The organism is Saccharibacillus qingshengii (assembly GCF_013185195.1).
Classification (GTDB): domain Bacteria; phylum Bacillota; class Bacilli; order Paenibacillales; family Paenibacillaceae; genus Saccharibacillus; species Saccharibacillus qingshengii.
The window spans coordinates 57,672-98,144 of record NZ_JAAZWC010000019.1 but is presented as its reverse complement, the minus strand read 5'-3'; the positions used below and the strand labels follow the sequence as shown (position 1 = coordinate 98,144).

Genomic DNA, 40,473 nt, shown 5'->3' with positions numbered 1-40,473 from the left:
CACGACCGTTAAGCCCTCTAGCGCCGATGGTACTTGGACCGCAGGGTCCTGGGAGAGTAGGAAGCTGCCAAGCCGAAGAGAAAAAGCCTTTACCGCAATCGCGGTAAAGGCTTTTTTTGTGTTTTCTTTTCTTACACACAGGTTCTCCACATCGCTTGAACAACTTTATATGCGAAAGAGTTTGTTGTGGACAAGCCTATGAGGATTAGATCTGGAAGATCTTACGTTATCCACAATTGGAAACAGCGCATAAAAACCCCCGGACACCCTTCCTACTCTCAATCGCCAAGACCCATTCATGACTGCAATTTACTTAGGAAAGATCCTTCAATGAATATATATACAGTTGTGAACAGGACTAATCTCTCTTTCTCATCGAACAGAGTTCCTAATTTAGTCTCTCATCTTCTTGGATGTTCCTAGTCTGTTCCTATATCATATTAAATTGTACTTATTTTCACTTTTAGTTTGAATACCAATTTTTATTTTCTGAAAATTAGTCTTTATTTTGCTTACATTACTCACAAGCTAGGTTCAAGCAAGCAAATCTGTCATTTTTAACTCTTTTAAAGGCAAAAATGGAATAGAAAAGGCAAAAAAGCATTGTTTTTAAAAATGGAACCTGGACTTTAGTTGTGGATGCGGCAGGGGTTTTTTCCAGAAGTCTGGGTCTTTCGATTCGATAAACTGCCATAGTGTAACTTCTTGAACAATGTCGTCGATATAAAGAATATAAGCGCAACGCTTCAGGGCGATCATCCAACATTGAAATGAATATACATGCATATTCAATCGACAGTGCCGCTGAAGCAGTGACTACCCAATGAACTCCTTTTATATAAAGGCTGCCTAAGCACGGTCGAGATCCACAGTGAGGCAGTCGTTCCGTCTCGTTCACTTTTCTGGTTTTTAAACAACATTTGGAGGGATACATCTTGAAAAGAAACAAGATCATTATTGCGATTGCAGCACTGTCTCTGGGGCTTGGGAGCGGCATGGGGTCGTTGGGTCAAGCTCACGCCGCCACTTCGGTCATCTATAAGGCTTCGCCGGATTTTAGTACAACTTCGCAGGGCCTGAAAGGCTGGTATTATAAACAAGGAGCAGGAAGCACTTACTCCGATCTGACTTATGACAGCGTCAAAAAGTTCTGGAGTACTCCGGCAGGCTTTCCTTGGGTTTCGGCCAGTGCCCAGTATCCGGGCGATACTACGGATGCTGTCCGTACCTGGACTGCACCCGGACCCGGAACTATCGAGATTACAGGAATCGTCAAAAAAAGCGGCAGTAAAGGCGACGGTATTGTAGCCAGCGTTCAAAAAGACAGTACGGTACTCTGGAACGGGCTGATTACGACGCGAACCGGCGACAAGCCGCAAAATGTGAGTGCTGTTCCGGTAGAAGCAGGAACCGTGATCTCTTTTATCGTAAATAAAAACGGCACTACCCAAGATGACGAAACGCTGTGGAATCCCAGGATTTCGTTTACCGCGGGAGCCGCAGTGACGCCGACACCGACACCAGTACCTGAACCAACACCGACGCCAACGCCGGTACCAGCACCAACACCAGCACCAACACCAACACCAACACCAACACCAACACCAACACCAGTACCGACACCAACACCAACGCCGGTACCGACACCAACACCAACACCAGTACCGACACCAACACCAACGCCGGTACCAACACCAACACCTGTCGGATTGTCCGTTACGGACTTCGGGGCTGTGGCTAATGACGGTAAAGACGATTATGCGGCATTTGTAGCAGCGGCCAAAGCGGCCAAAGAACAGAGAAAAACACTGTTCATTCCTGCAGGCGAGTTTACACTGAGCCGTATCCTGACCATCGACAGTATTCGTGTGGAAGGCGCAGGCAAGGAATCGACGGTGCTGATGTCCACTAACCCGGATGGCGGATCGATCGATCTCAAAGGCAGCGGCGTAGAGCTTCGAAATCTCAAGCACGCTTATCAAACGACGATTGCCAGAGGAAACGGAGCGCATGACAAAAACAACATCACGGTTCGCAGCGCAAGCAACTTTGTCATCGATAATGTTTATGTCAGCAAATCGAGTACGGCGGGAATCATGATGGCTTACGGCTCCAACAATGGTGTGGTCTCCAACAATACCGTTGAAAATACCGGAGCGGACGGAATTCACATGACAACGGAAACCCATCATATTACGGTCGAAAACAATACGGTTATGGGAGTAGGCGACGACGGAATCGCGGTTGTCAGCTACGGTACAAGTCCAACACCGGTCACTAACATTACGGTTCGTGGAAATACGATCGGAAACTTCTCGAAAGCTCGCGGAATTTCGGTAGTAGGCGGAGTTGATGTGACGATCGAAAATAACAAAGTGGCAGATACCATGATGGCCGGCATCTATATCTCGGTCGAAGGATCTTACGATACGCTGAACGTGGATCGCGTCAAAGTCCTGAACAATACCATTCACCATACCGGTATTCAAGAACCGCAAAACCATCCGAACATTCTGGTTTACGGAGGGACCGGCACGATCGACAACGTCGAGTTCATTGGCAACACCATTACGGACGGCGCGCATCGCGGCATCGGCGTATGGGGGGACGGAACGATCAAGAACGTCAAGTTTGAGCGTAACACGTTGGTCAACACAAACGGCGCGGCAACAACTTTCAAGAACGGGATCATCAAACTGATCGATAACATCGGCTTTTAATATATTTTCAAATGAGTAACACTTGTTCATTTGGAAATATATAATTCATCCAATCTTCTCTCACAAAGATTCGATTCGCGGGGACCAGCTGTTAACTGGTTCCCGTTTTTTTATGCCAATATCCCGTTATTCAAAGCTGCCTGCCGCGCCTGTGTTTCAAGCATTTCCGTTTGTTTAAAAATCTTTATATAGTGGTATACCCGTATCAAACAGCAGCGAAACAAAATTCTTGAAAAATAATAAAATAAAAAAGAGAGAGTATCGTTTTCAGAGCTTTTTTCGTTTAAGTTAATGAATCCGGCAAAAGAGAATAAAAAAGACAGCGGGAGAAGCGGATGAAGTCGAGAATATGGAAGGAGTTCGAAGCCAAGCGGAGAAAGAACAAGAGTGCCTTTTTGAGTGAAAAAGAAATCAACAAGATCGTAACGCGAAAGGGGTAGATCGGGGAATGGAAATCAGACTGCTGACAGACCGGGATTTCGATGCCAATATCGAGTTGTCCCAGTATGCCTTTTTGTATACGTTGAGCGAACAGCAAAAGGAGGAACGACGCGAACGCTTCGGAGAAGAGAAAGTCTGGGGCGTATTCGAAGATCACGAGCTTTGCGCCAAACTGCTGCTTATTCCGCTTGAAGTCTATATCCACGGCAGACCTGTTCGAATGGGGGGAATCGCCGGAGTCGCAACCTGGCCGGAGAAACGCCGCAGAGGGATGGTATCCCGGCTTCTGCGCCGTGCCCTTGAAGAAATGAGAGCGGACGGACAGCTTGTTTCGTATCTGCACCCGTTCTCTATTTCTTTTTACCGCAAGTACGGTTGGGAACTGTTTACGGACAATAAAAATTACACGATCCCTGTGGATAAGCTGCCGGCTCGTCAAAATGTACCCGGACGTGTCATACGCGAGGTGCGCGATCTGGATGTTCTGCAGTCGATTTATGACCGGGCAATCCGGCGTTACAATGGGCCACTGGTTCGCAGCCGCAGCTGGTGGGAGCAGAGAGTCATGAACGGGATTCCGTACACGGCTGTCTACTACAATGAAACGGGCGAAGCGGAAGGGTACGTGCTGTATGCCATCGAGGAACGCAAATGGATCACGGAAGAGATCTTCTGGCTGAACGAGACGGCGCGGCAGGGGTTGTGGGATTTTATCGTCAACCACGATTCCAAATTAAAAGAAGTGCAGGTCAAACTTCCTGTCGACGATCCGTTGTCGCTGCTGCTGCCCGATCCGATGATTAAGCAGGAGATCGAGCCGTACTTTATGGGACGGATCGTGGATGCGGCGGCGTTTATCGAAGCCTATCCGTTTGCGCCGTCCGCCGAAAGCGAGGGAGACACCCGGTTTGCCCTGCAGATCGAAGACCGGGACGCTCCTTGGAACGACGGCCGATGGATCTGGACCGTGTCGACCGACGGATCGGCGCGCCTTGAACCTTTCCTGGCCTCCGGCGACCCTGAACTGCCGGCGAATCCCGCTCTTGCGGCGCTACCGACCATTTCCGTTACGATCGGTATCCTGACTGCGATCCTGCTCGGCTACCGCCGTCCTTCCGAACTTCAGCGCGTCGGCCTGCTGTCAGCCTCCGAAGCTGTCGCAGCGAGATTGGATACCCTGATTCCGGCCCGTACCCCCTACCTGCCCGACTACTTCTGAACAGCTTACCCACAGCACTCGAACAACTCGAATAAAAAAAGAAGATTCCCAAACGTTATCCACATGTGCATAACTCCCCCTTGACCGCAGCCCTCCCGCTGCGGTCTTTTCCTGCTCTCCACCCTCCGATTCGACAGCAGCCATCAACTGCGCCCTCGAATCCTGTATCTTCCGATTCGACAGCAGCCGTCGAATCCCGCATCTTCCGATTCGACAGCAGCCGTCGACTGCGCCCTCGAATCCCGCATCCTCCGATTCGACAGCAGCCATCAAAAACGGAGCTGCGGGCAAGTTCGGAAGATGAAGAGACGGTGGGCAGCGGACTGGAAGACGTGGGGGGCGGCAACGGGTTAAGAGGCATGCGAGAACGTCTCGCCCTGATCGAAGGGACGCTGGAACTCAAGCCGCGGGAAGGCCGCGGCACTTCGCTCAGCGTCAGGATCCCTCTCGTTGTGCGCGAACAACAAGGAGGCGGAATAGGATGATCCGTATTATAATAACCGAAGACCAGCGTCTTCTGCGCGGAGCGATGGCTTCCCTGCTCAGCCTGGAAGACGATATCGAAGTGGTAGGCGAAGCCGGAGACGGCGAAGAAGCGCTGCGGTTGATCGAAGCTCTGAATCCCGATGTCTGTCTGATGGATATCGAGATGCCGAAGGTCAGCGGTCTGGACGCGGCCGAGCGCTTGAAAGCCGCAGGATCTTCGTGCAAAGTGGTCATTCTGACCACCTTCGCCCGCCCCGGCTATTTTGAACGCGGGGTCAAAGCCGATATCCGCGGCTATCTGCTCAAAGACGAGCCGATCGAGAAACTGGCCGAAGCGATTCGCCGCGTGATGCAGGGCCACCGCGAAGTATCGCCGGAGCTTGTGTTCGGCAGTATGAGGGAAGAGAATCCGCTGACGCCGCGCGAGCAGGAAATTCTGCGTCTGGCCGCGGGCGGCAGCAGCGCCGGAGAAATTGCGGAGCAGCTGCATTTGTCCTACGGCACGGTTCGCAATTATATCTCCGAGACGCTGGGCAAGCTGGCCGTCAAAAGCCGGATCGAAGCCGTAAAGCTGGCGGAAGAAAAAGGATGGATCTGAACGGCGGTTCCGCTGGGCGTGAAAAAGGCCGAAACGGAGCCCCTTTGTCGGAAGAAACGGGTTGTACGGAAACGGGGTGGAATAAATCATGACTTTTACGATTCCTTTGGCGGATCTGGCGCTTGCGGCTTGGTTGTTGATCCTCAATATCGGATCTTACGCCGTAATGGCATCGGACAAGCGCCGTGCCAAAAAAAATGCGCGCCGGGTTCCGGAACGCACGCTGTTTATTTGGGCGGCTGTAGGGGGAGCGTCTGGAATCTGGCTGGCGATGCGCAGCAAGCGGCACAAAACGCAGCACAATTCGTTTAAGTTCGGTGTTCCGGCGCTTCTGCTGCTCAATATCGCCGTATACGGAGCTTTGTTTTACTGGTTGAACCGGTAAAAAGCCAAAAAGGCGGAAAAGCAAGCAAGGACGTTTGAGTTTTCTTTTCGAAAGGGTAATAATGAAGAGGAACGGATGTCCGGTTTGGGAGATCTGGCAGAACCGGAAGGATTCCGAATTCGAAAGGAAGAAAGAGGTGCTTGATTATGCTGTTTTCCAAAATTCTGGTGGCCTATGACGGTTCCAAAGCGTCGAACAAAGCACTCGACCGCGCGGCAGCGCTGACGAAAGCTTCGCCCGGCGCCGTGTTGGAAGTGCTGCATATTTACGATTACCCGCGCTTTTTCGTCGGAGACGGCATTGCGCCGGTACCGGGCAGCGTCAACAAAGAGTTCTTCGACCTCGCGGAGCAGACCGTTGAAGAAGCGCGTCGGCGCCTGCGCGAAGCGGAAGTCGATGCACGGATCGAGATGCGCCAGGGAGCGCCTGCCGTACTGATTCTCGAATATGCCAAAGAGCTGGATGCCGATCTGATTGTCATCGGCAGCCGCGGTCTCGGGGCGATTCGCGAATTCGTACTCGGCAGCGTCAGCCACAACGTGGTGCAGCAGGCCCGGGTACCGGTGCTGGTCGTGAAGTAAATCGAAATATGCCCGCCTCGTGAAGCCGCAGGGCAAAAACGAGAAGGGAAGGCCCGGGAAACGCACTGCGTTTTTCGGGCCTTTTGATGTTTGGGGAAATCGGAACGACGGCACATTATTCTGCATGAAATTTACAAATTCGGCGCACAGCGGGTTATAGAAGGCGTTTTCGTTCATATTTTGCTTGGTTGAAGTGAAAAAGCGAACATTCGGATTTTACCATTTTAAAATGTTCGGTTTTTAATTTGACACGGCATGTACGGAATTGTTAAACTGGAACAGAAGTCGGGCGCGTGTCACCGCGCCTTCGAAACGAACTGAACATCTACCGTATAACGCCGGGAATAGGGCCCGGAAGTATCTACCCGGGAACCGTAAATTCCCGGACTACGGAATAAACGATAGGCACGGCGGCTGTTGACCTGCCGCCTGAGGCTGTCGAAGGTTCCGATACCCGAACCGCTGACAGCCCGCCTCCGCTCTTGTTTTCCCGGACGAGAATCCGCTTCCCGCCTGCTTCTGCAGGCCGCGTAACGCGCATTTTCGTCTTTGCTTGTCCTGGCGGACAGGGGAAGAGCAGGCCAATCCCGTTTTTTCCGAGTCCGGATTCCCGAGAGATCATTGCGATTTTGAGGAAGTGCCGGACTTTTTCTATTTAAATCGATCGATATGGAGCGTGAATTATGTCTTTGCAGGTAGCGGTCATCATGGGAAGCACATCCGATTGGGAAACGATGCAGCACACTTGTCAGATCCTTGAGGAACTTCAAATTCCGTACGAGAAAAAGGTCATCTCGGCTCACCGTACGCCGGATCTGATGTTCGAGTATGCCGAGCAGGCGCGCGGGCGCGGCCTGAAGGTCATTATCGCCGGCGCGGGCGGCGCGGCGCATCTGCCGGGCATGGTCGCGGCCAAGACGCCGCTGCCGGTCATCGGCGTGCCGGTCCAGTCGGCCGCGCTCAAAGGCATGGATTCGCTGCTCTCGATCGTGCAGATGCCGGGCGGCATTCCGGTGGCGACGGTCGCGATCGGCAAGGCCGGCGCGATCAACGCCGGCCTGCTGGCGGCGCAGATCGTCGGCGCTTTCGACGACGAGGTCATGGACCGCGTCTCGGCCCGCCGCGCGAGAATCGAGCGCGAAGTGCTGGAAGCGGAGCTGCCATGACGGACGGCACGAACGGCATGGGACAAGGCGGAGCGTTAGAAGCCGGGCGGCAATCCGGCCCGGCGGGCGAGGCTGCGGCGGCAGAGCGCAGCGCAGACGGCGGGAGACAGGCTCGCGTGATCGCGCCGGGCGCGACGATCGGCGTGCTGGGCGGCGGCCAGCTGGGCCGCATGATGGCGCTGGCCGGAGCGCCGCTCGGTTACCGCTTCGTGGCGCTGGATCCGGCGCCGGACGGCCCCAGCGGGCAGGTGGCGGCGCAGATCGTCGCCGCCTACTCCGACCAGGAAGCGGCGGCGGAGCTCGCGCAGCGCACGGACGTGATCACGTACGAGTTCGAGAACGTGGACGCGGAAGTAGCCGCTCTGCTCGAAGAGCGGTCGTATGTGCCGCAGGGCAGCCGGCTGCTCTACACGACGCAGCACCGCCTGCGCGAGAAGGCGGCGCTGGAAGCGGCGGGGGCGACGGTTGCGCCTTACGCGGAGGTCAAGAGCGAAGCGGAATTGGACGCGGCGGTGCAGCGTCTCGGCACGCCGTGCGTGCTCAAGACCGCAACCGGAGGCTACGACGGCAAAGGGCAGTTCGTGATCCGAGGCCGCAGCGAAGTGACATCGGCCTACGCGGAACTGGCGGTCACGGGCGCGGAACTGGTGCTGGAACAGTTCATCGCGTTCCGGTGCGAGATCTCGGTGATCGCGGCGCGCAGTTCGCTCGGCGAGACGAGCACGTTCCCGCCGGCGGAAAACATTCACCGCGGCGGCATCCTGCATGCTTCGATCGTGCCGGCGCGGGTGCCGGCGGACGTGCTCGCCGAAGCGGAGCGGCTCGCCGCCCGCATCGCCGAATCGCTCGGCGCGGTCGGGCTGCTCGCGGTCGAGATGTTCTACGGCGAAGACGGCAGGCTGTACGTGAACGAAGTCGCGCCGCGGCCGCACAATTCCGGCCATTACACGATGGAGGCCTGCACGACTTCGCAGTTCGAGCAGCATGTGCGCGCGATCTGCGGGCTGCCGCTCGGAAGTCCCGAGCTGCGGACGCCGGTCGTCATGGTCAACGTCCTCGGCGAACATCTGGACGGCGTGACGAAGCTGATGCTGTCGCCGGGCAGCGTCGGCACGGAGAAGGTGCGGCCGAAGTTCCATCTCTACGGCAAGGCCGAAGCGAAGAACGGCCGCAAAATGGGGCATATCAATCTGCTCTGCGGCGACACGGCCGACGCGCTGCGTTGGATCGACGAAGCCGGCATCTGGTCGGTGGGATAACGCGGCAGGCTCTATTTTTGACGTAAATGAACAGAGACGATGCGCATCCTGACGGATTCGCCCTATATAATGGAAGAAGATCCGCGCGCCGCGGCTGCCTTTTAGTTGAACGGTACTGCCGAACCGCGCCGGAACTCAAATTTATCCTTTGGAGGCTATACCCCTTATGATCGAACGTTACAGCAGACCGGAAATGCGCAGTATCTGGAGTGAAGAAAACAAATTCAAAGCGTGGCTGGAAGTCGAAATTTGCGCCTGCGAAGCCTGGGTCGAACTGGGCGTCATTCCGCAGGAAGACGTCAAAAAAATTCGCGAGAATGCGACTTTCGATATCGACCGCATCTACGAAATCGAGCAGGAGACGCGCCACGACGTGATCGCGTTTACCCGTGCCGTCTCGGAAAGCCTCGGCGACGAGCGCAAATGGGTCCATTACGGCCTGACTTCGACGGACGTTGTGGACACGGCGCTCGGCTACCTGCTGCTGCAGGCCAACCAGATCCTTGAGCGCGATATCCTGAATTTTATCGAAATTTTGAAGGATAAGGCGATTGCCTACAAGAGCACGCCGATGATGGGCCGCACGCACGGCGTACACGCGGAGCCGACCACCTTCGGTCTCAAAATGGCGCTGTGGCACGAAGAAATGAAGCGCAACCTGGAGCGTTTCCGCCATGCCGCCGACGGCGTGCAGTACGGCAAAATGTCCGGAGCGGTCGGTACATACGCCAATATCGATCCGCGCGTGGAAGAGATCGTCTGCGCCAAGCTCGGTACCAAAGCCGCTCCGATCTCGACCCAGACGCTTCAGCGCGACCGCCACGCCGAGTACATGGCTTCGCTCGCCCTGATCGCGACGTCGCTCGACAAGTTCGCGACGGAAGTGCGCGCGCTTCAGAAAAGCGAATTCCGCGAAGTCGAAGAAGCATTCGCCAAAGGCCAAAAAGGTTCGTCGGCAATGCCGCACAAACGCAACCCGATCGGCAGCGAGAACATCTCCGGCTTGTCCCGCGTCATTCGCGGCCATATGCTGACGGCGTACGAGAACGTGGGCCTGTGGCACGAACGCGATATTTCGCACTCGTCCGCGGAACGCGTCATCCTGCCGGACGCGACGATGCTGCTCAACTACATGCTGAACCGGTTCGGCAATATCATCAAGAACCTGACCGTGTTCCCGGACAACATGAAGCGCAACATGGAGCGCACGTACGGCGTGCCGTTCTCCGGACGCATCCTGACCAAGCTGATCGACTCCGGCATGAGCCGCGAGCAGGCGTACGACACGGTCCAGCCGAGAGCGATGCAGGCGTGGGAAGAACAGCGCAGCTTCAAAGAGATCGTGCAGGCAAGTCCCGCGATCACGGACGTGCTGAGCGTAGACGAGATCGAAGACGCGTTCAACCCGGCCTGGCATCTGAAGCATGTCGACACGATCTTCGCGAAGCTCGGATTGAACGAATAGGCTGTAGAAGGATCGTCGGACCTGGGCAAGCAGAACCGGGCCCGGCGTACCCATCCGTTTGTTAAGGGGGAAAAGCAATCATGTTCGTATCTTCGCAGGCTCTGTCCACCGCGGAACATCTGGTGGACGCGCCGCTGCTCTATAAAGGAAAAGTACGTGAGCTGTACGACCTCGGCGAACATTACCTGATCGTCGTGACCGACCGGATCTCCGCGTTCGACTACGTGCTCGATCCGGCCATCCCGTTCAAAGGCGACGTGCTGAACAGCCTCAGCGCCTACTGGTTCGACCAGACGGCCGACCTGCTTCCGAACCATGTCGTCCATACGGACGTGCTGAAGCTCGGCGCGGTCGCCAAAGATCCGCTGGCGCTGAAAAGCCGCATCATGGTGACCCAAAAAGCGGAGCGCATCGATATCGAATGCGTCGTGCGCGGGTACATTACCGGCGGCGGCTGGCGGCAGTATCAGACGGACGGCCGTATCAACGGCATACAACTGCCGGAAGGCCTGCGCAAAAACGACCGGCTGCCGGAACCGATCTTCACGCCGGCCGCCAAAAACGACGTCGGGCACGACGAAGATATTCCTTTTTCTGAAATGGAAAAACTCGTCGGAGAGGATCTCGCCGCCGAACTGCGGGAGAAAAGCCTCGCGCTGTACGATTTTGCCCGCAAACGCTGCATGGAGAAAGGTATCATCCTGGCCGACTGCAAGTTCGAGTTCGGCCTGGTCGACGGTCAAGTGATCCTGATCGACGAGATCTTCACGCCGGATTCTTCCCGCTTCTGGGCAGAAGACAAGTACAAGCTCGACGTCGAGATCGACAGCATGGACAAAGAACCGGTGCGCGCCTATCTGTCTGGCACCGATTGGGACAAGAACAGTGCGCCCGATCCGCTTCCCGCAGCCGTCGTCGCAGAGACGACGAAGCGCTACCTCGGCATCTACGAGCGCCTGACCGGCAAACCGCTGACAGGGCTGTAACTTAGAGCTTAAAAGTGTTCAAAATGATCCCATTCGCTTGGATCAGGCGGCGTTTGCCGGATTATGGGGCTCCGTCGTCCAAGCGTGTCCCGTCAGGGACGAAAGCGGCTCGCCGCGCCAACCCCCACCATTACACAGCCGACTTCCCGATCCCGCCAATGTTTTCGACAAGCCAAAAGATTCGGGAAGGGCTTATTCCAGGAGGATATCCATGAAAGCCAAAGTCTATGTGACCATCAAACAAAGCGTACTCGACCCGCAGGGTGTTGCCGTCCAAGGTGCGCTGCACTCGCTCGGCTTCAACGAAGTGGAAAGCCTGCGCATCGGCAAGTATATGGAGATCGAACTCGGCGACGTGACCAAGGAAGAAGCCGAAGGACGCGTGAAATCGATGTGCGAGAAGCTGCTGGCCAACACGGTCGTCGAAGACTACCGCTACGAACTGGAGGGTTAATTCCGATGAAATTTGCAGTCCTCGTATTTCCCGGTTCCAACTGCGATATCGACTGTTACAAAGCAGTGGAGAACGTGCTTGGCGAACCGGTCGATTACGTCTGGCATACCGCGACCGACCTGACTCCCTACGACTGCATCATCGTCCCGGGCGGTTTCTCGTACGGCGATTACCTGCGCTGCGGCGCGATCTCGCGGTTCGCTCCGGTCATGAACGAAGTGGCGAAAGCGGCGGAAGAAGGCAAGTTCGTGCTCGGCATCTGCAACGGTTTCCAGATTCTGACCGAAGCCGGACTGCTCCCGGGCGCGCTGCGCCGCAACATGTCCATGAAGTTTGCCTGCCGCGACACGGTGCTGAAGGTGGAGAACAACGTCACGCCGTTCACCCGCGACTACGAAGCCGGCGAAGAAATCGTGATTCCGATCGCGCACGGCGAAGGCAACTACTACTGCGACGAAGCCACGCTTGAGGAACTGCGCAGCAACAACCAGATCGCGTTCCGCTACAAGAGCAACCCGAACGGTTCGGTCGACGATATCGCCGGCGTGACGAACAAAGCGGGCAACGTACTCGGCATGATGCCGCACCCGGAACGCGCCGTGAACGAGATTTTGGGCACGACGGACGGCAAAAAGATGTTCACATCGATCATTAACGCTTGGAGGGAACAACATGACGCAGCAAATGTCCGTTAAAGAACCGACGGCGGAGCAAATCGCGGATCAGCAAATTTACAAACAGATGGGTGTATCGGACAGCGAGTTCGAGCTCATCTGCGGTTTTCTCGGCCGTAAACCGAACTACACGGAAATCGGCGTTTTCAGTGTCATGTGGTCGGAGCACTGTGCATACAAGAACTCGAAGCCGCTGCTGCGCAAATTCCCGGTCACCGGACCGCGCGTCCTCATGGGACCGGGCGAAGGCGCGGGCATCGTCGATATCGGCGACAACCAGGCCGTCGTGTTCAAGATCGAAAGCCACAACCACCCTTCGGCGGTCGAGCCTTTCCAGGGCGCGGCGACAGGCGTCGGCGGCATCATCCGCGACATCTTCTCGATGGGCGCCCGCCCGATCGCGTCGCTGAACTCGCTGCGCTTCGGCAAGCTTGAGAGCGACCGCGTCAAATACCTGTTCGAGCACGTGGTCAGCGGCATCGCCGGCTACGGCAACTGTATCGGCATCCCGACGGTCGGCGGCGAAGTGGTGTTCGACGAGAGCTACGAAGGCAACCCGCTCGTCAACGCCATGTGCGTCGGCCTGATCGACCACGACAAGATTCAGCGCGGCGTGGCCAAAGGCATCGGCAACCCGGTGTTCTACGTTGGCCCTCCGACGGGACGCGACGGGATCCACGGCGCGACGTTCGCGTCGGAAGAACTGACGGAAGAGTCGCAGGAGCGTAAAACGGCGGTTCAGGTCGGCGATCCGTTTATGGAAAAACTGGTCATGGAATCGTGCCTCGAGCTGATCGACAGCGGCATCGTCGTTGGCATCCAGGACATGGGCGCGGCAGGATTGACCTGCTCCAGCTCCGAAATGGCGAGCAAAGCGGGCAACGGCCTTGAACTGTACCTCGATCAGGTGCCGCAGCGCGAAGAAGGCATGACGGCGTACGAAATGATGCTGTCGGAGTCGCAGGAGCGCATGCTGTTCGTCGTCGAGCCCAAAGACGAAGCGCAGGCGATGGAAATCTTCGAACGTTGGGGCGTGATCTGCGCGAAAGTCGGCAAAGTAACGGATGATGGCCGCCTCAAGCTGCTGCACCACGGCGAAGTTGTCGGCGACATGCCGGTGAACGCGCTGGTCGACGAGTGCCCGATCTACGACAAGCCTTCGAGCGAACCGGCTTACTATGCGAAGAACGGGCTGGTCGACACGACGGCCTACAACGAAGTGACGGATCTTGGCGGCGCTCTGAAAAAAGTGCTGGGTTCCCCGAGCGTGGCGAGCAAAGCGTGGGTATACGAGCAGTACGATTACATGGTGCGGACGAATACGGCCGTGCGTCCGGGTTCGGATGCGGCGGTCGTGACGATCGACGGCACGCGCAAAGCGCTTGCGATGACGACGGACTGCAGCGGACGCTTCGTCTACCTCGACCCGGAAGTCGGCGGACGTATCGCGGTCAGCGAAGCGGCGCGCAATATCGTCTGCTCCGGCGCGGAGCCGCTTGCGATCACGGACAACCTGAACTTCGGCAGTCCGGAGAAGCCTGAAATCTTCTGGCAGATGGAAAAAGCGGTCGACGGCATGGCGGAAGCGTGCCGCGAACTCGATACGCCGGTTATCGGCGGCAACGTCAGCCTGTACAACGAGAATGCCAAAGGCTCGATCTATCCGACGCCGGTCGTCGGCATGGTCGGTCTCGTGCACGATATCGATCACATCACGACGCAGCATTTCAAAGGCGAAGGCGATATTCTGGTCCTGACGGGACTCACCCGCGCCGAACTCGGCGGAACCGAGTTCCAGCAGGTGATCCACGGCGTGACGGAAGGACGTCCTCCGCAGCTGGATCTCGCGGTCGAGAAGAAGCTGCTCGGCGGCGTGCTCGAAGCGATCCAAAGCGGCCTCGTCCGTTCGGCGCACGACCTGTCGGACGGCGGCCTTGCGGTTGCGCTGGCGGAGAGCTGCATCGGCGGCGGACTCGGCGCGCAGGTGAGTCTGCATACGGAAGAGATCGGCGAAGCGGGACTGCGGGCGGACTTCGCGCTGTTCAGCGAGAGCCAGTCGCGTATCCTGCTGTCGGCGACGCCGGAGAACGCGGAAGCGCTGCTGAGCGGACTTCACGCGCACGGCGTGCCTGCGGCGAAGATCGGACGCGTATCGGGCCTGCAGCTGCATATCACGGTAGACGGCAAAGAAGTGCTCAGCGAAGAGATTCATACACTCAAACACGTCTGGGAGGATGCGATTCCATGTCTGATGAAGTAAAGCAGCCGTTGTGGACAGGGGACTACTACAACGAGGGAGCGGTTCAGATCGATCCGTTCGATACTCTGCGCGAAGAATGCGGCGTGTTCGGGGTCTACGGACACCCGGACGCCGCTTCCCTGTCCTACTACGGCCTGCATGCACTTCAGCACCGGGGAGAGGAAAGCGCGGGGATTTGCGTCAGTCAGCACGATCACTTCAACTATCATCGCGGTTTGGGCCTTGTCAAAGAAGTCTTCGACAAGGATACGCTTGCCGGCCTTCAGGGGAATAACTCGATCGGACACGTTCGCTACTCGACGAGCGGAGGCGGCGGCTTGACCAATGCCCAGCCGCTTGTGTTCAAATACAAAGGCGGCGACATCGCCGTCGCCACCAACGGCAATATCGTCAACGCGCCGGAAATCCGGCGCGAGCTGGAAGAGAGCGGTTCGATCTTCCAGACGACGAGCGACACGGAAGTCGTGGCGCATCTGATCGCCCGCTCGCCGAAAGACTTCGTCGAAGCGGCGAAAGACGCCATGAACCGCATGGTCGGCGGCTATGCGTTCATGCTGCTGACGCACGACAAGCTGCTGGTCGCCTGCGACCCGAACGGCCTGCGTCCGCTGACGATGGGCCGCCTCGGCGACGCGTACATCTTCACGTCCGAGACGTGCGCGCTGGAAGTGATCGGCGCGGAGATCGTGCGCGACGTCCGTCCGGGCGAGATGCTCATTCTCGATCAGGACGGGCTGCGCGAAGACCGGTTTACCCCGATGCAGCGCAAAGCGCTCTGCGCGATGGAGTACATCTACTTCGCCCGTCCCGACAGCGACATGAACGGTTCGAACCTGCACTCCGCCCGCAAACGCATGGGCAGCGTGCTGGCGCGCGAGCAGTTCGTCGACGCCGATATCGTCACCGGTGTGCCGGATTCCAGTATCTCGGCCGCGATCGGCTACGCCGAGCAGACCGGCATCCCGTACGAACTCGGCCTGATCAAGAACAAATACACCGGCCGGACGTTTATCCAGCCGAGCCAGGAACTGCGCGAGCAGGGCGTCAAGATGAAGCTGAGCGCGGTACGCCGCGTCGTTGACGGCAAACGCGTCGTCATGATCGACGACTCGATCGTGCGCGGCACCACTTCGCGCCGCATCGTCTCGCTGCTCAAGGAAGCGGGCGCCACGGAAGTGCATGTCTGCATCACGTCGCCTCCGTTCAAGAACCCGTGCTTCTACGGCATCGACACGCCCGACAGCCGCGAGCTGATCGCTTCGATGCGTACCGTCGAAGAGATCCGCGAGGAGATCGGCGCGGATTCGCTGGCGTTTCTCAGCTACGAAGGACTGATCGAAGCCGTCGACGGCGACGACCGGGAATCGTACAAAGGCGGACTGTGCATGGCCTGCTTCGACAACGATTATCCGACGCAGGTGGATTTTGGCGGCGATGAGAAAATCGGGTGTGGGTGCTAGGAGTTGAGTATGGCGGTTCGTGGGCGCTCTGGAGGTGCTCCGGGTGGAGGGGCCTTCGATCGCTCGTTTCAATCCGATTTCTTCATTAGGTAACACATTTAGAGGTAGAAATCGGATTTCAAAGGCGAACGCTTCGCTTCTACGGCTCCCTCCACCCTCCGCTTACCTTGGCGCATATTCGACCGCTCCCGCACCCGGTTTTGGGGTGGGGAATAAGGGCGTGGGCTCGGCTTTGCCGAAGCCGGTAAAAGCAGGAAGCATAGAACAAGAAATAAAGAATACAGATACAGATGCTGCTGTTCTAAGCTGAAAAGTGGTCGATTATAGACGTGTTTTATTTGAAATCGGCTGCTGCGAGCTTGATGTTTTAAAGATTTATCCTGTTCGGATGAAATCGAAAAGATCTTTGAACTCCCCCAATTTCAGATACAAGCCGCGCTTGTAGTTTGAAATTAAAGCAAGGTGGAAAGAAGCGAACAGCGGAGGTAGAAATTCAGTGAAGGAGCGTTAGCGATCGCCTTTGAACTCGGAAAGCCCCAGCTTAAATCCAATCCCAGCTTTCCGAGTGAAACAGCGACCGAAACGAATTTCTTCCGCAGCGACCGGCTTCTCTAACAAATAGGATTTTAATTCAATCATAAAGGATGTGTCGGTTGTGTCTGAAGCCTACAAAAATGCCGGAGTCGATATCGCGGCGGGCAACGAAGCGGTCGAGCGAATGAAAAAGCACGTCAAGAAAACGTTCCGTCCGGAAGTCATGACGGATCTGGGCGGGTTCGGCGCGCTGTTCGGTCTGAACAAAGACGCTTACGAAGAGCCGGTGCTCGTCTCCGGAACGGACGGCGTCGGCACGAAGCTCAAAATTGCGTTTGCGATGGACAAGCACGACACGATCGGCATCGACGCGGTCGCCATGTGCGTGAACGACATTATCGTGCAGGGCGCGGAACCGCTGTTCTTCCTCGACTATCTGGCGACCGGCAAAGTGGTGCCGGAGAAGATTGAAGACATCGTCGCGGGCATTGCGGACGGCTGCCTGCAGTCGGGCTGCGCGCTGATCGGCGGCGAGACGGCGGAGATGCCGGACATGTACAGCGAAGGCGAGTACGATATCGCGGGCTTTACGGTCGGCATCGTCGACAAAAAGAAAATCATCAACGGCCAGTCGATTGCGGCGGGCGACGCGGTGATCGGGCTGGCTTCGAGCGGCGTGCACAGCAACGGCTTTTCGCTCGTGCGCAAGCTGCTGCTGGAGCAGCACGGCTACCAACTGACCGACGAAGTGGCGGAACTTGGCGGTACGCTCGGCGCGACGCTGCTTGAGCCGACGAAGATCTACGTCAAGCCGGTGCTGCAGCTGCTCAAGTCGATCGAAGTCAAAGGCATGGCGCATATTACGGGCGGCGGCTTTATCGAGAACATCCCGCGGATGCTGCCGGAAGGCGTAAACGTCGAGATTCAGCATGGCACCTGGCCGGTACTGCCGATCTTCGACCTGATGCAGGCGAAGGGAAGCATCTCGGACAGCGACATGTACACGACGTTCAATATGGGCATTGGCCTCGTGCTCGTCGTCGCCGAAGCCGACAAGGCAGAAACGCTGCGCCAACTGCAGGAAGCTGGAGAATCCGCGTACTTGATCGGCCGCGTTACGGAAGGCGAGAAAGTCGTGACCTTCTCGGGTAACGCGCAATGAGTCGCGGCGAACAGGAGATTCTGAAGGGCGCCGATGTCACGTCGCCGAAATCTTCCGAAGAAGAGGTGCCGCAGCGGCCGGGCCCGATGCCCGGCCTGCCCGACGAGCCGGCGGTGCCGACGATTCCCCGGCCGGAACCTGCGACGCCGACGCCTGCTCCGCAGCCTAACCCGGGAATTCCCCAGCCGGTGACGCCAGGCGGCGTGCCTGTTCCTGACGCTCCGCAGCCGGTTACGCCGGGCGGCATTCCCGCTCCGGGCGCCGATCCTTCGGTCGATCCGCTGACGCTGCCGGGACTTCCGGCCGTCGCGGAACCGGGCGATGCCGACGAAGCGCTTGGCTCGGAGAGCGATCCGGCCGCGCAGCTGCTGGAGCTGGAACAAGCGCTCCCGCAGGGCGAAGGGCCGGAGCGGCCGTACCGGATCGCGGTATTCGCGTCCGGATCGGGCAGCAACTTCCAGGCGCTGCTGGACTCGGCGCAATCGGGACGTCTGGGCGCTCAAATTGCGCTGCTCGTCTCCGACAAGCCGCAGGCCAAAGCCGTCGAGCGTGCCCGGGCAGCCGGCGTGCCGGTATTTACGTTTGCGCCAAAAGACTATGAATCGCGCGAAGCTTACGAACGCGAGATTCTCGGCGAGTTGGCAAAAGCGAAGATCGATCTGATCGTGCTGGCCGGCTACATGCGGCTGATCACGGACGTGCTCGTCGAGCCTTACGCGGGGCGGATGATCAATATCCATCCGTCGCTGCTGCCGTCTTTTCCGGGCAAAGACGCGGCGGGCCAAGCGGTCGAGCACGGAGTTCGCTTAAGCGGCGCAACAGTACATTTCGTCGACGGAGGCATGGACACGGGGCCGATCATCGCCCAGCGCGCCGTCGAAGTGACGGCCGATGACACGGCGATCGAACTGCAGCTGCGTATTCAGGAACAGGAACGCCTGCTGTATCCCGAAGTCGTCTCGTGGTTCGCAGCCGGCCGCGTGAAGCTGGAAGGGCGCCGGGTGCTATTGTTTTAGCGTTATTTTTAACAGAGAAAAGAAGTGAAAAGTCATGCCGATCGTAGTCGGAACCGGAGCGGTCATTGTGAACGAAGAAGGCCGGGTATTATTGGTGCTTCGCAAAAAAGATCCCGAGATGAATAAATGGAGTATTCCCGGAGGGAAAGTCGATCCTTTCGAGACGCTGGAACGTACGGTGGTTCGCGAGGTCGAGGAAGAGACAGGGCTGATCGTCGAAGTGGAACGTCTTCTGTGCACGGACGAGACGATTCGCTCCGGGCAGGACCTGCATCTGCTGTCGCTGATCTACAAAGTCCATTATGGCGGCGGGGAACCGCGGAACCTGGAACCGCACAAGCATGCGGACGTTCGCTGGTTCGCGCTTGATGCCCTTCCGCCGACCGAAGAGATCGCGACTTTTTCCCGGGAAGCCCTGAGATTGATCGAAGTACATCTATCCCATACCCCCAAGGAGGACTTTTCATCGTGAGTATCAAAAGAGCGCTGGTCAGCGTATCGGACAAAACGGGTATCGTCGAATTCTGCCGCGAGCTGTCGCAGCTCGGCGTCGAGATCATCTCCACCGGAGGCACCAAAAACCTGCTGGCGCAGGAAGGCGTTCCGGTCATCGGCATTTCCGACGTGACGGGTTTCCCCGAAATCATGGACGGACGCGTCAAAACGCTGCATCCCGCCGTACATAGCGGACTGCTCGCCGTGCGAGACAACGAAGAGCATACGCGCCAGATGCAAGAACTGGGTCTGGACTATATCGACCTCGTCGTCGTGAACCTGTATCCGTTCCAGGAGACGATCGCCAAGCCGGACGTCGCTTACGAAGACGCGATCGAGAATATCGATATCGGCGGGCCGACCATGCTGCGTTCCGCGGCCAAGAACCATGCTTTTGTCAGCGTGGTCGTGGACAGTTCGGATTACGGCAAAGTGATCGAGGAAGTGCGCGAAAGCGCCGACACGACGCTCGATACCCGCAAAAAGCTCGCCGCCAAAGTATTCCGCCACACGGCTGCCTACGATGCGCTGATCGCCGATTACCTGGCCAAGCAGACGGGCGACCCGCTGCCGGAACGCTACACGGTCACTTACGAGAAAATCCAGGATCTTCGCTACGGGGAAAATCCGCATCAGGCGGCCGCTTTCTACCGCGCGCCATTGGCGCCGGCCGGCACGCTGACCACCGCCGAGCAGCTGCACGGCAAAGAGCTGTCCTATAACAATATCAACGACGCCAACGCGGCGCTCCAGATCGTCAAGGAATTCAGCGAGCCGGCCGTCGTGGCCGTCAAGCATATGAATCCTTGCGGCGTAGGCGTAGGTACGACGATCGCGGAAGCGTACACTAAGGCGTACAGCGCCGATCCGGTGTCCATTTTCGGCGGCATCGTGGCGGCCAACCGCATCATCGACGCGGAGACGGCGCAGCCGCTCAGCGAGATTTTCCTCGAGATCGTGCTGGCTCCCGACTTTACGCCGGAAGCGCTCGAGATCCTCACGAAGAAAAAGAATATCCGTCTGCTCAAAATGGGCGAACTGACTTCGGCGGAAGGCCGCGCTGCGGCGCACGTCGTGACGTCGATCGAAGGCGGCATGGTCGTGCAGGAGAGCGACGTGCATTCCCTCGGCGAAAGCGACCTCAAAGTCGTGACGAAGCGCCAGCCGACGGAAGACGAGCTGAAACAGCTGCTGTTCGGGTGGAAAGTCGTCAAGCACGTGAAATCGAACGCGATCGTGCTGGCGGCAGACGACATGACGGTCGGCGTGGGCGCAGGCCAGATGAACCGGGTCGGTTCGGCCAAAATCGCGCTTGAGCAGGCCGGAGACAAAGCGCAGGGCGCGATTCTCGCTTCCGACGCTTTCTTCCCGATGGGCGATACGGTTGAACTTGCGGCCAAGCACGGCATCCAAGCGATCATTCAGCCGGGCGGCTCGATCAAGGACGAAGAATCGATCCGGGCGGCCGACGAAGCCGGCATCGCGATGATCTTCACGGGCGTGCGCCACTTCAAGCACTAGGATAGCGGTATCAGGCGAGACGGAGATCGACGCGCGGCGCGCCGGCGGAGCGGATTCTGCATCAGGCGGAACGTTCCCTGGAACGCCGCGCGTTTTTTACGGACAAATCGTTGATCGGAAAAAGGAACACACGAAAAAGCGAAAGGGGCGGTTGGAATGGATATTTTGGTGGTAGGAGGCGGCGGCCGCGAACATGCGATCTGCGCATCGCTGTCGCGGTCGCAGCGCGCCGGGAAGATCTACTGCGCGCCGGGCAATGCCGGCATCGCACAGGTGGCGGAATGCGTCAATATCGGCGTGTTCGAGTTTGACGCGCTGACGGCTTTTGCACTGGAGAACAAGATCGGCCTGGCCGTAATCGGTCCGGACGATCCTCTGGCCGGCGGCATCGTGGACGCATTCGAAGCCAAAGGCATTCCGGTGTTCGGTCCCCGGGCCAACGCGGCGGAGATCGAAGGCAGCAAAGCCTTCATGAAAGACCTGCTCAAGAAATACAACATCCCGACGGCCGCGTATGAGACGTTTGACGATTATGACACGGCTTTGGCTTATCTGCGCACACAGGGCGCGCCGATCGTAATCAAGACCGACGGCCTGGCCGCGGGCAAAGGCGTAACGGTCGCGCAGACGCTGGAAGAAGCGGAAAAAGCGCTGCACGACGCCATGGTCGGCGGCACCTTCGGCGCGGCGGGCAGTACGGTCGTCATCGAAGAATGCATGACGGGCGAAGAGATGTCGATCCTGGCATTCGTGGACGGAGAGACCGTCCGCGCGATGCCGGCGGCGCAGGACCACAAGCCGGTCTTCGACGGCGACCTCGGTCCCAATACCGGCGGCATGGGCACCTATTCGCCGCTGCCGCATATCGACCCTGCGATCGTCGAACGCGCGATCGAAGAGATCGTCAAGCCGACCGCCCGCGCGATGGTCAGCGAGGGACGTCCGTTTACCGGCGTCCTGTTCGCCGGCTTGATGATCGAAGCCGACGGCACGCCGCGGACGATCGAATTCAACGCGCGCTTCGGCGACCCGGAGACCCAGGTCGTCCTGCCGCGCCTGGAGAGTGACCTGCTGGAGATTTTCCTCGCCGCCGTAAACGGCACGCTTGCGGACGCGGAGATCCGCTGGAGCGATGAGGCGGCGGTCTGCGTCGTGCTGGCTTCCGAAGGTTATCCGGCTTCATATCCGAAAGGCCGGGTCATCACCGGAATCACGGAAGCCGAATCCGGCGGCGATGCTTTCGTATTCCACGCCGGAACGGCGCGCAGCGATGCCGGCGAGCTCGTGACCGCCGGCGGCCGCGTACTCGGCGTCGTCGGCCGCGGCGCAGGGATTGCCGAAGCGCGCGACGCGGCTTACGCCGCAGCGGAGCGCATCGCGTTCGACGGCGCGCATATGCGCCGCGATATCGCGGCGAAGGCGCTGACGCCGCGCGGATAGGGTAGGCGAAGGCTTCGCTGCCTTTGTGCGGAAGCTTGCCCGCCTTGAACGGCGGCCTGTCCGCTTCGTCCGGCAGCGTAACGAATCGTGGACACCTTATTCGGCGGTTTTGTCGGACTGGCCCGATCTAACGAATGCCCTGAAACTCTACCCTTGCGGTACGCGTCGCAGCAGTCGGATTGCCTACAGCAAAGCCCGGACCTCTAGAGGTCCGGGCTTCTGCTTTTATGCGTTCTGCTTTTATGCGCTCTGCTTGGGTTGCTCCGTGCTGCTCCGTGCTGCTCTGCGCTCCTTCGTACCACTCCGTTTTGCTTAGGTTCGCTTAAGCGTATCTTCTCGGATTCCGCTCGCCGCCGAACGCCTACTCTGCCTGCTTCTCTACCGGAACATAAAGATCCATCTGCAAATCCTTATCCCCGTTGCTGCGTTCGTCGTACAACTCGAAGTCGACGCCGCCTTTGGCGTAGATGTAGCCCGAGCTCGGGAACCATTCGTTGTAGACGTAAGTGGTCATGCCCTGAATGGCATCGCTGAAGGCGCCGTTCGCGCGGTCGGCGGCCGGCGAGGTGAACACCGCGTAGGTGGAGGCGGGGATAACGGCTTTATGCAAATGTTCCGGAACGCCTTCAAAGTCGGCAACTTCGACGCCGATCACGTACAGGAAATGCTCCGGCTTGTCCGGCAGCATGATGCAGGCGCCGTATTCGGCTTCTTTGATCGGCTTCACCTGCTCATACAGCTGGCGGCCGCGGTCTTCTTCGATGTAGGTGTTCCAGAAAGCGGGAATCTCGATAAAGTTTTCACCGTTCATCTTGGTTTCCAGGGCATAACCTACGAGTTTGATTTCGGGTTTGGTTAAGATCGTTGGTCGCATCATCATTCCTCCGCTCATGTTATAGTCGGCCAGCTTCGCGAGGTCCACCCGCTCGGGAACGCGGCCGGTGGCATGGAGGCGATACTGTTCCGGGGTCAATCCGTACGTTTTGCGAAAAGCTTTGGTGAAGCCCGCATGTGTCTCGAAACCGTAATCGAGGGCAATCTCAAGCAGGGTGCGGCCGCTGGTCAGATCCGCCGCCGCATAGGCAAGACGGCGCCGGCGGACATAGTCCATGACCGGGAGGCCCATCCTCGACTGAAAAACTTTATAAAAGTGATACAGCGAGAATCCGGCCAGCGCAGCCAGTTCTTCGGCCGTCAGCCGTTCTGTAAGATGATCCTCAATATGGTCCAGCGTACGCTGGAGACAGGCGGTATAGTCCATAGGTGCGTTCCCTCCCGATCGGTAAGACTATCTTATCAGAAGAAGAAAGCGAACGCTTGTCCGTTTTTGCGATTTTGGAAAAGGGACAAGAAGGGAAGGAAGCTTGAATTTTTTGTCCAATCGCGTTACCTTTAAATTTAATGGCTGGCAACGTCGGAATCTTATACAGAGAAACAAAATCAGGAACGGGGAAAACGAGATGAAAAACGAACCTACTGTGGAAGTGGACGAGATGAAACAGGCCGATCCGGTTACGATGGAAGATATCGTCCGTGCGCATCATCGGCTGCGCGAAGCGATCGTGCGTACGCCGCTGCATCGCGATGCGACCCTGTCGGCGAAATATGACTGCGAGGTGTACCTCAAGCGCGAAGACCAACAGGTGGTGCGCTCGTTCAAGATTCGCGGCTCCTACAACAAAATCCGCAGCCTGACGGAAGAAGAACGGACACGCGGCATCGTCTGCGCAAGCGCGGGCAACCATGCCCAGGGCGTCGCTTTTTCCTGTCATGCGCTGGGGATTCACGGCAAGATCTATATGCCGAGCACGACCCCGAACCAGAAAGTCAAAATGGTGCGCAAGTTCGGCGGGCAGAGCGTCGAAGTCATTCTGACCGGGGATACGTTCGACGATGCCTATGAAGAAGCGATGAAAGTCTGCACCGCGCAGGGTTTGACGTTTATTCATCCGTTCGACGACCCGATGATCATCGCGGGCAACGGCACCGTGGGCATGGAGATCATGGAAAGTCTGGATCATCCTGCGGACTACGTGTTCGTCACGATTGGCGGCGGAGGCCTTGCGGCCGGCGTGGCGCAGTATATCAAAACGATGAGCCCGTCCACGCGCATGATCGGCGTGGAGCCGCTCGGCGCCGCTTCGATGAGCGAAGCGATGGCGCGCGGACATGTCGTGACGCTCGATACGATCGACAAGTTTATCGACGGCGCGGCCGTGAAACGGGTCGGACAGCAGACGTACGAGATCTGCAAAAAGATGCTCGACGAAGTCGTCAAAGTGCCGGAAGGCAAAGTCTGCACGACCATTCTCGATCTGTATAACGAAAATGCGATCGTCGCCGAACCGGCCGGCGCTATTCCGGTCGCCGCGCTCGATCTGTACCGGGACGAGATCAAAGGCAAAACGATCGTCTGCATCATCAGCGGAGGCAACAACGATATCGACCGGATGCAGGAGATCAAGGAACGTTCGCTTATTTTTGAAGGGCTGAAGCATTACTTCCTGATCAACTTCCCGCAGCGGGCCGGCGCACTGCGCGAGTTTCTGGAGAAAGCGCTTGGTCCGGACGACGATATCGCCCGCTTCGAATACACGAAGAAAAGCGACAAGGAAAACGGCCCGGCGCTCGTCGGGATCGAATTGACGTCCAAAGAAGACTACGAGCCGCTGATCGCCCGCATGGACGAACAGGGTATCAACTACACCGAGCTTAACCGCGATCCGAGTCTGTTCAGTTTGTTGATCTGATCCGCTCCGGTTAATGCCCCACGGATCGATTCGCCAACCGCAGAAGCAATCGCCAAAAGAAGAGCCTGTCCGCAGCCGGGGGTATGCCCGTTTACGGATAGGCTTTTTTGGGCGGTTGGGGAACTTTTTGGAAGATCCGGGCGTTCATACAAGGAAGATTGAGGATCTGTTTATAGGAAGGGAGAGGAAAGGTTTTGCATTTTTCCGTACGAAAAGACGAAGAGATCACGCCTCGCGACCGCGTCTGGCTGATCTCGATCATGGCTTTTGTACTCGCGGTGTCTTGTTTCGTTGTGCTGGCGCACAACAATTATTTTTTGCTGGGGGATCTGAACAATCCGAATAACGACGATGTGAAATATGTCAAAAGCGCGGAGCTGCTGCTCGAAGGCGGACCGCTTGCCTACAACAGCGGCACGGAGCCGAGCGCGTTCATTATGCCGGGGATGCCGCTGCTGCTGGCCGCGTTTATCGGTCCGTTTGGCGAGCAGGGCGGCATTGTCGCGTTCCGTTTGTTCCAGTGTCTCGAGCAGGCGGCGAGCATCTATATTTTGTTCCTGATTGCGCGGCGCGTATTCGGCCGACGGGTGGCAATCGTCTCGTGCGTCATCGCGGCACTTTACCCGCCGGATTATTTTTCTTCAGGCGTCATTCTGACCGAATCCACATTCCGCCTGCTCTGCCTGCTGCTTGTGCTGGTCATGATGATCGCTGCCGAAAATCGCAAGCTGTCTTCGTACATAGGGGTCGGTGTGCTGACAGCCGCCGCCGCTTATTTCAAACCCCAGGCGTCCCTTTTTCCGGCCGTTCTGCTGTTTTTGTGGCTGAGAGAGCGGTATAGTCTAAAAGAGATCTGCAAATACACGGCGGTCGTGCTGGGCACTTATCTGATTCTGCTGTGTCCGTGGTGGATTCGCAATTTCCTCGCTTTCGGACACTTTGTTCTGTTTACCGATTCGGCCGGAAGTCCGTTCCTGCTGGGAACCCGGATCAATTATGGGCTGCCGCCGGCCGGATTCTTCGACGCTTATCCGCAGTACGATCCCAAGACGATCTTCGCAGGATCGGACAGCGATGCGGTCGCCCGAGGACTCGATATTCTCCGCTACGGCTTCTCGCACCATTTCGGAACCTATCTGCATTGGTACACGCTCGGCAAGCTGGAAGGCTTGTATATCGAGTCCTACTACTGGCGTCCGATCTGGCCGATCGGGCGTCCGCTGATGGATATGCTGCAAAAGGTTCTCGTCTGCGTGACCCTGGTCGGATTGGTGTCTGCGCTGGTGCGGGAACGTTTCGGACGCCTGCTGCCGCTGCTGCTGACGTTCGCGTATTTTACCGCTATCTATATTCCGTTTGTGGCTTTTGGCCGCTACGGGTATCCGACGATCGTGTTCATGCTGCCGTTCACGGCGTATGCGCTGTGCAAAGTGTGGGATCTGATTCGTCATCGGCATACCGTCTCGGGCAGTGCGGACGAAGGCTATACGTTTAAATAAAAGGTAGGAACAAGAAACGCCAAAACAGGCCGGTCTCTCCAAAGAAAGCGAGAGCGGCTGTGCGAGAGGAGCCCGACTATGATCCGTTATCCATTTTTGAAAGAAGGCACGACGATTGGAGTGACCGCGCCTTCTTCCGGCGTCGAACCGGATATGCACGGTCTGTTGAAGCAGGCGATCCGCCGTATGGAAGAAGACGGGTTCGCCGTATCGACCGGAGATACCGTCTGGACCCAGCACAAAGCCAAATCGGCGCCGGCCGGGCTGCGCGGGGAAGAGCTGAACCGGATGCTTCAAGACGACCGGATCGGGCTGGTGCTGCCGCCGTGGGGCGGGGAACTGCTGGTCGAGGTGCTGGAGCATCTCGATTTCGAGCGGATCGGCGATAAATGGATACTCGGTTACTCGGATATCAGCGTGCTGCTGCTCGCCGTTACGCTCAAAACGGGGCTCGCCACGGCGCACGGCAGCAACCTGCTCGATCTGCGGGCCGGAACTCCCGACGCGACGACCGCCAAGTGGCGGGAAGCGCTGACGACGCCGGCCGGCGGAGCGGTCGAGCAGCGTTCGTCCGAATCCTACCAACTGGAGTGGAAGAATCGTCTGCCGGGAGAGGAAGAAACGGAAGACGACTCCGTGTTCAATCTGACCGAGCCGACGGTCTGGAAAAGTGTTTCCGGCGGGGATGTCGGCTTCAACGGACGTCTGCTCGTCGGCTGCATCGACGTGATCCGGCATCTGATCGGGACGCCGTACGGCGACGTGCAAGCTTTCCGCGAAACCCATCTGCCGGGCGAACCGGTACTGTGGGTGCTTGAGAACTGCGAGCTGAATACGGCGGATCTCCGCCGTTCGCTGGTGCAGATGAAGCTGGCCGGATGGTTCGACAACTGCTCGGGCTTCCTGTTCGGTCGCAGCCCGGCCAATAGCCCTGTCGGCGGGTATACCGCCGTGGACGTTTACCGGGATCTGGCCGACGAACTCGGCGTGCCGGTGCTGTACGATATCGACTGCGGCCATATGCCGCCGCAGCTGACGCTGATCAACGGCGCATTGGCACAGGTGGAATTCTCGGAAGAGAAAGGAACGGCCCATCTGATTCAGGTGTTCAAGTAAACCCGAATGCGCCCTATTTGATCGGCCGATCTTTTGTTCCTGATCTACAGTTCCGAATTGCAAAAAGCGTCTGTATCCCGCGTAGCTCGCGGGGTACAGACGCTTTTTTTGAATCGGATTTGCGTAAGTCCAGGGCTGCGCTTACTGCGCGACCGTGCTGTTGTACTCCTGAATCTTCTGCGTGATCTCGGCCGAAGCGCGGTCGAGCGCGTCCTGCGGTTTCGCGGCTCCGGTGAGCGCTTCTTCGATCGCCGTTTCCGTCAGCTGGCGGGCTTCCGGGAAGACGCCCATGACGGCGCCCTGCGTAGCCGGAGTCAGCTTCGTGCCGTGCAGCTGATCGATCGCGGTCTGGAACTGCGGATATTTCTTCAGGTTTTCTTTGACCAGATCTTCGTTGTAGGCTTCTTTTGTGATCGGGAAGTAGCCGGTATTCACATGCCAGTAAGCTTGTGTCTTCGGCTCGGCCAGGAATTTGATGAACTTCCAGGCCGCCTGCTGTTCTTCTTCCGGGCGGTCGTTCAGAATCCAGAGACTTGCGCCGCCCACAACGACGCCGCCTTTGTCGGCGTCAGCTGCAGCTGGCTTCGGCAGTGGAGCCGTTCCGACTTCGAACTTGCCTTCGGCTGCCTGCACGATTCCGCGCAGGGAAGCGGTGCTGTCGAGCGTCATGGCGACCTGTCCGGCAGCGAATGCCTTCTTGGTATCGTCCGTTTTGCGGCCGAGGTTGAGCAGGGTGCCTTCGTCGACCATCTTTTTCCACCATTCGAGCGTGCTTACGGCAGCCGGAGATCCGAGCTGCGCCTGATCGGCCATTCCTGCGCGGCCGTTGCTGTTGTTAAGCAGTTCGGCGCCCTGATTGGCGAGCAGCTGTTCCATGAACCAACCGTAGATGGCGAACGATCCGCCGGTCATACTGCCTTCGGTCAGCGTTTTGGCCGCTTTTTCGACTTCCTCGTACGTCGTCGGCGGGTTCTCGGGGTCGAGTCCGGCTTTTTTGAAAGCGTCTTTGTTATAGTACAAAATCGGGTTGGACGTGTTGAAAGGCATCGAGTACAGACGATCATCGAACGTGTAGTAGCCGAGAATGTTCTCTTCCAGATGCGACACGTCATAGCTTTCGCCATCGATAAACTGCTGCACCGGCGTGATAGCGCCGGAATCGATCATAAAACGGCTGCCGATCTCGTAAGTCTGGATCAGGGTCGGTCCCGTGCCGGAACCCATCGACGTCTTGAGCTTGTTCAGACTCTCGTCGTATGTACCCTGGAACACGGCTTCGACTTCCACTTCGTCCTGCGAGTCGTTGAACTGTTTGACCAGTTCGTCCACGACTCCGCCCAGTTCGCCGCTCATGGCATGCCACCAGACGACTTTGACCGGGCCTGCGCTTTCCGCCGGCTTGGCCGCGCTTTCGGTTGGGGCCGCCGCTTCCGCCGCCCCGTTACCGGTAGCCGTCTGTCCTCCGCCTCCGCAGGCCGTCAGTACCACCATCAGCATGCATAGGCAGGCGAACATCCATTTTCGACTCGATTGCATCAAACTTCCCACTCCCTCTTCTGAATAGTCATGTGTATGGGTTGAAGCTCTGAAGCCGTAAAAAAGGACCCGGAGGAAGGCGGAACCGCAGAGCTTTCCGCGTGTCCTTCCGGGTTATGCCGGAGATCCGGAGCGTCTCGCACAAGGTAGGGGGATGCCGCTACGCGTGCCGGATTCCACGAGAACCGCGCTTCGCATGGGGCGGAGCGCAGACCGTTTCGATACAAGTGCGGCGTGAAGCCGTGTGCCGCAGATCAAGCGAAAGATAGGTGCCGTACCCAGGAGATGACCTGGCGGGGCCGGGCCGGAAGTCGGACGGATTCTCACCGTCTCCGCCGGCGCTGCGAACGTACGGTTCACAGCGTCGGCGGAGACGGCGAAGTCCAGGTGCCGACCGGGCCAGTTCAGCCTTTGAGCGCACCGGCGGTCAGACCGCCGACCAGCCGGCCGAGGCCCAAAGCCAGCATCACGAGCGAAGGCAGAAGGACCAGCACCAGTCCGGCCATCACCAGATTCCAGGCCGTCATTTCCGAGAACTGCAGCATGCTCACGCCGATCTGGACGGTACGCATATTCTCGCTGCTGGTCACAAGCAGCGGCCACAGATACATGTTCCAGTGGTTCAGGAACGAGTAGACGCCGAGCGTCGCAAGTCCCGGCATAGACAGCGGAATCGCCAGCCGGAGGAAGATCCGGATGTGGCCGCAGCCGTCGATCCGCGCCGCTTCCATCAGTTCCTTCGGCAGTTGAAGGAAGAACTGGCGCATCAGGAACACGCCGAACGCCGTCGCCAGGAACGGGATGGTCAATCCGGCGTAGCTGTCGAGCCAGCCCCAGCTGCGGATCGTCAGATAGTTCGGAATGATCGCTACTTCCCAGGGAATCATCATCGTGGACAGGAACAGCGCGAAGATGATTTTTTTGCCGGGAAAACGCAGGAACGCGAACGCGTAAGCCGCCATGCACGACGTGATCAGGCAGCCGATCGTAATCGCGCTGCTGACGACGAAGCTGTTCATAATGAAGCGAAGGATCGGAATGGTGTTCAGCACCTGCGCGAAATTGTCCAGATGAAGGCCGCTCGGCCACAGCTTCGGCGGATAGGCCGCCGATTCCGCTTCGGTCATCAGCGCGTTCGAGACGGTAATCCAGAACGGGAACAGAATGAACAGCGCTGCGACCGTCGACAAGACATAAGCCAGAACGCGCGGAAGGGAGATCGGTTTCACTGATAATGCACCTTCCTTTCGGCGAACACGAACTGGAGCACCGTAATGAGCAGCACGATTGCGAACAAGACGAGCGCCTGCGCGCTGCCGACGCCGAACCGGAAGTTCACGAAAGCGTCCTCGTACAGTTTGAATACCAGTACGTTCGTGCTGTTCACCGGACCGCCCTTGGTCAGGATATTGATCTGTCCGAAGGCCTGGAACGCGCCGATCACCGAAGTGACGGAAGCGAAGAACAGCGTCGGCGATACGAGCGGAAGCGTCAGACGCCAGAACGTGCGCACCGGACCCGAACCGTCGATCTTGGCGCTCTCATAGATTTCTTCCGGAACGCCCTGCATACCGCCGAGCAGCAGAATGAACAGGAAACCGACGTTCATCCATACGGTCATCAGCGAGATCGACAGCAGCGCCATATTCGGATCGGTCAGCCACTGCACGGGAGTCAGGCCGATTTTGCCAAGGAAATAATTGAGCGTGCCGAGCGTCGGATGGAAGAGGACCATCCACATAATCGAGCCCGTGCTGACGGACACGGCGATCGGAAGCGCGAAGACGAAACGGAATATTTTCATGCCCCGGATCTTGGCCCGGCATACCGCGGCGAATACAAGCGCGAAAGCCAGGCTGGCCGGCACCGTGAACAAGATGAATTTGAGCGTTACGAGCAGGCTGTTCGGGAATCCCGGCGAGTTGAACAGATTGCGGAAATTCGCGAGGCCTACGAAGTTGGCCACCTGTCCGCGCGGATTCGTCGAATGCAGACTCAGATATACCGATTGAATCAATGGGTAAAAAAGGAAGAGGCCGAACAGCAGCAGTGCCGGCGCGATAAAAGCGGCTGCCAGCGCGCCTTCGCGGAACCTCGCAAGAGCGGCCGTTTTCGAAGGACCGGCGGCAGAACGCGGAAGCGGCGTATCCGGATTATGCGATTCTTTCTTTTTGAGCGGTACGGGAGTGGATTTCTCCAACTTTTCCATGCGTGAGCCATGCCTCCTCTTCTGTACGTCCTGCCTGATTGCGGCGGCGGCCTATCCGACAGGCCTTATGCAACAAGCGTAACAGGGCATTGTTAAATAAAAGCCCCCTGTTTTGTAAAACCTCCATTTTACGGTAAACGTTTGGGTTTAACATGGCATTTACGCAAAGAAGGTATACTGGATCAGACCGATCGAGACCAATCAGGAACGGCCGAGGAGCCGGACCGGAGAAGAGGCGATAACGATGAACGAGACCAACAAGGCAGGGCATTCCACGATCCGTACGCAGGAACGCAGGGCGGCGGGCAGACCGGGAGCTCCGATCATTTTTGCACACCGGGGCGCTTCGGGTACACGTCCGGAAAATACGATGGCGGCGTTCCGCCGGGCCGTGGAGCTCGGAGCGACGGGAATCGAGACCGATGTGCAGCTCAGCGCAGACAGGCAGCCGGTGCTTATCCATGACGAGACGCTGTCGCGCACGGCCGGAGCTTCCGGTTGGGTCGGCGACAAGACTTACGGGGAACTGCGCAGCCTGGATGCCGGAAGCTGGTACCATCCCGAGTTTATGGGCGAGCGTATTCCGCATCTGGACGAGCTGCTGGAGCTGGCGCGGATCACGGGGATTGTCGTCAATATCGAATTCAAGAATACCGTATGCGCCTATGAAGGCCTGGAACAAATCGTGATCGAAGCCGTGCGCCGGCACGGGTTGGAGCAGCAGACGATCTTCTCGAGCTTCAACCATTATTCGCTGGCCCTCTGCAAAAAGCTGGCGCCGGAGATCCGGACGGGCGTGCTCTATATGGAAGGACTTTACCGGCCCTGGGAGTATGCGAAGTCGCTCGGCGCGGACGCGCTGCATGCTTACGAACCGGCCGTAAGGGCGGATTGGGTACGCGAAGCGCTGGAGGCGGGAGCGGATTATCATCCGTTTACCGTCAACGACGAGTCCCGGCTGCGCGAGCTGATCGCGATGGGAGCGGCCGGATTGATCACCGATCATCCGGACCGGGCGGCGAGACTGTTGGCCGAATATCGGGCGAATCCCGAAACCTTTCGCTGAAAAAGTGTCTTTTCGAAGCGAAAAGTAAAATCCGTGTAAAAAAACAGGACGGTGCGCATTGCGCCGTTCTGTTTGGTTTGCTAAGGTTAAGGCTAATGAAAACATAAAGAAACCGGTTTGCAATCACGGCCCGACCGGATACCGGGCGCCGGGGATAAGGAGCTGTCCAATCATGACCACCGTACCCGAAATCAACCGCCCCGAGGCAGGGCAGGTCAGCCTGCGTGCAGGCATTATCGATATCGGCTCTAACTCGATCCGGCTTGTCGTTTACGAAAGCGAAAGCGGCGGTTCGTACCGTGTGCTGACCGAGTCGCGCGAAGCGGCCCGTCTCAGCGCGCTGGTAACGCCGGAAGGCATCATGCCTTCTCCGGCGATCCACTCGGTGGTGCCGGTACTCAGGCAGTTCACCGAAGTATGCGAAGCTTACGGAGCAACCCGTATTCGGGCCGTGGCGACCGCCGCGATCCGGAATGCCTCGAATTCCGATCAGATCATCGAAATTTTGAACCGGGAGACGGGGCTCGATATCGAGCTGCTGCCCGGCGAGATGGAAGGGCATTACGGCTTTATCGGCGTCGTCAACAAAATCGATATCGCGACCGGATTTATCGTCGATATCGGCGGCGGCAGTACGGAAGTGACCTTGTTTCGGGAACGCCAGCGCGTCTCGAGTTTCTCTTTCCCGTTCGGCGCGGTCAATATGAACGTGCGTTTCGGCGGAAGCGGTCCTTGGACCGAAGAGCGTATGGGCGAACTGGAGCGTTTTGTTCTGAACGAAGCCCAAAAGCATGCCTGGATGTCCGAACATCCCGGACTTGATCTGGTGGGCCTGGGCGGAACGATCCGGGGACTCGGCAAAATGGATCAACGGCGCCGCAATTATTCGCTGCCGCATACGCACAATTATGTCATGCAGGACGAAGACGTCGACTACTTCTACCATTCGCTGCCCGGGATGGACAACAACCATCGCAAGCGGGTACCGGGCTTGTCCAAGAACCGGATCGACATTATTGTGCCGGGGATGATTATTCTCCGCACCTTGTTCCGGCATATGAAAGCTTCGCGTTACGTGGTCAGCGCGACGGGACTGCGCGAAGGGCTGTTCTTCGAGCTGCTGCATCCCGAGCAGGCCGTGCACGAGAACGTATTGGAGTTCGAGCTTCGCGCGCTGCTGTCCAACATGCCGCGGCCGCGCCAGCTTCATCTGCGCCAGACGGAACGCTTCGCGCGCATTTTGTACGAAGCGCTGGGCGAAGGCGGAGAGAACGAATGGAACCGCAAGCTGCTGCGCGTGGCGGCCTGGACGTACCAGACCGGAACGGAGATCGGCTATATCGATTACGAGGAACACACGCAGTATCTGCTGACCAAGCGCCCGCTGGCGGGATTAACGCACCGGGAGATTATTCTGACTGCTCTGATCGCGGCTCTTGCCGCCAAAGTGAAATGGCGCAAAAGCGTAACCGCGCAGACGTACAAAGATATTCTGCTGCCCAAAGACGACGAACGCACGCGGCGTCTTGGCGCCGTCCTGCAGCTCGCGACCGCGCTTGATGCCAGCGAAACGCAGGCCGTGACCGAGCTGACCGCCAAGCGCAGCGGCGACCGCTTCGAGCTGACCCTGACCTGCCGGAACGAAGCGTTTATGGAAATTCGCGACCTCAAAGCGGCGGCCCGCGATTTCGAGAAAGAATGGAACGTGAAGATCGAGCTGAAGATCAAGCCGGCCGTCTGACGGATCCGCTCCCGCTTTGGCGAAAACGAAGCGGGCATGAATAGACATCAACCGTCATACAGGTCCGTCGCTCGAGTATCCGCAGCGAAGCGGACGTTCAGACAAGAAGCCCGTCCCCCGGTAATCGGGGAACGGGCTTCTTTGTCGATTCATGTGCCGAAAAATCCGGGGTTAGACGAGCGTCGATTTCCAGGAGCGGAGATCTTCCGCACGGAATTGGCTGCGGAACGGTTCTTCGCCGTTATCAAACGACTCGTAGCCGCCGCTTGAAGTCAGAATGCGGGCTTTGACGTTGTCTTTGAGATAGAGCTTCACGATATTCAGCAGCGTATCTTTGCAGCTCGGATCGAGAATCGGGCACATCAATTCCACGCGGCGGGTCAGGTTGCGGGTCATCCAGTCGGCGCTCGAGAGGAAGATCTCGGAATCGCCGCCATTCTCGAAGTAATAGATCCGGGAGTGTTCCAGATACCGGTCGACGATGCTGCGCACTGTAATATTCTCGCTCAGCCCCGGGACGGCCGGGCGCAGACAGCAGACGCCGCGCACGATCAGGTCGACTTTGACGCCGGCTTTGGACGCTTCGTACAGTTCGTCGATGATCTGCTGGTTGGACAGCGAGTTGAACTTGGCGATGATGCGAGCCGGGAGGCCGGCTTTGGCATGGTCGGCTTCGCGGCGGATATTCGTCACGAAGGTGCCCATCATCGTATCCGGCGCGACCGAAATCTCTTTCCAGTCGGGATGACTCGAATAGCCGGTAATATGATTGAACAGCTCCGAAGCATCTTCGCCGATCGAAGGATTGGAAGTCATCAAGCCGACGTCCGTATAGAGCTTGGCCGTCGCATCGTTGTAGTTACCGGTACCTACGTGCACGTAACGGCGCAGGCCGTCTTCTTCGCGCCGGACGACGAGGATCGCTTTGGCGTGCGTCTTGAGTCCGACCAGTCCGTAGACGACATGACAGCCGGCCTGCTCCAGCGTGCGCGCCCAGCTGATATTGCGTTCTTCGTCGAACCGGGCTTTCAATTCGACGACGACCGTAACCTGTTTGCCGGCTTCCGCAGCTTCGGCGAGGGAACGGATAATGGCCGATTTGCTGCTGACCCGGTACAGGGTCATCTTGATCGCCATCACGTTCGGATCTTCGGCAGCCTGTTCGACGAAATCGCTGACGGCATCGAACGTTTCGAATGGATGATGCAGCAGGACATCGCGTTCTTTCAGTACGCCGAAGTAGTCGGTGTCTCCGCCGTCTCCGAATTCGGGCGGGTAGGTAGACAGCCGCGACGGATAACGGAGCGCATCTCGATTTTTGACGGAACCGGCGAACGACGACAGGAAGCCGAGGTCGATCGGCCCGTCGATCTCGTACACGGCGTCTTCGATCTCGAATTCTTCCTGCAGCAGCTGCAGCGCGTAGGGGTGGAAGCCTTTTTGCACTTCGAGCCGGACAGGCGCGCCGCGGCGGCGCTTGCGCAGTTTCTTCTCGATTTCTTCGAGCAGGTCGTCCGCTTCTTCTTCGTTGATCTCCAGATCGGCGTCGCGGGTGAGGCGGAACGCATGCACGGTGACCGCTTTGTGGCCGCTGAACAGCGTCTGGATATGGTGGCAGATCAGCTCGTCGATCAGGACATAACTCTGCTTCTTGCTGTGGCTGCGCTGACTGACCGAGACCAGTCTCGGCAGAATGGAAGGGACCTGCACGATCGCAAAATAGTACCGTTCTTCATCGGGCAGATCTTCCGGCGTGTTGTCGCGCTCAAGCAGCGCCGCCAGATAGACGTTCTGGCTGTGCACCAGCGGGAACGGCCGGCTCAGGTCGACCGCCATGGGAGTCAGAACGGGGAAGATTACATCGTGGAAGTAATCGTCCGCCGCTTTTTGCTGGGTGGCACTCAGATCTTCATAGCGGTTCAGCATCAGGCTTTCTTTGGCCATCAGACGTACCAGCTCGCGGTATGTACGGTACTCCGCCGCTACCATCTTCTCGATCCGTTTGCTCAGACGCTTGTACAGAACGGGAGGGGTATAACCGGAGAAATCTTTTTTGGTGATTCCGGCTTTGAGCTGGTTGCGGATACCGGCTACCCGGACGCTCATGAATTCGTCCAGATTGCGCGAGACGATCCCCAGAAACTTGGCACGTTCCAGAAGCGGCGTCTCCGGTTCCTGGGCTTCTTCGAGAACGCGGTAATTGAATTCGATCCAACTGAGGTCACGGTTGATGTAGTATGGGGATGTTCCCCGGTGAGCCGTATGATTATTATCCATAAGTTCCTCCAAGTACAGCATGCAGGCGCAGGTGCCCGGCACACAGATTGTTCGTACAAATCCGGTCATTTAGCGGCTTGATCGCCGGAGCCGTTCCGGTAGACACAAAATCGTTTACGCAGCGAAACGGCGGCGGGTTGCGAAGCTTCCCCTTTTTCCGAGCTGCTCTTTATCAGTATAACGCCCTTTTGTTAAGCGAATGTAAAAAAATCCTTTTTCCATCTGAATTCCAGTTGAACGCTTACAAAAGAAAAAGTAGACCGAAAATAGCAAAAATAAACGTTTTTTGAGCGGGTTTTCTTTTTGGCCGTGAATTCGGAGCGTGCGGAACCAAGAAGCGTCAAGGGGGAGTAAAACCCAAATCCGCAATGCCGGTCTGCTGCGGCAGGAAATTTGAACCCGTCCGACAAAAATAGAGCGTTTGCAGGACATGGGGACGGCGACCGCGAAAGGGTTACGGACAGGAGCAGGACTCGGATCGTACCCAGGCAGGTCCAAGCGCGGACAACCGGGACGCGGCATCCGGTATCTGCCTCTGCAGTCCGGCAAGCGGAAAGGATGGAATTCCTATGGATATGGAACGTCTGCATTACGGAGTCGCTTATTACGATGAATATATGCCTGATGACCGGCTGGCCAAAGATATCGAGATGATGCAGGAGGCGGGCATTACCGTCGTACGGATCGCGGAATCGACCTGGAGCACGCATGAACCGCAAAACGGAGTGTTCAATTTCGCTTCGGTGGATCGCGTATTGGATGCCATGCATGAGGCGGGCATCTCCGTGATCGTCGGTACGCCGACCTATGCCGTCCCGGCCTGGATGGTGCGCGAACATCCCGAGGTCCTGGCCGAGACCCGCAGCGGTCCGGGGAAATACGGAGCGCGCCAGATTATGGACATCACAAGCCCCGCCTATCTGTTCTATGCCGAGCGGATCATTCGCAAATTGATCGGCCGCGTCTGCGGTCATCCGGCGGTGATCGGCTATCAGATCGACAACGAGACCAAGCATTACGGAACCGCCGGTCCCAACGTTCAGCTGCGCTTCGTCAAAGCGATGCGGGAGAAGTTCGGCGGCGATCTCGGCGAGCTGAACCGCCGCTTCGGGTTGGCCTATTGGAGCAACCGCATCGACGCATGGGAAGATTTCCCTTCGGTGCTCGGTACGATCAACGGCAGTCTGGGGGCGGAGTTCGCCCGCTTCCAGCGGCAGCTCGTGACCGAATTTCTGGCCTGGCAGGTCGACATTGTCAACGGCTACAAGAAGCCCGGCCAATTCACCACGCACAACTTCGATTTCGACTGGCGCGGCCATTCGTACGGCGTGCAGCGGGACGTGGATCATTTCAAGGCTTCGAAGCCGTTCGACATTGCGGGCGTGGACATCTACCATCCTTCACAGAGCAAGCTGACCGGCATCGAAATTTCGTTCGGCGGCGATCTGGCGCGGTCGCTCAAACAATCGGCTTATCTCGTCTTGGAGACGCAGGCCCAGGCTTTCCCGCACTGGACGCCGTATCCCGGGCAGCTGCGCCTGCTCGCGTTCAGCCATCTGGCTTCGGGAGCAAGCATGGTCGCTTATTGGCACTGGCATTCGATCCATAATTCGTTCGAGACGTATTGGAAAGGACTGCTCAGTCACGACCTGCAGCCGAACCCCGTGTACGAGGAGGCCCGAACGATCGGAGCGGACTTCGCGCGTCTGAGCGGATCGCTGAGCGGTCTGCGCAAAATCAACCGGGTCGCGATGCTGGTCAGCAACGAATCGCTCAGCGCCATCGACTGGTTCCCGCTGCCGGGCGGCGTGCTCTACAACGACGTCGTGCGACGCTGCTACGATGCGCTCTACAAGCTGAATGTCGGCTGCGACTTCGTCCACCCGGACACGGAGTCGAAAGTGCTGGCGGAATACGATCTGATTGTCGTACCGGCCTTGTACAGCGCAGCGGACCGGCTGCTGGAGAAGCTGAACGAATTTACGGAAAAAGGCGGGCATGTGGTCTATACGTTCAAAAGCGGCTTCGCGAACGCCGACGTGCAGGTGCGTACAAGCGCCCAGCCGGGGCTGATCGAGCATGCCTGCGGCGTGAATTACCAGCTGTTTGCCGAACCGAAAAACGTGTCTGTCCGGCTGACACGCAATCTGCTTGATACCGTTGAAGAGGGTTATCAAGCGGAGACCTGGATGGAACTGCTGACGCCGACGACAGCGGAAGTATGGGCGCGTTACGATCATCCCGAGTGGAAAGAGTACGCGGCAATCACGCACAATGTGTTCGGCGAAGGCACGGCGACTTATATCGGTTTCATGCCGGGCGAAGACCTGCTGTTCCAAGTGTTCGAACGGGTGCTGCGAGACGCCGGATTATGGGGCGAAGAGCAGAAGATCAAGTTCCCGCTCGTCGTCAAATCCGGCGTGAACGGAGCCGGCTGCCGCGTACGCTATTTCCTGAACTATTCCGGCGAACCGGCGGCATTCGAATACGGATACCGCGACGGCCGGGAACTGCTGTCGGGAGCGGACATCCGGCACGGCCAACTGCTGCGGCTGCCGGCCTGGGGTTTCGCAATCGTCGAAGACCGCGAAAGCGCTGCCTGCTCGGCGGCGATGGAAGACGGCGTGGCCATGGATTGAATCGCGCTTGCGGCTGCCGGACCGATAGACGATCCAACCGCCCGACAACAAGGATGGGCCCGCGCCTGTCCTTTTTGCGTTGGACCGGAGGCGGAGCAGTACCTTTTTTGGCCGGGCCGCGCTATGATGGGACAACGGGCGGACGGCGGCTTCGGAAAACCGGCCGCGAATATCGAGGAGGAACTCAACATGAACGAAACACACGAATATACGCTGACCGGGGAAGAGCTCACGGTCACGATCAAAGCTCCGGAGACCTGCACCGGAACACGGTTCGACCGGACCGGATGGATTACGCAGGTGAGACTCGAAAGCGCGGGTTTGAACTTTTGCGTACCGGAGAGTCTGGTCGCGGGTCAGGGAACGGGCGGCGAAGGCTTGTCCGGGGAGTTCGGCATCGAAAAAGCGATCGGCTACGAAGAAGCTGCACCCGGCGAGTCCTTTGTCAAACTCGGCATCGGCGCGCTGACGCGAATCGACGACGAAAGCTACAATTTTGCCCGAACGTATCCGGTCGAAGCCTACGAAGTCCAGACGGAAATCGGACCCGCATGGATCCGCTTCACTTCCACGGCGCCGGAGCATAACGGCTATGCGGCCGTGCTCGTCAAAACGGTCGAAATTGACGGCCGCAGCCTGCATATCCGTTACAAGCTGGACAATACGGGGACGAAGAGCTTCTCGACCAGCGAATACGTACATAATTTCATGGGGATCGGCGGGCATCCGGTAGGACCGGATTATGTACTGAATCTGCCGTACGAACCGGAACTGCATCTGCTCGGCGACGGCGGCGTGGAAGACAAACTGGAACTTTCGGCCGGCCGGATGACCTGGAACGCTCTGGCGGGCGAAGAATATTACAGTTTGTTCGGCGGCTTCGCCGTCGGCGAATTGCCCTACTGGGAGCTGCTGCATCAACCTAGCGGAGCGGGCGTGCGCGAGCGCGGCGACTTCGACGCTTTCAAGCTTGGAGTATGGGGGTCGGGACATGTGGTTGCGCCTGAAGTCTTTATCGCAATCGAGCTTGCACCGGGCGAGAAGCGCGAGTGGACGCGGACGTACGACTTTTTCGCATAAGGAGTGGGGATCATGAACACGGCCAAAAGCAAACCGGACCGGCTCTTTTTTCCTTCGGTTCGGCTCTGCCGGGCGGAGTTCCAAGATGAAGGCGTTCTGCGTCCCAGAGAGCTGGACAAATGCGGTCTGCTTGCGGTCGAAAGTGGACGGGCCGCCGTGTCGATCGACGGGCATACCCATACGGCGGAAGCGGGCGACCGGTTCTGGCTGGTCCCCGGAACCGCGCTCGGCGGACGCT

General features: G+C 58.0%; 33 protein-coding genes and 1 riboswitch (1 of these 34 cut by a window edge). Of the genes, 27 read left to right on the top strand and 6 right to left on the bottom strand.

Translation table 11 applies throughout. The annotated features are described in order from the left end of the window. Window positions 1-935 precede the first annotated feature (935 nt). The 19 genes from HRQ60_RS23740 (at window position 936) to purD (ending at window position 22,322) form a co-directional block, all read left to right on the top strand. Window positions 936-2,720, top strand: a complete 1,785-nt coding sequence (locus tag HRQ60_RS23740; RefSeq protein ID WP_246281362.1) for a right-handed parallel beta-helix repeat-containing protein — start codon at window positions 936-938, stop codon at window positions 2,718-2,720. A gap of 448 nt (window positions 2,721-3,168) precedes the next feature. Beyond that, entirely contained in the window at window positions 3,169-4,380 is a 1,212-nt protein-coding gene (locus tag HRQ60_RS16280) for a GNAT family N-acetyltransferase (RefSeq protein WP_172197352.1), read from the top strand. 311 nt (window positions 4,381-4,691) lie between these two features. After that, window positions 4,692-4,865: an ATP-binding protein gene (locus HRQ60_RS16275; RefSeq protein ID WP_172197349.1), complete on the top strand. Its 174-nt coding sequence runs from the start codon at window positions 4,692-4,694 to the stop codon at window positions 4,863-4,865. After that, a complete protein-coding gene (locus HRQ60_RS16270) occupies window positions 4,862-5,464 on the top strand; it encodes a response regulator transcription factor (protein WP_172197346.1) in 603 nt (200 codons plus the stop codon). Before HRQ60_RS16275 ends, HRQ60_RS16270 begins: the two co-directional genes overlap by 4 nt. Before the next feature lie 88 nt (window positions 5,465-5,552). Then, window positions 5,553-5,849, top strand: coding sequence for a DUF1294 domain-containing protein (locus HRQ60_RS16265; RefSeq protein ID WP_172197343.1), 297 nt, complete (start codon window positions 5,553-5,555; stop codon window positions 5,847-5,849). A 146-nt stretch (window positions 5,850-5,995) separates the two neighbouring features. Next, window positions 5,996-6,430 carry a universal stress protein gene (locus HRQ60_RS16260; protein WP_172197340.1) on the top strand — a complete coding sequence of 145 codons (435 nt, stop codon included), beginning with the start codon at window positions 5,996-5,998 and terminating at the stop codon, window positions 6,428-6,430. 308 nt (window positions 6,431-6,738) lie between these two features. Continuing rightward, window positions 6,739-6,840, top strand: a riboswitch (purine riboswitch). A 273-nt stretch (window positions 6,841-7,113) separates the two neighbouring features. Continuing rightward, window positions 7,114-7,596 carry a 5-(carboxyamino)imidazole ribonucleotide mutase gene (gene purE / locus HRQ60_RS16255; RefSeq protein ID WP_172197337.1) on the top strand — a complete coding sequence of 161 codons (483 nt, stop codon included), beginning with the start codon at window positions 7,114-7,116 and terminating at the stop codon, window positions 7,594-7,596. A 170-nt stretch (window positions 7,597-7,766) separates the two neighbouring features. Then, on the top strand, window positions 7,767-8,855 hold the full coding sequence (gene purK / locus HRQ60_RS16250; RefSeq protein WP_425501695.1) for a 5-(carboxyamino)imidazole ribonucleotide synthase: 1,089 nt from the start codon (window positions 7,767-7,769) through the stop codon (window positions 8,853-8,855). A gap of 166 nt (window positions 8,856-9,021) precedes the next feature. Next, a complete protein-coding gene (gene purB, locus HRQ60_RS16245) occupies window positions 9,022-10,320 on the top strand; it encodes an adenylosuccinate lyase (RefSeq protein ID WP_172197331.1) in 1,299 nt (432 codons plus the stop codon). An 80-nt stretch (window positions 10,321-10,400) separates the two neighbouring features. After that, window positions 10,401-11,306 (top strand): phosphoribosylaminoimidazolesuccinocarboxamide synthase, encoded by a 906-nt coding sequence (locus HRQ60_RS16240; RefSeq protein ID WP_172197328.1) that lies wholly within the window; start codon window positions 10,401-10,403, stop codon window positions 11,304-11,306. 211 nt (window positions 11,307-11,517) lie between these two features. Then, entirely contained in the window at window positions 11,518-11,760 is a 243-nt protein-coding gene (gene purS / locus HRQ60_RS16235; RefSeq protein ID WP_141448438.1) for a phosphoribosylformylglycinamidine synthase subunit PurS, read from the top strand. A gap of 5 nt (window positions 11,761-11,765) precedes the next feature. Further along, the gene (gene purQ, locus HRQ60_RS16230) at window positions 11,766-12,455 is read left to right on the top strand and encodes a phosphoribosylformylglycinamidine synthase subunit PurQ (protein WP_172197325.1); all 690 of its coding nucleotides are present in this window, start codon (window positions 11,766-11,768) and stop codon (window positions 12,453-12,455) included. Continuing rightward, window positions 12,433-14,694 (top strand): phosphoribosylformylglycinamidine synthase subunit PurL, encoded by a 2,262-nt coding sequence (gene purL / locus HRQ60_RS16225; RefSeq protein ID WP_281358139.1) that lies wholly within the window; start codon window positions 12,433-12,435, stop codon window positions 14,692-14,694. Before purQ ends, purL begins: the two co-directional genes overlap by 23 nt. After that, window positions 14,679-16,154 (top strand): amidophosphoribosyltransferase, encoded by a 1,476-nt coding sequence (gene purF / locus HRQ60_RS16220; RefSeq protein ID WP_172197322.1) that lies wholly within the window; start codon window positions 14,679-14,681, stop codon window positions 16,152-16,154. The genes purL and purF overlap by 16 nt, the downstream gene beginning before the upstream one ends. Window positions 16,155-16,809: 655 nt before the next feature. Beyond that, entirely contained in the window at window positions 16,810-17,850 is a 1,041-nt protein-coding gene (gene purM / locus HRQ60_RS16215) for a phosphoribosylformylglycinamidine cyclo-ligase (protein ID WP_172197319.1), read from the top strand. A gap of 374 nt (window positions 17,851-18,224) precedes the next feature. Beyond that, window positions 18,225-18,866: a phosphoribosylglycinamide formyltransferase gene (purN, locus tag HRQ60_RS16210; RefSeq protein WP_246281368.1), complete on the top strand. Its 642-nt coding sequence runs from the start codon at window positions 18,225-18,227 to the stop codon at window positions 18,864-18,866. A gap of 34 nt (window positions 18,867-18,900) precedes the next feature. Then, a complete protein-coding gene (locus HRQ60_RS16205; protein ID WP_172197316.1) occupies window positions 18,901-19,338 on the top strand; it encodes an NUDIX domain-containing protein in 438 nt (145 codons plus the stop codon). Then, window positions 19,335-20,882: a bifunctional phosphoribosylaminoimidazolecarboxamide formyltransferase/IMP cyclohydrolase gene (purH, locus tag HRQ60_RS16200; protein WP_172197313.1), complete on the top strand. Its 1,548-nt coding sequence runs from the start codon at window positions 19,335-19,337 to the stop codon at window positions 20,880-20,882. Before HRQ60_RS16205 ends, purH begins: the two co-directional genes overlap by 4 nt. 156 nt (window positions 20,883-21,038) lie before the next feature. Then, entirely contained in the window at window positions 21,039-22,322 is a 1,284-nt protein-coding gene (purD, locus tag HRQ60_RS16195; RefSeq protein ID WP_172197310.1) for a phosphoribosylamine--glycine ligase, read from the top strand. Between the two features lie 361 nt (window positions 22,323-22,683). On the opposite strand, the gene HRQ60_RS16190 is transcribed toward purD, so the two are convergent. Next, window positions 22,684-23,583, bottom strand: a complete 900-nt coding sequence (locus tag HRQ60_RS16190) for an AraC family transcriptional regulator (protein WP_172197307.1) — start codon at window positions 23,581-23,583, stop codon at window positions 22,684-22,686. Between the two features lie 199 nt (window positions 23,584-23,782). Between HRQ60_RS16190 and ilvA the strand changes: the two genes are divergently transcribed. The 3 genes from ilvA to HRQ60_RS16175 all read left to right on the top strand — a co-directional run bounded on the left by ilvA (window position 23,783) and on the right by HRQ60_RS16175 (window position 27,687). Then, window positions 23,783-25,072 carry a threonine ammonia-lyase IlvA gene (gene ilvA, locus HRQ60_RS16185; protein WP_172197304.1) on the top strand — a complete coding sequence of 430 codons (1,290 nt, stop codon included), beginning with the start codon at window positions 23,783-23,785 and terminating at the stop codon, window positions 25,070-25,072. Window positions 25,073-25,266: 194 nt separating this feature from the next. Continuing rightward, window positions 25,267-26,571, top strand: a complete 1,305-nt coding sequence (locus HRQ60_RS16180) for a glycosyltransferase family 39 protein (protein WP_172197301.1) — start codon at window positions 25,267-25,269, stop codon at window positions 26,569-26,571. 78 nt (window positions 26,572-26,649) lie between these two features. Next, window positions 26,650-27,687: a S66 family peptidase gene (locus tag HRQ60_RS16175; protein WP_172197298.1), complete on the top strand. Its 1,038-nt coding sequence runs from the start codon at window positions 26,650-26,652 to the stop codon at window positions 27,685-27,687. Between the two features lie 141 nt (window positions 27,688-27,828). Here HRQ60_RS16175 and HRQ60_RS16170 read toward each other — a convergent pair whose 3' ends face one another. From HRQ60_RS16170 to HRQ60_RS16160, 3 genes are all read right to left on the bottom strand, one after another. Next, window positions 27,829-29,223: an ABC transporter substrate-binding protein gene (locus HRQ60_RS16170; RefSeq protein ID WP_172197295.1), complete on the bottom strand. Its 1,395-nt coding sequence runs from the start codon at window positions 29,221-29,223 to the stop codon at window positions 27,829-27,831. A gap of 404 nt (window positions 29,224-29,627) precedes the next feature. Beyond that, window positions 29,628-30,452: a carbohydrate ABC transporter permease gene (locus tag HRQ60_RS16165; protein ID WP_425501693.1), complete on the bottom strand. Its 825-nt coding sequence runs from the start codon at window positions 30,450-30,452 to the stop codon at window positions 29,628-29,630. Beyond that, a complete protein-coding gene (locus tag HRQ60_RS16160) occupies window positions 30,449-31,432 on the bottom strand; it encodes a carbohydrate ABC transporter permease (RefSeq protein ID WP_172197292.1) in 984 nt (327 codons plus the stop codon). The genes HRQ60_RS16165 and HRQ60_RS16160 overlap by 4 nt, the downstream gene beginning before the upstream one ends. A 244-nt stretch (window positions 31,433-31,676) precedes the next feature. On the opposite strand from HRQ60_RS16160, the gene HRQ60_RS16155 reads away from it, so the two are divergent. Then, the gene (locus HRQ60_RS16155) at window positions 31,677-32,498 is read left to right on the top strand and encodes a glycerophosphodiester phosphodiesterase (protein WP_172197289.1); all 822 of its coding nucleotides are present in this window, start codon (window positions 31,677-31,679) and stop codon (window positions 32,496-32,498) included. 172 nt (window positions 32,499-32,670) lie between these two features. Then, entirely contained in the window at window positions 32,671-34,239 is a 1,569-nt protein-coding gene (locus HRQ60_RS16150) for a Ppx/GppA family phosphatase (RefSeq protein WP_172197286.1), read from the top strand. Between the two features lie 171 nt (window positions 34,240-34,410). Here HRQ60_RS16150 and ppk1 read toward each other — a convergent pair whose 3' ends face one another. Together ppk1 and HRQ60_RS16140 are read right to left on the bottom strand one after the other, a co-directional pair. Then, the gene (ppk1, locus tag HRQ60_RS16145) at window positions 34,411-36,516 is read right to left on the bottom strand and encodes a polyphosphate kinase 1 (protein ID WP_172197283.1); all 2,106 of its coding nucleotides are present in this window, start codon (window positions 36,514-36,516) and stop codon (window positions 34,411-34,413) included. 114 nt (window positions 36,517-36,630) lie between these two features. Beyond that, window positions 36,631-36,948 (bottom strand): hypothetical protein, encoded by a 318-nt coding sequence (locus HRQ60_RS16140; RefSeq protein ID WP_172197280.1) that lies wholly within the window; start codon window positions 36,946-36,948, stop codon window positions 36,631-36,633. 143 nt (window positions 36,949-37,091) lie between these two features. Here HRQ60_RS16140 and HRQ60_RS16135 point away from each other — a divergent pair, with 143 nt between their 5' ends. From HRQ60_RS16135 to HRQ60_RS16125, 3 genes are all read left to right on the top strand, one after another. After that, window positions 37,092-39,155, top strand: coding sequence for a beta-galactosidase (locus HRQ60_RS16135; protein WP_172197373.1), 2,064 nt, complete (start codon window positions 37,092-37,094; stop codon window positions 39,153-39,155). Window positions 39,156-39,344: 189 nt separating this feature from the next. Further along, a complete protein-coding gene (locus tag HRQ60_RS16130; protein ID WP_172197277.1) occupies window positions 39,345-40,235 on the top strand; it encodes a hypothetical protein in 891 nt (296 codons plus the stop codon). A gap of 12 nt (window positions 40,236-40,247) precedes the next feature. Next, a protein-coding gene (locus HRQ60_RS16125) for a helix-turn-helix domain-containing protein (RefSeq protein ID WP_172197274.1) crosses the window boundary here: on the top strand, window positions 40,248-40,473 show its 5' portion. It continues 1,418 nt past the right edge of the window; the window shows 226 of its 1,644 coding nt (coding positions 1-226); its start codon is at window positions 40,248-40,250; the stop codon falls past the right edge of the window.

Excerpts from the sequence above, each read along its gene's own strand:
- HRQ60_RS16280 (WP_172197352.1), top strand. The coding sequence starts at position 3,169 with ATGGAAATCAGACTGCTGACAGACCGGGATTTCGATGCCAATATCGAG.
- HRQ60_RS16270 (WP_172197346.1), top strand. The coding sequence starts at position 4,862 with ATGATCCGTATTATAATAACCGAAGACCAGCGTCTTCTGCGCGGAGCG.
- HRQ60_RS16265 (WP_172197343.1), top strand. The coding sequence starts at position 5,553 with ATGACTTTTACGATTCCTTTGGCGGATCTGGCGCTTGCGGCTTGGTTG.
- HRQ60_RS16260 (WP_172197340.1), top strand. The coding sequence starts at position 5,996 with ATGCTGTTTTCCAAAATTCTGGTGGCCTATGACGGTTCCAAAGCGTCG.
- purE (WP_172197337.1), top strand. The coding sequence starts at position 7,114 with ATGTCTTTGCAGGTAGCGGTCATCATGGGAAGCACATCCGATTGGGAA.
- purK (WP_425501695.1), top strand. The coding sequence starts at position 7,767 with ATGATGGCGCTGGCCGGAGCGCCGCTCGGTTACCGCTTCGTGGCGCTG.
- purB (WP_172197331.1), top strand. The coding sequence starts at position 9,022 with ATGATCGAACGTTACAGCAGACCGGAAATGCGCAGTATCTGGAGTGAA.
- HRQ60_RS16240 (WP_172197328.1), top strand. The coding sequence starts at position 10,401 with ATGTTCGTATCTTCGCAGGCTCTGTCCACCGCGGAACATCTGGTGGAC.
- purS (WP_141448438.1), top strand. The coding sequence starts at position 11,518 with ATGAAAGCCAAAGTCTATGTGACCATCAAACAAAGCGTACTCGACCCG.
- purQ (WP_172197325.1), top strand. The coding sequence starts at position 11,766 with ATGAAATTTGCAGTCCTCGTATTTCCCGGTTCCAACTGCGATATCGAC.
- purL (WP_281358139.1), top strand. The coding sequence starts at position 12,433 with ATGACGCAGCAAATGTCCGTTAAAGAACCGACGGCGGAGCAAATCGCG.
- purF (WP_172197322.1), top strand. The coding sequence starts at position 14,679 with ATGTCTGATGAAGTAAAGCAGCCGTTGTGGACAGGGGACTACTACAAC.
- HRQ60_RS16205 (WP_172197316.1), top strand. The coding sequence starts at position 18,901 with ATGCCGATCGTAGTCGGAACCGGAGCGGTCATTGTGAACGAAGAAGGC.
- purD (WP_172197310.1), top strand. The coding sequence starts at position 21,039 with ATGGATATTTTGGTGGTAGGAGGCGGCGGCCGCGAACATGCGATCTGC.
- HRQ60_RS16190 (WP_172197307.1), bottom strand. The coding sequence starts at position 23,583 with ATGGACTATACCGCCTGTCTCCAGCGTACGCTGGACCATATTGAGGAT.
- ilvA (WP_172197304.1), top strand. The coding sequence starts at position 23,783 with ATGAAAAACGAACCTACTGTGGAAGTGGACGAGATGAAACAGGCCGAT.
- HRQ60_RS16175 (WP_172197298.1), top strand. The coding sequence starts at position 26,650 with ATGATCCGTTATCCATTTTTGAAAGAAGGCACGACGATTGGAGTGACC.
- HRQ60_RS16170 (WP_172197295.1), bottom strand. The coding sequence starts at position 29,223 with ATGCAATCGAGTCGAAAATGGATGTTCGCCTGCCTATGCATGCTGATG.
- HRQ60_RS16160 (WP_172197292.1), bottom strand. The coding sequence starts at position 31,432 with ATGGAAAAGTTGGAGAAATCCACTCCCGTACCGCTCAAAAAGAAAGAA.
- HRQ60_RS16155 (WP_172197289.1), top strand. The coding sequence starts at position 31,677 with ATGAACGAGACCAACAAGGCAGGGCATTCCACGATCCGTACGCAGGAA.
- HRQ60_RS16150 (WP_172197286.1), top strand. The coding sequence starts at position 32,671 with ATGACCACCGTACCCGAAATCAACCGCCCCGAGGCAGGGCAGGTCAGC.
- ppk1 (WP_172197283.1), bottom strand. The coding sequence starts at position 36,516 with ATGGATAATAATCATACGGCTCACCGGGGAACATCCCCATACTACATC.
- HRQ60_RS16140 (WP_172197280.1), bottom strand. The coding sequence starts at position 36,948 with ATGTCCTGCAAACGCTCTATTTTTGTCGGACGGGTTCAAATTTCCTGC.
- HRQ60_RS16135 (WP_172197373.1), top strand. The coding sequence starts at position 37,092 with ATGGAACGTCTGCATTACGGAGTCGCTTATTACGATGAATATATGCCT.
- HRQ60_RS16130 (WP_172197277.1), top strand. The coding sequence starts at position 39,345 with ATGAACGAAACACACGAATATACGCTGACCGGGGAAGAGCTCACGGTC.